Genomic DNA, 57,671 nt, shown 5'->3' on the forward strand with positions numbered 1-57,671 from the left:
AGAGATTCAGCGGGTTGGCGGGTTGAGAAGTGTTTCTGTCAATTTAAGGGTGATTTCTGCGACCAATAAAAATTTGAAACAAGCAATTAAAGAACATCAATTTCGAGAAGATTTGTACTACAGGATCTGCACACTGAATATCAATGTTCCTCCTTTGCGTGAGCGAGGTGATGATATCCTCATTTTAGGGAATTATTTCCTGCGACGACATTCTGTACAACTCAACAAGGAGTTTGTTTTTAATACGCCCGAAACAGCTCAGGCACTGCTGAATTATAGTTGGCCGGGGAATATTCGGCAATTAGAGGGCGCTGTTGAACGGGCTGTTCATCTGGCAGAAGGTCAGGAAATATTTCCGGTTCATTTTGGTATTTCTACCCTCACCGATAACCATAGAGTTAACCTGATGGACACTCCGGATGGTTTGTCTACTTTCGCTGAGGTAGAACAGAATGTGCTAGAAAAAACATTGCACCATTTTGATGGCAATATATGTAAGTCAGCGAAGTCTCTTGGGGTGAGTAGACCTACGGTTTATAGAAAAATGAAGAATTACGGTATTGATGACATCGATACTAAGTGAAAATGTGACGTAGTTTCCTCCAACATCCTTTCAGTAAATATGCGGCGTTTGGGTAAATGCCTGCAAGCTTAACAAAATACTGGTTTCCTGATGCATGTTGAAATTTGCAATGAAAGTACCAATGCTATACACTAATCTTGATAGCATGATCATTATTCTCTGATACTCACAGCCCACTTGTTTAACCATCTCGCACTAGCCGGAGCAATTATATGTCCTTCTGGAATCTTCGACTCTTGATTTCGATATTAATGATATTTCAAGGTGCTTCAGTTTACGCAACTGATACTCCTTTTCTCATTGGTGCAACGGTTTCTCTTGAAGGTAAGTATGTGGAAACGTCACGAATGATCAGGAAATCCTATGAGCTCTGGGAGTCACAGATAAATGAAAAAGGCGGGCTACTAGGCAGAAAAGTAAAACTTCTCCTTTATGACGACAAGAGCAATCCTGATCTGGCAAAGAAACTTTATGAAAAACTCATCGTAGATGATGAAGTTGAGTTGATTCTTTCACCTTATGGAACACCCTTGACATTGGCTGCCTCGGAGGTGACTGAGAAGCATGGTAAAGTGATGATCGCATGTGCGTCGGCTGCAATGAAACCATGGGAAAGGGGCTACCGCCATCTGTTCGGTATTTATGCCCTCGCAGACAGATATTTCATTTCTTTCCATGATGTTATTGCCAGAAAAGGATACAAAACAGTGGCGATCATATATGAAGACAGCGTTTTCAATATTGCAATTGGAACCGCTGCGGCAAAATGGGCAAAACGTTTTGGGTTGGAGGTTGTATATATGCAATCATTTACCGATGGCGAGTCACAATTTCCAACTATTATAAACGAAATAGGGGCAATAAACCCGGACGGGGTAATATTCAGTGCATATCCTCCAGATAGCTATGCCTTTCTCGAAGAGTTGAAAAAGAATTCGTTTCGTCCCAATGCACTAGGTATGACGATTGTACCTACGTATCCTCATTTTTATGAAAAAGTGGGACCTTTTGCAAATGGCATTTTTGGTACGTCTCAGTGGGAACCGGATGAACGAATACCGTTCCCGGGAACCATTAAATTTATTGCAGATTTTAAACAATTCGTCGGGCAGGAACCTTCATACCATGCTGGTTCAGCTTACGCGGCATGTAAAATACTTGAACAGGCGGTCACCCAATTTAATGAGGTTAATCACGAGAAAATAAGGGAGTACGTGTATTCACTTGATACTATGACTGTAATTGGACGCTTTAAAGTCGATCAGTCAGGCCGCCAAATCGGCCATAACCCACTATTAATACAATGGCAGGAAGGTAAGAAAGAAATTGTTTACCCAAGGAAGATGAAAACGAAAGAACCGATTTTCAACCATACCATACAGTAAAGATTCGTGAAATCTACAATTCCTTTTTCAAAGAATAGGCTGCTATATGCAGTACTGTTCCCTGTAATATTGGTGGGGGTTCTTGTTTCGATCATATCTGTGGAGAAACTTGTTCCTCCACTCGCCGAAACTCTTCAGGAACAGACCGATAAAGCTCTCCACTATACCTCCGATACAGTCATGGCTATCTGTGAAGAGCGTTTTGACGACTTGATAGAACTGAGACTTGAAGAAGACCCTGAAATGCAGGCTGCTTATATGGCGGAAGCCATTAGTCAGGTAAGAGCTCTGGATGTCGTTCACTCTGGGATTCGCAGCCTGATTTTTCAGGAAGGAAAGAACCTCCTGGAAAAGGAAGACTCAAAAAACATATCGCCTGTATCTTATCCCGCTGAAGAACACAGGGAGTTGGGATCAATCGTTGAGTCGACATTTAATGGTGAATCTGTTCGCTTAATAGAACAATATTTTCCATTCTGGGACCTTCGCGTGATCTGCCTGATATCGAAAAAGGACTATAACGCTCCTGTAATACAGGCAAGAAGAATTGTCTTTTTCGGTACGTTAGGAGTGCTTGTAACTGTTGTGGTCACCTTACTGACACTTTTTTTGTGGCGGATTAACAATCCGTTGAGCAAAATCATCTCTGCGACAGAAAAAGTTGCCAACGGAAACATCGTTACCATCGACATTAAGGGTAAAGACGAGATCTCGCAAGTGGGAAAGGCGTTTAATGAGATGGTCCGTAGTCTTGAATCTGACCAGAAGCGGATCAGCTCAATAATGGGGGAACTGAGAGATTCTGAGGAGCAGTATCGAATATTGACCGAGAATACCTTGGCCTATGTAATGGTACTGGGAGACAGAGGGTGTCTTTTTGTAAATGGAAGGTTGGTCGAAGCTCTGCAGCATAGCAGTGACCAGCTGAAAGGTGATAATTTTTATACCATTATCCATGAAGAGGATCGACTGTCTCTTAGGGAAACTGTCTCTGATTTGATGGGCGGGAGGGTTGAGGAAAAACACTTCGAGTGCAGGTTCCTGTCCTCCGAATCAAAAACATTGTGGGTGGAATTAAAGGCAAATCGGATCATATATCGTGAAATTCCGGCCATTTTACTACATGGCAATGATATCACGCGCAGCAAAGAAGAACAGATGATCCGTGAAAAATTGGAGGTTCAGCTTGAGCAGGCAAAGAGACTGGAGGCGATCGGCACGCTCGCTGGTGGCGTTGCGCATGATTTCAACAACATGCTTGGCGGTATAATTGGTGCTGCTGAGCTACTGTCCACTCGCCTGTCAAACGATGCAAAAGCTGAGAGGTACTATAGGATCATAATTGAGTCCGCCGGTCGAGCTGCCGATCTTACGGAACAGCTACTTACCTTTTCCCGTACAGGTCCTAAAACATCCACTCCCATAGATGTCCATGAAGTCATAAATGCTACGTTGGTCTTAGCGAGAAACACTATAGATAAACGCATTGAGCTGAAGACCACTTTTACTGATGAGGAAAGTACAATTATTGGTGACTCTTCTCAGCTTCAGAATGTCTTTCTTAACCTGTGCATCAACAGCGCACATTCTATGCCGGAAGGAGGACAAATTACTATTTGCTCCAAGGTCTTAGAACTGGACGAAATTTACTGTACATTGTCCAGCTTTGCCCTTGAGCCTGGTCAGTATTTAGAGATAGAGGTACGTGACAGCGGAAAAGGTATTGATCCTCAATACTTGCCAATGATTTTCGATCCATTTTTTACAACAAAAAAGCAGGGTGAAGGAACAGGTCTCGGATTAGCTTCAGTATATGGCACCATTCAACAGCACAACGGTGCAATCAGTGTCTACAGTGAGGTCAATGTTGGTACAGCTTTCCATCTTTTACTGCCTCTTACGAGCGTTGACGCAGTACCAATTCAAACTACACAGGTTTTAACCAAAGGAAGCGGCAGGATTCTTGTTGTAGATGATGAAGAGGTCATGAGGATAACGGCTAAAGCTGTATTGGAGGACCTTGGTTATGAGGTAATATTGGCCAAGAACGGACAGCAGGCGGTTGACACCTTTAAACATCAAAAGGGGATCGATCTTGTCTTGCTCGACATGGTTATGCCTGTGATGAATGGAAGGGATTGCTTCTACAAATTACAGGAGATTAATCCGCAGGTACGGGTTGTACTTTCTTCCGGTTTCACAAGGGAGGAAGATCTTAAAGAGATGCGGCAGAGCGGACTGAAAGGTTTTATTCGTAAACCATACCGGAGTGTCAATCTAAGCCAGGTTATCCATGATGTTCTGGGTTAGATTGTTTTTGGTTTACCAGCCTGCCACGCAGCCACTCACGGCCATTCAAGCAAATCTGAATATGGTAAGGAAACCACGTTTGTAGACGAACATGCATAAACCAAGTTCAGCGTCATCAAAGTAAAAATAGAAATAACCCGCTTTAGTCTAACGTTAATAGGAATGGGGGGAATGAAATCATATGCTGACAGTCATAAATGTGGGGTGTAATTGCAGGGGAATTGTCGGAAAGAGAGTTAATGAATTCTTTTATATTGGCTGATTAAATCTCTGCTTTTTTATAGTGCTCGTTGAAATTCCATACTGTTTCAGTTTCCTGTATATAGTCGGTCGGCTGATGTCGAGTTTTGTAGCTGCTTGTCGAATGTTTCCGCTCAACTCATTAATAGTCGATATCAGGATATGTTTCTCTATTTCTGCAAATGTTAGATTATTAAAAGTCGTCGCCAAATGAGTAGTATTGTCGTGGTTGATGTCAGGTATCCCGAAATGTTCGGGTAGCAGGTTTGCACCTTCACAGATGTGTACTGCACGTTCCACGGCGTTTTCGAGTTGCCTGATGTTACCTGGCCAGTCATATTTAAGGATCGTTTTTATGGTCTCTTCGCTGTTGAGTAATATTTGTCTGTTGAGTTCTAGTTCATGCCGGTGAATGAAATGTTTGGTGAGAGGAAGTATGTCCTCAGGCCGTTCACGTAATGGGGGGATGTCGATTTTCAGTGTGCAAATTCTGTAGTACAGGTCATCGCGGAACTTTCCTTCTGAGATAGCTTTTTGTAGATTCAAATTAGTCGCTGAAATAATCCTCAGATTTACTGGAACAGAATGAAAACCACCTACTCGCTGCAATTCACCTGATTGCAATACACGGAGTAGTTTTACCTGCATATCAAAAGGCATATCCCCAATTTCATCGAGAAACAGTGTCCCGTTGTTTGCCAGTTCAAGTTTACCAGGTCTCCCGCCTTTTTGTGCGCCAGAGAACGCTCCTTCTTCATAACCAAACAGTTCACTTTCAAACAATTCATTTGGAATTGCTCCACAGTTGATTGCAATAAAGGGTTGGTTCCGACGGTCACTTTCGTTATGTATTGCCTGGGCGAACAGTTCTTTTCCAGTGCCGGTTTCCCCTGCAAGTAAAACTGAAACAGTACTTCCTGCAGATATTTTTGCGAGGTGGAGTGCGGAGTGTTGTTTTTCGCTTTCACCAATAATGGACTCAAATGTAAATAATGCTTGAGAGCCGGTAAGTTCCAGAGCCATACGCATCATTTCATCTTTCTCGATAATTGTGATTAGGCCTCCTACTGTTCCACCACTATTATTATAAATTGGATCAAGAGAAATAAAGTGAGACTTATGACATTTTTCGAAATGAAGCTCTTTGGCATGAATTCTGGTTCCACTTCTGAGATATTTCAAGATATTAAAATCTTGTCTAATGTAATGTGAAAGAAGTTGTCCCGGCTCATCATCTGTGAGACCAAGCAGAGAGCGAGCTTTTTTGTTGTTTCTGACAATGCGGCTTTCTTTATCAACAGTGATCATTCCCCTAGAGTTAGATTCAAGCAGCGCTTTCATGTATTGATTTTGTAGTTCAAGTTCCTGCATATGCTCTTTTTCACGGAGTACAGCGCGAATTCGTTCAGCAGATTGTCGCACCAATCCCAAGGTATGGACATGCATTTTTTCTGAATAACCGCTTAAGCAGATAACACCGAGTAGTTTACGACCATCAGGAGAGAAAATAGGGGCACCTGCGTTACTGATATGCTGAGTACTTGAGACAAACATTTTTTCGCCTGGTAAAAAGACAGGGATTTTCTCTTTAAGAGCTAAACCAATTGCACAAGTCCCCATATCTTTTTCAGACCACCTGTACCCAGGTGAGCATCGGCGCTTGTTGTATTGATCTAAAATATCTTGATCTCCAGTGGTGTACAGTACATAGCCTTCCTGGTCTGTTAAGGCAGAGCAAAACCCAGTATTTCTTAATAAATTATAGAGTGAGTTGAGCTCATAGCTGGCAACGGAATAAAATTCGTGGTTCTCATCAATTCGCCTTTGAAGTTGGAGGTCAGAGAGGCGGGTGGCTTCAGGTGCACCATCCTGGGCGGGGTTTATGCCGTATTGAACTGAACGCTCTATTGATTTTTCAATAATATCAGTCATGTTTGGCATTCCTGAAGAATGTATTTTGTGTGAGTAGTCGTGTTTCATAATATTACAATGTAACAAAGTGAGAAGTAGAGGCAATAAGTTGAATAAATATAGAGTAATAATAACACGGCAGGGTGTGATAAGTATAGATACTTAATGATTATGTATCATAATGTTACATCGAGAGAGGGTGTTTTGTTTTTAGAAATTAGAGATATGTTTCTGTAATTAATAGATTAATTATGGTTGCGGCGTCTGGCACTGTATATGCTAGTAAACGATACGTTCTTTACATTGATTTTCAATTCATTAAATGAGGATTTGTATAATGTTTATCCCAATAGACTCTCGATCAAATTCCTTGGTCACTATTCAGATAGAAGGAAAAAAAACAGAAGTCCCAGAAGGGATCTCTGTTGCTGCTGCAGTATTTGGGCATGCAAACCATAAAGATTGCCGTTGTTCCTCTGTGTCGGGCGAGCAGCGTGCTCCATATTGTTTTATCGGAGTGTGCCATGAATGCCTCATGGAAATAGATGGTAAACCAAATCAACAGGCATGTCTTACTCAGGTTAACGAAGGGATGTGTATTAACAAGCAGCGGATTTGTGAAGGGGAGTAATCGATGAAAACGCATTGGGATGTAATTGTTGTTGGTGCCGGTCCCGCTGGGCTTTCATCGGCAAGTGCTATTGCCGAGCAGGGCCTGGAAGTACTTGTCTTAGATGAACAGGCAAGTCCGGGAGGACAGATTTATAAAAATATCGAACACCAATCAGAAAAAATCATCAATTTACTAGGTGATGATTATAAACACGGTTTTACAGTTGTTGAGCGTTTTCGAAAGTCCGGTGCTCGCTATTTGCCGGGTAGCACGGTGTGGAAGCTAAGTCATGAAGGGAATGTGTTTTTTTCCCGTGCGGGAAAATCGAGTGAACTTAAAGCCAAGCGAATAGTAATTGCCACTGGTGCCATGGAGCGACCACAACCATTTACCGGATGGACTCTCCCAGGCGTAATGGGTGCAGGAGCGGTGGATGCACTCTTCAAGGCTGACGGTGTGATTCCATCAGGACCCGTCACGATGGTGGGTAGCGGACCGATTATGCTTTTGGTGGCAGGGCACATGAAAAAATTGGGCGTTGAAGTTACCCATTTCTTTGATACCACGCCTCAAAACTCCATTGTAAGTGCTTTACCTCACCTGCCAAAGGCATTGAGTCGCATTGGTTATCTGATGAAAGGAACGGGTATGCTTGCTGGTACTGTGAGAAGTGTTGGGAAATACCAAAGGAATTCCAAAAAATTCAGTGCATATGGCAAGGACAGGGTTGAACAACTTACAGTGGAAACAGGATCTAAGACAATTACTGTTCAGACCGGCACCGTACTCGTACACGAAGGAATTATACCACGTACAGAATTTAGTCGGCAGTTACGTTTAGAACACAGCTGGGATCCAGTGCAACGGTATTGGTACCCAACTGTTAACCGTGATGGACGAACCAGTTCACCTGCAATATTTATGAGCGGGGATGGCGCTTTTGTCCATGGTGCAGTTGCGTCAGAACTAAAAGGGGAAATAGCTGGCCTTACCATTGCTGAGGATCTGGGTAAGGTTTCAGAGGCCATACGGGTCAGAAAAACAAGCCTTGAGAATGAATTGAGTCATGAACTCTCCCCACGCCCATTCATTGATGCTATGTATCCGGCACCTCGGGACATGGCCACCATCGATGATGATGTAACCGTATGTCGTTGCGAGGAGGTTAAGGCAGGAACTATTCGAGAGTTAATTTCAGCAAATCAGACAACCCCGGAAATGTTGAAAGCCACTTCCCGAGTAGGTATGGGGCCATGCCAAGGCAGAATGTGCAGTTGTAGTCTGTCAGAGATAGTTGCCTTAGAAACGGAGCAGGATATCACTCGTGTCGGAACACACAATATTCGACCGCCCGTACGAAATATTGGGCTTGGTGAACTTGCCAATATGGCTTTTCTGCCAGCAAATCAGTCTGATAAGGAGGAGTCATGAGACAGGTCGATTGTATTTTTATAGGTGGAGGACTGATGGGCCTTGCTTCAGCCTTGAACTTGGCTCAGGCGGGTAAACGCGTCATTGTCCTTGATAAGGATTTTTCGGGAAAGCATGCCTCTGGTGTCAATGCTGGTGGGGTTCGCAGTTTAAAACGTGATATCTCAGAATTGCCTTATATCCATGGATCGCTTGATATGTGGCATAATATGGAGAAAATAGTTGGCTCAGATTGTGGTTTTTATCAGACAGGCTATCTTGTTGCTGCTGAAGATGAAAAAGGGATGAAAGAGCTGGAAGCACGAGCGGAGGCAACTCACTCCTTAGGTTACACCAATGAAATACTCATTGATAAAAAACGCCTTAAAGAGTTGGCCCCCATAACCCGTGATCACTGTGTTGGTGGCCTCATGTCGGTTCGTGACGGTCATGCCTCTCCAGCAGAAACATGTAGGGCATTTCATGCCGCTGTTATCGCTGCTGGAGGAGAAGTGTACAGTAACTGTGAAGTTGTAGGGGTTACAAGGGGGGAAAACGGTTTTTCAGTTAAAACAAATAGTAAAGGAACGCTCCATTCAGAACAGCTGGTGAACTGTGCCGGCGCATGGGCGGGACAAATTTCAAGAATGCTGGGGGACGAACTGCCAATAGAACCTGTCGGGGCAAGTGTTCTGGTTACAGCAAGAATGTCTCGACTACTTCATACCTTCGTTGCCGTACAGGGGCGTAAACTTTGGTTTAATCAGGCCCGCAATGGAACGCTTCTCATCTGTGGTGGTTATCACTCATACGTTGACATGGAAAAAGGGTTGACTCATATGAATTTACATGAATTACAAGCCTGTGCCAAAGTTGCATATGATCTTTTTGATGTGGCTGATGACCTCACAATTGTTCGCTCATGGGCGGGGCTTGACGGTGAGACGCCCGATCATTTTCCAATAATCGGATATTCAAAGAAAATTCCTGGCCTCATGCATGTGTGTGGTTTTTCCAAACACGGATTTGCACTTTCTCCAATGGTGGGACGTGTTGTCTCAGCAATGTTACAAGGGAAAAAACCGGAAATCGGTGTGGAGGGCTTTGAAGTCGACAGGTTTACTGGCGCAGTCGTTAGCTAGCTTTTCAAAACAAGACATTAGCTTAAAGGACTCAGGTATGGAAAATGACACGTGATGACGCGTCGAAATGGTCCCAAATGTTTTCAAAACCAGATTTAAGTGTATGGTTTGGGATGAGGCTGGAAACAACCTGATTATTGGTCATACGTGACCGGCGTGAAGGTGGCGTCAGTTTGTGATGCGGATCTTGAAAACCTGTCGTTCTGCTGATACGGTATCGATCAAATGGGCGGTCCCCATACGATCAGATTATAGAGGCAGAACACAGGTTTAGATCATTTCATAGTAGCAAAGAATTTACTTTTTATCCCTCCCCGATTATTTCATTATTTCTCTTTAAATAGTAGAGTCACACTGTTCTTTGGTAGTTCTGAAGGCGGAGAAAAATCCCAGTATGGTTCTGAGGTAGTTCTTTCTTCAAAAGGTCTTGTGTGGTTTACTGGATGCACGATTTAAATGCTGTCTACTTCTATGAACATCTCACTCTATCCACTTTAGGAGGGTAACTATGGAAATTGATGTATTTCAACGCCAAGTTGAGCAATTGAAGCAGAAGGTATCTGCAATGGTCGATGATACCAGCGATGACTATGCAGAAGAGGTTGCCCTGCGTCTTACGGGATTAAATTTTACGCCTCCGGTGATAACACCCATAAAAGAGTTTATCCGGATGCGAAATGATGATCTCATCCTGGAAATTGATCGTATTGTCGCTATGCCTGATGCCGAGGCCTGCGCCCTTGCACCGGGTGATTCTAGAAAGTGTGCCGATCTGAGATTGCAATATATCACCGTCTTGCTCTATTACTACACCAAGCTGGTCGCACTACGGGCAGGGGATGCAGAGGAGTGGGATGAGGTTGATGAACTCTATGTGCATGACTGATAGGGCCATAGTTTAAACCATGGCAGAACTCATACGCACCTTTAGCCATCACTGTCGAAGTCGCTATGGTGAGGCCATTGGCAAGATTCCAATAGATGTTGGCCTTGTGTGTCCAAACCGGCAACACGGAGGGTGCATTTACTGCAGGGCTGCTAGCTTTACCCCAGCCTGTCTTGATAAGGTTGATGATGTTTTAACCCAGGTAAAAAGGGGAAAGGAGTCTCTTCTTAAAGGGCGCTTTAGAAAATATTTTGCCTACTTTCAACAGGAGACCTGCACTGCAGCTTCTGTTGACCAGTTAATGGGGCAGTTTCGCCTTCTGCTAGCTGATGTTGATTGTGTCGGTTTAATTCTTTCAACACGGCCGGATGCTGTCGATAAAGCTTTGTTAGAGCCTCTCGCTGCATTGCTGATACACTCCAAGAAGGATTGTCTTTTTGAGCTTGGACTACAGTCTGTTCATGAAAAAAGTTTACGATACCTCAATAGAAATCACACCTTTGATGATTTTATACAATCTTTTCACCTCATAAAACGCTATACATGTTTTGAGGTTGGTGTCCATCTCATCTTTGGCATCCCTGGCGAAAGTGAGGATGAAATGCTTGAATCGGTGCAAACCCTTGGTACACTAGGAATTGATGCAATCAAACTCCACCACCTCCAGGTGATACGAGAGACTCAACTTGAAAGGCTGTACGAAGAGGGGATGGTACAAACCTTCACCCTTGAATCCTATATAGAATTGCTCATGCGGGTTATTGCTATTATCCCTGCCAATGTTACTATCCACAGGTTGTGGGCCACAGCCCATCCCAGGCATCTCGTTGCCCCTAAGTGGAATGTTCTCGCGGGTCTACTCAGTGAAAAGCTCAGGGCGAGGATGAGGGAGGAGGGGACCTACCAGGGAAAGGCGTTGGAATAAAAATATTGGTCATAAATAAAACCACCGAGGTGCAATGTTTGGAGGGAAGTGGTATTCTTGGTGAAATTATAAAGAAAATGTTGTCTGAAAACGTTGAGGAAAAAGGACTACCATGGAAGAACAATTTGAAATACGCTATGCCGAGCGGATGAATCAGCTGCCGCCGTACCTGTTTGGTATGATTAATAAAATGAAGATGGAAAAACGCTGGGCAGGAGATGATGTTATCGACCTTGGGATGGGCAATCCTATGGATCCTACGCCCGGCCCTGTGACCGAAAAGCTCTGTGAGGTAGCTGCCGATCCTAAAATTCACCGTTATCCTGTGGCAGGCGGGATGAAGAATCTAAAGAGGGAGATCTCTCTTTACTATAAACGTAATTACGATGTCGACCTCACCGGAGATGACGATGTCATCTGTACCATCGGTTCCAAGGAAGGCATTTCTCACCTCTGTCTTGCCCTGCTTGGCCCAGGTGATACTGTTTTAACTCCGGCCCCTGCCTTTCCTATCCATGTGTATGCTGCCGTTATCGCAGGAGCTAATGTTCTTCGAATAACTCTTGGTAATGAAGAAGAGATGCTTAAGCAGATTGAGACGATGTGCAGGTCTCTCTATCCTAAACCTAAACTATTAATGCTCAATTTTCCCCATAACCCAACAGGTGAATTGGTTTCTAAGGAGTTTTTTGTTGAAGTTGTACGGCTTGCGCGAAAGCACGAATTCATGGTGATAAACGATTTCGCCTACTCCAAGATTACCTTTGACGGTCGTGTTGCCCCGAGTCTGTTGGAAGTGCCTGGTGCCATGGACGTTGGTGTTGAGTTTGGTTCATTTTCCAAGTCCTATAATATGGCGGGCTGGCGTCTTGGGTATTGCGTTGGAAACACCAAAATGATTGGTGGACTGTCTGCGATCAAAGGCTACTACGACTACGGTATTTTCTCTGCGATTCAGGTTGCAGGTATTGTTGCCATGCGTGACTGTGATGAGCGGATTGTTGAGCAGGTAGAAGTGTATGAAAAGCGCAGGGATTTCCTCTGTGATGGACTTTCTAAAATGGGTTGGGATGTTGAGCTGCCGAAGTCCGGGATGTTTCTCTGGGTGAAAATCCCTGAACCGTATATACAGATGGGTTCAATAAAATTTTCCATTGAGATGATGCATAGAGCAAATGTTGCTCTGGCTCCGGGAGCGGGATTTGGGGTTGAAGGAGAAGGATATCTACGGCTTGCTCTTGTGGAAAACGAGCACAGGGTTAGCCAGGCGCTCAAACAGATGAAGCGGGCTATGCAGGATATTGATGCAGAAATTGCTGCAGGTACTTTTGATCTGAGCCCTGATATATAGATTTTTAATTGTAAATACTATGCGAGACAGAGCTATTGTGTTCTGTCTCTTTCTATACGTCTGAAATGACAAGTTTTTGATTCCTTGAAGTCTTGATTCGCACTCTTATCAGAATATTTTGAGGAATAGTTTCGCATCTATTTTAAAGAGTGGAGCACAGAATATATTGCTGTGCCAAACGACTCTATTGTATAGGGCTTTTTCAAATATACGGATGCCCCAAGCTGCAATACTTCACGAATCCTTTCTGTTTCTGAGAAACCACTGGCTATGATTACTTGTTGGTCCGGCCAATGGGTGATGATCTTCCTATAGGTATCTAGACCATCAATGCCCGGGTCCATGATCATATCTAGGATTATTAAATCGGCGTTGTTTTTGTGAAGATAGTCGATAGCTTCCTCACCTGATCCAACAGTGTCGACCAGATATCCTAATGTGGTCAAGATGGCAGATGCGATTACACGCTGTTCTTCAACATCATCGACAACGAGGATTGATTGACCACTTCCGAGATAGGTGTCCATATCTATAAGAGCTGTGTCATCAGCAATTTTCCGAGTTACTGGGAAATAAAGAGTGAAGCGGCTCCCTTGATGCTCATCACTTTCAAAATCGATATACCCCTGATGGTCCTTAACCGTTCCCCAGACAACAGCCATACCTAGCCCTGTCCCGCTGCGGCCCATCTGCTTATTGGTATAAAACGGTTCGAAGATTCTATTGAAATCTTTAGATGATATCCCAACTCCTGTGTCTTTGACAGTAAGGGCAACATAGTCACCTTCATTGACCACATCGTACCCTTTAATGGGGCGGTCAATATAGCAGTTTTCCGTTGAGATAGTCACCTGGCCGGCTTTTGGAATTGCCTCCAGACTATTGGCAACAAGGTTCATTAGTGTTTTAGACAGGTGTACCGGAGAGCCTAAAATATCGAGCAGGGCTGGTTCGAGTCGGTATTGGATTTTTACATGTGCATGATAGGAGGCGAACTCATTGTATTCAGGGCTGTTGAGATAATCTTCAACTATCCGGTTCATATTAACTACGTTCATGGAGGCAACACCTCTGCGAGCCATGGTCAGTAGGTCTTGAACTACTGCAGCAGCACGTTTGCCTGAAGTAAGGATGGTATGAATTGGTGCGCGCAGTTCGCTGTCTTTGGGAAGTTGAAGCAGCAGCAGTTCAGGATAGGTTACGATACCAGACAGAATGTTGTTTAAGTCATGTGCAACACCCCCTGCCAGCGTGCCAAGAGCTTCCATTTTTTCCGCACGTCGTAATCGGGAGGTCAATGCCTCTTTTTCTTCAGCTGCTTGCTTCTGGTTGGCTGCACCTAGTGCTAATCCAATGATGTCGGCGATAGAAGCGGCAAAATTGATTTCGTCCAGATGCCATTCTCTCTCATTGTTTATCTGGGATAAACTGACCCAACCCGCAAATTGTCCATGTTCCTTAATGCCTGCAATAAGTATCGATTGAATATTGCGTGAAGAGAGGTAATTGTGGGAGTTGAGTTCAGTTAACAGCTCATCGAGGGTCGCGTCACGAGCTACAATTGTTTTGTTGTTGTTCAAGGTAGTTCTGAAAAGAGGAAAGTCTGTCATCAGGAAATGGTGTTCATCAGGCTCGACATTTTGACCGTTGACAACCAACATTCTGCACGTACAGGACAAGCCCTCATCGTTCAGTAACCAGACCCCACATCGATCGACCTGTAGCGTTCTTGCAGCCAAAGTCACAATTGTATCAAATGATATATCAAGATTTCCACTGTACAGAGCTTGATTACCTGCAAGATGAAGCAGGGCATCATTTTGTTTTCGAAGGCGCTCTTCGACTTCTATCTGAAGTCTCTCAATTCGTTTTCGCTCAATAATTTCCTTTTCCAGTTCTTGAGTTCGGTCTTTGATGGTATTTTCCAGATTGTCGCGGTGCTGTGAAAGTTGCTCCTGTACTTTTTGTCGCTGCTCAATCTCTCCTTCAAGTTCAATGTTGACAGCTTCCAACTCAGATTTAGACGTCTCGACGTCACTGATATATGTCTGGACAGTATCAGCCATTTCATTGTAGGCAAACGCGAGTTGTCCCATCTCGTCGTTGGACTGTTGTTTCAGCCGATAACTTCGATCTCCTTGCTGGAAACGGCGAATACCCGAGACTATTGAAATGATATGGGAGGTGAGAACGCCTGCCATGATGATTGCAATAAGGATGACAGCACCTATCATCATCAGAGTATATACAGAGAGGTTGCGAAAGGTTTTCTGCAGTGTCTGGTTCAACAGCGCAATATGGGCCTTTTTGTCCTCTTCAAGTTTGCGGGTAAAATCGGACTCGATCTCATGAATTGTTGCAGCTGTTTCCATGGCGCTATGATGAAACTCATCCACATTGGCACCAATTGTTACAAATCCGAATCCTCGTGGAGAATTGCCGTATTGACCGGTGTAATAGGGGATAGCGGCGGCTGTGGTTAATTTCCACAGCCCGCTCCAGAAGATGAGAAATGAACCAGAACCACCGCTTTGGGTCAGGTTGAGCCAGCCAGTGCATTGAGGTGCAAAGTTCAGGTACCGACAGTCAAGCCCCAGCATGCCGTCTTTAGTCAGGGATGTTGCAGGCTTTTTATCCAGACTCTGCTCCTTGAAAACAGGGGCATTTGTTTCAAAATCTGTCATGGACATACCTTTGTCCTGCCATAGACTGTACATCTCCTCATCTAACCACGGCACAGCCTGTTCCCCCGTGATAGGGTCATAGCCAACTATAAAATAGTCCCTTGGGTGAGAAATGTTTCGTCCCTTGTGGTCCCACATAAATCCGTAATTCCCACTGCCCGCGTCGGAAATAGGTGAATATCGCTCTGCGGTTGGCACAAGGTGATCTGTAAACTCCATTATATGAGTGTGATCGAGGGCGAGGGTCACGTACCCGACTATCCGGCCCTCTTCTACAACCGGAGTTCCCCAGCGAACCAGACCCTGAAATCGTTTTCCGACTGGATTCTCTTTGCCTGCATACCCGGATAATTCAGGCTTGAATTCAATACCTTTTGCTTTCGCTTTTGCTTCACTGTACGTACCTATCATATGTCCCTTTATATAGGGACCTATGACCTCTGATACGTAGATTTCTCCGGGGGATAAATCCTTTAGAGCATTAAAATATGTTTCAGATCGACAATATGTGTTAGCAGGATCTGATACATTTTGTTTTTCAGGGGGCAGGATGTCTGAGGTACTGGCTTTTATGATCTCATTACCGGAAAGATCAATGAAGGTCATTTCCAAAAAAAGTGGTCGGCTATCAAATATGTTGTCTTGAGCAGGAGGACGATAATGGAATTCTTTACTGTTATCAATGTTGGTAGCTGAAATAGTCGGTTCATTGTCTAGTCTGCCATCAGGGCTTTCTATCCAACTCTGACCATCCTCATCCATCACCCACGGATGATGCAACGTAACAGGGCGAAACCGAGATTCGAGAAATTGGTTGTAGCTTACTTCATTGATCTCTAAATTTGATGCCAGCAAGATATCCAAATCTCTGTCATACAGGAAATCGGCAACCTGCTTGGCTGTATCGGTGGAGAGTCTTTCAATGGTCTCACGGGATTTTTCATCAAGTGCATGTATGGAATTCTCAGTTGATAAGCTGGAAACTCCATTCACAACCTCGTGAGTGTTTGCAATCATCTGGCTGGATTGTTTTTCAACGGAAGTGGTGAGGTTGGCAATTTGCACCCAGGCATACCAGGCAAGGGCAACCAGCGGTAGGACCTTGATAAAAATGAAAATTATTATCAGTTTGGTCCGGATACCAAGGGAATGCAAACTCATAGACAGTTTAACTCATTTCAAATAACAGATTGTTGGAAAAAATACAACGTTTCAATGTCTTACATTTCACGCTGCAATTATAGCATGTATGTAGATATCTTCCAAACGGAACTACTCTGAAACCCTATACAATCAATATGAAATGACAGGTTGCCATCTATTATATCAACAGCGCTGTAATTAGAGTGTTTTCCTTACTCGTTTATAAGTCGTGCGATAAATGCCTTAAGATATTTAGTTTCAGCGATGGCTGGATGGACAGGATGATCAGCCCCCTGCATCCCCTCAAAAACTACCTGTGCATGCTTTCTGTTTTTTCTGGCGCCACTACGTATCACATCAAGGAGTTCATCCCTGTGCAGGTGCATGGAACATGAGGCTGCAAGTAGGACTCCATCCTTCGGGAGCAGGCGCATGGCAAGCTCGTTGATACGGTGGTAGGCACGCAGGCCTTCTTTGTGATCTTTTTTTCTTTTAATAAATGCAGGAGGATCAACCACAATAACGTCAAACTGTTCTTCCTCGTCACGAAGGGCACGCAATACGTCAAAGGCATCCCCTTCCGCACCTGTGAAAATATCTCCCACTCCGTTTAACTGTGCATTTTTTTCAGCCATCTCAAGGGCAAAACGTGAGGCATCAACTGCCCAAACCTCTTTTGCACCCATTGCTGCCGCCTGTATGGCAAAGCTTCCAACATAGCTGAACACATCAAGAACCCGTTTCCCCTGGACGAAGTGACCGAGTTCAGCGCGGTTAGGCCGCTGGTCGTAAAACCACCCTGTTTTCTGGCCGTCGTAGAGTGGCGCAAACATTTTTACCCCGTTCTCAATAAGCTCAACCTCTTTTGGCGGGGTTCCATGGGCGGCCACAATCTCACTTGTCAATCCTTCAAGACTTCGCATGGAGCTGTCATTGCGCAGGAGAATTGATACAGGGTGAAGTAGGGATTTAAGAGATTCTACAATTTCATCTTTGAGGCTATCCATACCAAAGGTGTTGAGCTGAGCTGAGAGATGATCACCAAAGCGATCCACCACAAGACCTGGGAGCAGATCACTTTCTCCATAGACAAGTCTGTAACATGAGCTTTTATAGAGGGTTTCCCTGAGTTTTAAGGCCTGTTGTAGTCTTTGTAGCAAAAGGGACTGGTCAAGTTGCTCCACCTTTCGGCTCACCAGGCGCGCACAGATCAAGGATTTTGGGTTAATATACGCTGTACCGATTGTTCTGCCATCATGGCTCTCAACCCGTACCTGTTCCCCTGGAGTAAACTGTTTTAAGGGTGTTTCCTGGCTGTTCACCTCATTGCTGTATATCCAGAGATGGCCTGCGCGGAGTCTTCGATCTTCATTTTTTTTCAACTGTAGCTTTTTGATTTCCATGATTGTTGATGTCTTCAGGATATGTTGAGGGATAGGGTTTGTGTTTTTTTATTGGGGAGGCACCTGGAGCTAGCCATTATTGTACCACTTTAGTGTGATGTCAATTGTCTGATTTGGCCAATGGGTGTATAAATGAATCTATAACGATAAATAAGATCATAGAGCAGATGATCTGCATAGTAATAAACGGTTGAGGTGTATTCTTCAGCTAAAATGACAGACAATACAACAGAGGTATTGAGATGACCACTACAACAGACAATTTAAAGGAAGCATTCGCGGGTGAAAGCCAGGCTAACCAGAAATACAAGGCCTTTGCCAAGCGGGCGGAAAAAGATGGTTTTGCAAATATCGCAAAGCTCTTCCGTACAACTGCTGAAGCAGAACGAATTCATGCAGAAGGGCATCTCAAGGCTCTTGAAATGATTGCTTCCACAGCGGAAAACCTTCAGTCTGCAATTGATGGAGAGACCTTCGAGTTTGAAGAGATGTATCCACCAATGTTGGATAAGGCCCAGGAAGATGGTCACAAGGCGAAGACCATGTTTAAGTTTGCAGTGGATGCAGAAGAAGTACATGCGATCATCTACAAAAAAGCCCTTGAAGCTGTGAAGAATGGTGTTGATATGGACGTGAGCGACTTCCAGCTCTGTCCGGTCTGCGGATATATTGAAGTGGGTTCTATTCCAGAAAAATGCCCGGTTTGCGGAGCAAAAGGAAAAGTATTTGTTCTCGTTGATTAGTAGCTTTCTCAGGAAAAGCAGGCATAAAAAATAAGAAATTGAGTGTTGGGAAACTTGCTGATATCGCTCCATTTCCATGGCACTTATCCCGTTTATTGGGGTTAGTTTTTATACACTCGCTCGAAGTCTTCGCTTATCTGAAGTCTTCGCTTATCCGAAGTCTACGCTTATCCGAAGTCTACGCTTATCCGAAGTCTACGCTTATCTGAAGTCCGCAGAGCAAGATTGCTCTGCGGACTTTTTACTTGGGCTTACAGATGAATTTTACGTAGTTCTTTTTTATCAATCTTGCCCACACTCGTTTTCTCAATAGTAGTAACGTATTTGACCTTCATGAGGAGAGCCAGTTTTGTCATCAGTCCTTTGTCGATAAAGGCCTTTACGTGGTTAATGATTTCTTTTTCCTTAGGCGCGTCTCCACCTTCACCAAGGACGATCAGGGCAAGAGGCTTTTCCCCCCACTTCTCGTCTTCCATGCCGATGACAGCGACCTCTCCTACCCGTGGGTGCAGGTTGACAATGTCTTCAAGCTCAAGGGAAGAGAGCCATTCCCCTCCAACTTTAATCACATCCTTCATGCGGTCGGTAATGGAGTAATAATTTTCTGCGTTCTTTGTTGCGACATCACCAGTGTGCAGGTATCCACCCTTCCAGAGGGTTTCAGAATTTCTGCTATCTTTAAGATACCCCTGGGTAAGCCAGGGTGAGCGTACAACTATCTCTCCTACACTCTCACCGTCTGCGGGAACGTCATTCATCTCTTCGTCAACTATTCGAATCTGTGTCAGAGGTAGTGGCCGGCCGGTTTTGCAGCGAATCTCTGTGTCTTCCTCATCGCTTAACTCTTTGTTACCCACATGGGCAATGCTCAAAACAGGACAGGTTTCCGACATACCGTAACCTGTGAAAATGTCGATACCTCTCGCCTTTGCGGCTTGGCACATCTTTTTCGGAAGAGCAGCACCGCCTATAACCACCTTCCAATTGGATAGATCAATTTTCTCAAATTCGGGACTTGCCATCAACATACTGAGTATTGTGGGGACACAGTGGGAAAAAGTGACTTTCTCCCTATCCATAAGGGCGAGCAGACTGTTTGGAGCATATTTCCCAGGATAGACCTGTTTGACCCCGGTCATGGTCGCCATGTAGGGAAAGCCCCATGCGTGGACATGAAACATTGGAGTGATGGGCATGTACACATCATTTTGATGAAAGCGCCCTTGCTCAGCCGAGGAGGAAAGGGCCACAAGGGTTCCGAGGGTATGAAGTACCAGTTGTCTATGGCTGAAGTAGACCCCTTTGGGCAGGCCGGTGGTGCCAGTGGTATAAAACGTTGTCGCCCTCGTGTTTTCATCTAAATCTTCAAATTCAAACTCTGGGGAAGCCTTGGATATTAATTCCTCATACTCCCCTGCAACATGTATTGGAAGTTCCAGTATTGGCTCGCTCTCCTCATCATGGAGGATAACATATTGTTTGACGGTGTTGATCCTTCCCTTGATCTGATCAATGATAGGTAAAAACTCACTATTTACGAGAAGGTAGTCATCTTCTGCGTGGTCAATTGTGTAGATGATCTGCTCAGAAGAGAGCTTGACATTGACGGTATGAAAGACTGCGCCAAGCATTGGTACTGCGTAAAAACACTCAAGATACCTATGGCTGTCCCAGTCCATTATTGCAACCGTGTCACCAGGTTTTACTCCCATTTCTGTGAGCATATTTGCCAGTTTATGGACTCTTTCTCTAAACTCTCCATAGGTGAACCGAAGACTATCCCGATAGATAATTTCCTGATCTGGATTGTCCACAATGGGTGCAAGAAACATATTCTTAATAATAAGTGGATAGGAGTAGGCTGACTGGGTACGCGCAATGAGATTATCACTCATATTTTCTCTCCGGAATGAAATTGATATGTAATATGTAGTATGCTTTCAAAGCAGAAGAGCATAAATTGGCAAAGAATGCATATTTTTTTACTGCTGATCCACTTTGGCAGACACTTATTTTTTGCAATGATGGGAATGAGTATTATCTCTTTATAAAAATCGTACTGAACAGAGGTATTACAAACAACTTAATAAAAGGAAAGAATTCATATGCTCGCAACAGACAAGATTTCAGGCGCATTTAAAGCAATTGTTGAAGAAGCTGAGAAAATTGCACAGACATCACCAGCAGAGGATGTCGCCAAGGCTGCTAAGACCATTATTTCCATAGCCAAGCACCAGAGTGATATTCGTGGTGTTGAAGGTGGGAAATGTAAGTCAAAATCAGGATGCGGTTGTCACTCCTAAGGACGGCATTATTTTTTATGCCAGCTTCACAGGAGTAAGGCACTAAAATAAAAACCCCACCATCGCTTAATTGAGCGTGGTGGGGATTCATCAAATGCCAGACAACAATGTGGAAATAATTATGTAATATTTCCCCGTCAGCACCTTGGGTATTAATGTTCGGCTTCCGGATAGGCATGATCGAGGTCTTCTTTACTAAAGCTGACTGGTACACCTTCAAACGGAGTTCTTCTGGTTCCTGCAGTTCTTTTTGCGTCTTTCATGGATTTTAACATTTCAATACTTGCCATCAGTCCTTTAGAGTGTCTCGCCAGTCGAATAGACATGCCTGCAATCTGGGCCAGGCCATTAACAAAGTTGACATCACTTAGAGTAAATTCCCAAGGTTCTGAAGTATAGACACGTAGCGCGCCCATTATTTTTTTGTTCACCTGAATGGGTACAGAGAGGATTGAGGCGATACCTTCTTTTTGCGCAGCCTCAGGATATTGCAATCTTGGGTCGGTGGCTGTATCAAAAATTGCAATTGGACCATCATCTAAGGACTTGGTTATGGAACGTAGGGCACTTAAAGGGCCTTTGTTTAAGTATTCCTCACTTAGACCATAGGATGCTGCAACTTTAAGCTCGTGGCTAGAGTGGTCGAGTAGGAAGAGGGCACATCCCTTGATATCGAGAGCAGTTTTTATGCCCTCAACGGTCATAAGTGCAACCTCCTCCGGTTCTGTTGAGTGAGAAATTGTATTAACAACTCGCAAAAACACATCATAATTCAGTTGATCTTGCATAATATTCTCCTCTTGATTGAATCAATTGAAGCGGTGTACGGTGAACCGGCAGTTGCTGATCGCTACCAACATGGAGTATTGCGAGGATGCATTGTGGTCCCTGTTGTTTAGACCCCAAACTATGGAAAGCGAATGTACTGGTCCTTCATGTGTTAGCCAGAATCAAAAAAAGCCGAACCACCTCCTGTGAGGCAGCTCGGCTTTCTATATAGACCCGTGGCTTTCCGTCCCCGTCTTTCTACGGGTTTGGCTTTGTCTCAGTTGTCATACTTCATATCTACTATTGTATCGAATAGGTAAAGCCTATGTCAATGTCACAGCCTGGAATATTCTCTTTAGCCTGGATATACAAATTGTAAAAAAAAAGTAGGTACTCCCGAGATTGTGATTATTACTATGAATAATTGTAAATCGTAAACGAGTTTGATCTTAAATATTTTTTAAGGGTTTTAATAATATGGCAATTCAACCTAGTCTTTTTCCTGAACCAAAACCAACCATCGCAATTGTGGATATTGAAACCACTGGCTTTCTCAATCAAAAAGGTTTGATTGTTGAAATCGGAATTGTAAGCTTAAACCTTGGTACGGGAGAGGTAAAAGAAGAATTCAATAGCCTGGTACGGGAACCGGGTTTAAATCAGGCCCATGCAAGGCCTCCCTATGGCTGGATTTTTGGCAATTCCAGCCTGTCCTACGAAGAAGTTGAACAGGCACCTCTGCTGGCTGATTTATACGATGATATACAGGCTGTTTTCAACAAATATCCCACCGGATTAACAGCCTATAATGCGGCGTTTGATCTTCCCTTCCTGCGCTCCAGATCCTTTAGCTTTACTCCGCTACCCTGTCCAATGCTGGTGGCAACTCCGGTGGTTAATTTGCCACCCAACCCGGGTAAAAGAGATCCAAAGTGGCCCAAGGTGGAAGAGGCCTGGGATTTTCTCTTTGGAGATACGGGTTATGTGGAGAGTCACAGGGCTCTCGATGATGCCGCCCATGAGGCCGAAATTGTTTATGAACTCTATAAACGTGGCCATTATACCCTCCCGAAATAATAGTGATTTCACCTGTTCATCCTGTGTTTCGCTGAGGTTGTGGAATGCAGGAGGCGTTTTGGTGATTCAACGTTTTCTAATGTTCTGATATAACCCTTAAAATGATACCAATATGATACAGGCACTGGTCTTCGATCTTGATGGCACCCTGGCAAATACAGAGAAGTTGCATTTTAAAGCGTGGAGGAAGGCTCTTTTACAAAATGGAGTGGCTGAATTCACCTTTGAGGAGTTTCTGCGATATGTGGGAACCAGCAATGAAAAGGTGGCAAACGATTACAGAGAAAGTGATGGGATTCAAAAGAGCCAGAATGAGCTTGTGCGGGAAAAACAGACTATTTATATGGAACTCATCCCTGAGGTAGAGCTTTGTCGAGGGGCACAGGACATAGTGGATCGTTTCCGTGGGCAGATGCGTCTGGCCGTTGCTTCCTCGTCCCATGAAAAAGAAGTGAGGGCAATTTTAGAGATAACCGGGCTATTGCCACATTTTTCAGTTGTGTTGGGTGGTGACATGGTACAAAACAAAAAACCGGACCCGGAAATATATTTAAAGGCTCAGGGGGTTCTGGGAGTGAGTGGTATGAGATCAGTCGCCTTTGAAGACTCAGGGCCAGGGCTTACTGCAGCAAAGAAAGCGGGCATGAAGACAATTGCAATTCCCAATGAATTTACAAAAGCTCATGATTTTACACAGGCTGACGCCATTGTAGAGAGTTTTGATGCTGTGGATGATGCTCTTATAGGAAGCCTTTAGTCCAGGATGTAAAGGAATAATCCTGCTAAAATTTCTTATATGATCAGTTCTCCGTCGAGTTGAGACGTTATCAGAGTGATCTCTGGTGATTCCAGCGGTGTTGCTATTCCAAGACTGTAGTTGGGAGCAGGGATACAGCTTTTGAAGGTGTAGGGTGTGGTTGTCCAGTTGTCACCCAGATCTTTGGGAGACACCTTAAAGGTGGCGTCCTTTTCAGCAGCGTAGGTAAACGATAGTGATTGAAGAGGGACTCTGAGGCCTTGGCCTACAGCTTTTATAAAGGCTTCTTTGAGGGTCCATGATCTGTAAAAAAACTCCGAACGCAGTTGGTACGGGAGGTTTTTATAGAATTGCTGCTCCCTTGTACTGAAGACCCGTCCTGTTAGATCCTTCTCGTATTTTCTTGGTTGTAGAGACTCGATATCGCAGCCGATTTCTCTATGTTTGCTAATGGCGCAGCAGATCATCTCTTTTGTGTGGGAGAGGCTGAAGAAGAGATTGAGTGGGAAACTATTTTCAAACCAGAAGGGGCGACCCATTTCGTCTGGAATTGCTTCAGTTTGGTTGGTGTCGCAATCTGTATATCTTTTCAGTATATGGCGCAGCAGTATGCGGGATGCGATAAACTCTGACTTTTTGCTGGTCGGGCGGAATCGTTCGTATCTTATCAGCTCGTTTTCTGTGAGTAACAGATCGATAACTTCAAATGATACGTCTTCATGGCTCCAGCCGGTGATGGGGAGAAGCCAGACGTCTATTTGGTTAGTGGATAATTGCTGAATCATATGTGAAATTGGAAAATTATTGTACAACAGCCATGTCACTTGGGGCTGGGGCTATACATGATAGAAGTGTATCTGATTTTGGGTGTTTTAAATGCAGTTTACATCAGTGAAGGCATTGCCTTGAACATTTGCCCTTCAATCAGAGAATTGTCTCGTCATTTCTTTGTTATCTTGTAATGGGTAATGACCGCTTGTGAGCCAAGTAAATGGGGTACTTGTCGAAATTGTATCATGGTAATCGCTTCGAGGAAAAATTCATCAAAAATCGGTTGATGTCTCTCGAGTCATGATTGTGTAAAGAATGGCATAATTTGATTAATCATTACTTTCTTTGGCTGGTAATGTTGTCATTAAGTGCTTACTAAGTGATGAGTAAATACACGAAAAATGAGAATCCCGATAAGGTTGATACCCTCCATGGGGGTGCAAAAAAAATGAATTATACAAAGGATAAACAATGAAGAAATGGTTGGGAATTGTGATTGCTGTATTCATTTTACTTCTATCTTCCTGTACCCAGGAGACCCAGAATAAAATAGGTCGATCCATACAAAACTGGACAGGGACCGATGGTATTCTGGAAGTCTATGCAGGAAACACACTGGTGAAGCGGTTTATGAAAATTGATAAACTCACAACTGCAACTGCCACGGGTGGAAAATCAGAACGCGCCTATCGTTTCGGCTACGGAATACTTGATACAAACCTCAATGGTGAAGTGGATAGTGGAGAGAAAAAGGTCTATTTTGAATTTAGTGATTATTCCACTTCATATATCTTCTATGAAGACCCCAGGTAGGTTGAAAGGATAATGGCGCACTTATCTTTGTGTCCCTGAAAACACTACAGTGTTTTGTAAATGCGCTGTAAAACTATGTATTGTTGGTTTGTCCTGCGCTCAGGGATACATAGATTTTGGGCATTTGTGTATCATTAACTGCTACAGGTGAAAAACGGCAAGTTGTTCGGGATAATGTATCTCGGCACTATGTTCCGACAAACAACCTTTAGGTGATTAAATTCCTTCAGCTTGTGGCGTATTATTCCATTTAAAATGGTGCAATTTTCTTACCAGATCCTTTCAGCTGATTTCGACATATACAGGAAGGGCGTCAAGCTAGAGGGAAAGGCGATTTATTGCTTACCTTCGCCTTGGAAGCTCTACTAGGCAATTGCTCGCTCCATTGCAGATCAATTTTAGAGAAGAAGGCAGGTTCACCTGCACAGTCAAGCACCTTAATTCTTCGCATGTAGCAACATTAATTAACTTCGTTCTGGCAAGGTTCAGTTCAATGATAAATCGCTGACATTATGTGATCCGGAATAAGGCAAAGTATGAGATCTCTTCTCAAAGGACAGACGGCCAATAAGCATCTCATTCAGCATAAAATATCCTGACTAATCACATGTGTCGACAAGGGCATCAAATAGTATGAAATTTACCAAAAGGGTAAGTAAATGCTACGCGCTATATCTATAAACCAATTCATGCTTACCACTACACGTATGTGATCGATCATGAGAGAGTCCCGCAAGGTGAAATAGTATGAGGGATCTTCTGTCGCCTACGCCTGATATTACGCTCATTCAACTCAAACTAATCGCCTGAAGGAGTCTCTCGTGTCTTCATTTGATTTCGCTTTTAATCTAACTACAGTTCTGGCAGTTGCGGTAAAGCTGATGATCATTCTTGCCATCGCTATTGTTTTAAATATTATTCAGAAAAAAATGATTCCAAGGGCAATAATAGCTGGTACCCCAAAGATTCGAGATGAATCACATGATCAACTAGTCACCTGCACCAAAACAATGGCATATTTCATTACCAAAATTGTCACGACTATCATTTGGATCATTGTCTTTGTGATGGTTCTTGGTGCTATTAAATTTAATATTACCCCTTTACTGGCGACACTCTGTGTTGCTAGTCTGGGCCTTGGTTTTGCTATTCAGAGCATCATTCGCGACTATATCCAGGGCTTTTTTATTATTATGGAAGACTGGTACCGGATTGGTGATTGGGTTACCATTGCAGGAATGGAAGGTGAAGTTGAGGAGGTAAGTCCTAGATGTACAATATTACGAGAAATAAATGGCACGATGCATGTAATACCGCATAGCGAGGTGAAGTTTGCCAGTAATCAGACCAGAGACTGGGCGAGGATTAATCTATATGTAACGGTGGCTTATAAAGAGGATATCAGCCATGTTTATCAAGTGATAAATGAGGTATGCCAGCAACTGAAAGATGATCCCAGTTTTGGAAGGTACTTAACAACGATTCCATCTGCGATGCGAGTCAGCGATCTTGAGGATCATGGTGTTGACATTTGCATTCGTGGCCTTACAAAACCTGGAGAACAGTGGGGGCTGACCGGAGAACTACGCAAGCGAATCAAGAATCGTTTTGATCAGGAAGGTATCGAGATCCCCTGGCCTCACACCAAAGTCTATTTTGGAAATACACCATAAGTTGTAACAGCTACTGTTAGCTAGACCGGATTCTCATTTTACCAAATAGCTGTCTTTTCTTGGTGTATCTTCAAGAATTTTTATTACCTCGCCGATATCCTGCTCAATAAGTCGTACTATAAATGATGTAAGCGGTTGGATATTTTCCATTTTATTTAGCCTAGATAAATATTACCAGTAGTTATGCCTACCAGCCAGAAACTGAGTAAAGGTCTGAAATCGTAGAATCGTCTCTATTTACGGTTATGCCTCTGACGCCATCCGCCCAGAGGGGTCATCACCGGTTTTAATACTTTACTGACATCTCTTGCCTGTTCTACTACGTAAAAAGCGTCTTGATCCAGCTCATGTACTTTGGGGATCATCCATCTGAGGTCTCGCCGACGGCATGCCAGATATAACTCCAGGACCGGGCCATTCCTTCCTTCACCTGTAAAAACGGTTACAGGCTGACCTGTCTCACGGAAAGCCTTTGCGAGCTCTGGGCCACATTTGAGTGAGAAAACTTTCAGAATAATCATGCCAAAAGCCAACCGTTTCTCGACTAATATTCCAACTACGTTGCCAGTGGCATATCCTAGAGAATAGAAAATTATTAATATAGGCTTATCATTCACCTGACTTATCACTGCGCTGACAACTGTGATCCATATTGTCACTTCAAAAACCGCCAGGAAAAATGATAACACCGTACGGCCTTGGACAGTCACAATGGTTCTTACTGTACCGACAGAAACATCAAAAATACGTGCAATAAAAATTGTTAGCCCTGTTAAAAAGACAGCCGGATCTGCTATTGTTAAAAGATCTGTAAAGTTTGGAAATGTCATTGGTTTTCTCTTATAAAATTTTGATAATCAAGCCATGGAAAAAAATAATGGTATGCCAATTTTTATGTAATTAATAAATTTATAACCTCCTGACTCACGAACAAGGATGTTTACAAGTGCGAAAAGCACTGCTGTCGGACTGTTTGAGATGAAAAGACTTGTAAAAACATTTACAATGAAAATACCAGTTAGGAGGAGTAATTGATTTTCACCTCCAAAGGCTTGTAGCATAAAGTCAAAAATGATGGCGTCGTAAAAAGTCCGATCTCCTGCGTTGTAGGTTTTTAATGAAGGCCCGGCATACCACATGTATTGCCGTACCTCCATTAAAAACGCAACGACTCGGAGTCTCCCAAGGTCGCTTACCTGCATATCAAACTTTATAACTTAGCCATCTGGAGCTTCGAATGTACTTTTTTCGAGTTTATCAAAAATGAGAGTGCGTACATTAGCTTTCTTAAGAGCTAGAGGGTGTAATTCGGCAAGAGATAAACAGCGACCTTGTATAACTCACTGAAAGCTCGTAGATCCAGTCTATGTGAAGCTTGAAAAAATAAACATTAATGCCTACCGGGATAATAATTTCATAGCCGTCTCAAGCTCTCTCTTCTTTTGTGTTTTTAATAATCAGTTGACTTTGGTTTTCAGCATCCATGGGATCCTTGGCTGTAAGTGTAGTAACAGTTAGGGTTTCTTTTTGGATCAATTCATAATTGTTTTCACCGATATATTCCAGCAGCCAATCTCTCCATTGATGAACAGTTCTTCTCTGCATTTGTTGCCTCTCTCCAGAGATCTGGGGTATTAAATTATTTTCTTAAATCTAGCTTGATGCACCATTAAACTGAGCTAGATTGTTTGTATCAAAACAGGGCAGAGACCCATTATAAATCTCTCTCCGGCATCACTTTTAGGCAAGTGATAGCATCTGTGTGTAACGCTCCATGAGCTGACTCATAACAGGTTCAAGCTCCGCGGGATGAATGACCAGTAAGTCACCGGGTTCTACCTTTGAAAAAAGGTAATCCACCGCTTTTTCAGGTTCTGCAATGATTTCAATTTTATCGTCTTGTAATCCACCTTTAATCAACCCCTCATAAATGAGCTCTGAGGTTTCGCCCATCGGCCTATGACGAGGGTCAAAATCAGTCAGAATGATATAATCGTAGACTAGAGCCAAGGCCTCGCCGTACTCAATGATTTGCTCATTGGTCCGACTCCCTGTTCCGTGGCATAAAGCAATTTTTCTGCCATGGAAAATTCGTGGCAGTAACTTGGCCAGGGCACGAGCTGATTCGAGATTATGACCATAATCCAAAAGCACTTTGTAGGTCTGAAAGTCAAATAAATTCATTCGACCTGGATTTTGGTTTGCGGAAGGATAAAACGTCATAACTCCATTGCGGATCTGTTCAATGGGCAGACTCAAGCCATACAGAGCGCCGATTGCTGCCAGTGCATTGGAGACATTAAAGTCAACTATTCCGCCAAAGGTAATGGGAATCTCTTCCAGGGTACAAACTGCAATATCCAATTCGCTGTTTCTTATGATAACATCTCGTTTGTCCACGGTAACAGCAGTTCCTCCGGCGCGTACATGCTCTATAATTATTTTATTGTCAGGTTTGAGAGAAAATAAAATAATATTTCCGCAAGCACGATCTAAAACATCCATGGTGACACTATCGTCAGCGTTTAAAACTGAAGTACCAGTAGCCTTTACAGCTTCAATTACCGTAGACTTGACGAGACTCAACTCCTCCTGGGTCTCGATCCAATCTGTTCCCAGATGGTCACTCCCGATATTTAATAAAACTCCCACATCAACTTTTTCGACCCCAAGGCCTCTTCGGGCAATGCCTCCCCGAGCTACCTCCAGAACAATATGGTCCACAGTAGGTTCTCTGAGTACAATTCCTGCGCCCTCAGGGCCGCTGAAATCGCCATTCACAATAGGAATGCCATCAATGAGAACGCCTGTAGTGCAGGCCAGACCAACCTTTTTCCCAGAATACTTCAAGGTGTGGCTGATGAGTTTACAGGTTGTTGTTTTGCCATTGGTACCGGTTATAGCCAAAACTGGAACAGGTTCATAGTCCACAGGGAAAAGCATATCGATAAGGGGCTTTGCGACATTTCGAGGAAGACCATGTGTCGGTTCCAGATGCATCCGAAACCCTGGTGCTGCATTCACCTCAACCACTTTTAAGCCTGATTGATCTAAGGGGAGCGAGATATCCTGTGCTAAGGCGTCCACGCCAACAACATCGAGACCAATGATCCGAGCCGTTCGTTCAGCCATAAGACGAATATCAGGGTGTACTTCATCTGTAACATCGGTTGCAGTACCTCCTTGGCTGATATTGGCGGTGGTTTTTAAATAAATAGTCTCTCCTTTTAGAGGGACCGATTGTACTGAAAGCCCTCCCTGCCACAGGAGCCTTTCCGTCATATCATCGATTTCGATTTGAGTAAGAACCTTTTCATGACCAAACCCGCGGCGTGGGTCTCTATTCACCTCTTTAATGAGTGTTGCAATGGACGATTTTCCATCTCCAACAACATGAGCAGGTTCCCGCTTTGCTGCCGCCACAAACTCACCGTTTATAACCAGGAGCCTAAAGTCGGAGCCCTTGACGTATTCTTCAACTATGACATTGGAGTGGTAAGCTTTAGCAACCTTAAAAGCACGTATTAACTGATCTATATCGGTAATGTCAATTGTACCGCCATTGCCATGATTTCCCACATCAGGCTTAACTACAGCCGCGACACCAAGGTCTTTATATGCTGCAACAGCATCTTCTTCTGTCAAAACTACCTGGCCATATGGAACAGGAATGCCAGATTTTTCCAGAAGCCTCTTTACCTGGGTCTTTTCATCGGCAACCTCAACAGCAATAGCCGAAGTCTGGCTTGTTATTGAGGCTTGTATCCTTTTTTGACTCGCACCATATCCCAATTGAATATAGCTGTCTTCGTTCAGCCGGATAAAAGGGATGTCCCTCGACTGTGCCTCTTTGACAATACTCCAGGTCGTTGGTCCTAACATATCTTCTTCGCGTAACACCTTGAGCTCAGAAACAATCTTCTCGACCTCGACGCTTTTCCCTTCAGCGACAGCTTCGAAGAGCAGCACAGCTTCTTGTGCGGCCTTTAGGCCAGCAGACTCAATGCGATACCGAAAGACGATGATGTATATCCCCGGCTGGTCAGTGTCAAAGGATTTGCCATAACCAACTTCCATTCCAGCGAGACATTGTAGCTCAATGGCAATATGCTCAATGATGTGGCCTGCCCAGGTTCCCCGTTCGAGTCTCTGGATAAAGCCGCCGGGGGAGCCAATAGAACACCCGTGCTCCTGGAAGCTGGGAATAAGACCAACGAGTCGATCAGCAAATCCCTCTATCTTGGAGGATGGTCGTTGTTCATATTCCTTAATATCCAACACCATGAAAATGGCTGAGTGCCGAGTATATCTATTGGGGCCGCGAAGAGCTCTTAATTCTTTTATTTCTATCACTTAAGACTCCTTGGTTTTTGTCTGTGATTTCGGTTGCAAAAAGCGTTTGCTTTTAAAATCGTATCCATAGCCATTTACTAAGGAGTGTATGCGAATATTTTCCACTGCAATGGGTTCGCCTGGTTCGATGTCGATTATGTTAGAATGACCGATATCACCCCCATCAACGATAATTACCTGGCCAGTCCCTATGGTCTCGATTGTTCCATCTCCTTTGAGAATGACACCCGAATCTTCTCCTATCCCTACTCCAATACAGGTTGGATTCGTGGTGACAATCTGTACTAGACGCCCAATTCGGCCACGCGCGACAAAATGCGTATCAAAGATAATTTTTTCTACAAAACCAAAACCAGCAGTAGTAAGAACTTTGCCTTTAATGAGCCCTTCTTCACTTTTCCCTTCATAAATCATGGTATCTGAAAAGACGGCAGCTCCGGCACTTGTTCCGGCAATAAGAGCCCCAGCTTTAAGTCGATTTTGGATAGCCACTAGCACTTCCGTTCCGCCCAATACAGACGTTAGGCGGAGTTGATCGCCACCGGCCACAAAAACCAGATCCATCTCTTCAATGGATTGGGCAAGAAGGCTATCGTTTGCCTGTTCTCTGGTGGTAATATCTAATATATTGACTGAAGAAGCCCCAAGAGTACTAAAGACCCCGTGGTATTCTTTGCCGCGTAGATCTGGTTCTTCACTTGCCGTGGTGATTACAGCTACTTTGTAGTTTTTTTTGCAAACTTCCTGAACAACACGTTTGAGTACAAGTAAATCATTAACCTTGTCTTCATTTCCACCAATCGCAATAAGACGACCGAGAAATTTTGGGTTTAATGCCATAATTAGTGATGCTCCAAAAGATGAGACCAGGCCATTCCATTACGAGCCAAAGACGCAAATTCGTTAAGGGTTAAAATGATAAGTCCAAGATCTACAGAGTCGTCAAAAAGTGTCATTGCTTTTTCTGCAGCTTCATTTGGATTCATTTTTTCTTCGAGCCAACCATAAACTTCTTTGGCCAGAATTTTGAGGGCGATGAACTCCCCATCTCCTGTGCATGCTACGGCTCCGGCTGGTCCGCAGAAAAGTCCGCAACCTGGCAGAGGTACGTCACCAACACGTCCGAGGGCTGCTCCCTGCAACCCTCCTGAACTCAAGGCAGCGGCAAAAAGATTACCATCATAAGCCACAGCACCGACTGTATCGCAGGCAGGCAATGTATCGTTACAATGTGCCGTTCTAACTCCTGCTTTAGTTAAAGAGACAATTGGTATGTTGTGAACTTTTGCAAAACACCGAGCTCCGTCACCTACGAGGAGGATGTGAGGAGAATGGAGTAATACCCCCTGTGCGAGTTCAATGGGATTTTGAATTTCTTCTACACAGGCTACTGCCCCAAATTCACCAGTACTGAGCATACATGATGCATCCATCTGAATAGTCCGGCCATCAGCTCGTAGCTGAGAGCCAATCCCAGCATTAAATCGAGGGTCATCTTCTAAAAATCTCACAGCATGGACAACTGCCTCTAAGGATGATCTTCCTTTTTCCAGCAACTGCATCCCAATTTTTGCTGCCGTTTGCGGGCCATCGAAATTTTGAGGAGCAGATCCAGCACCTCCATGGGTAATAATTGCACGTTGAAACACAGGCATCTCCTCTTCAAAACTCTGCTATACACTGGATGTTAAGTGTAAAAAAAATCGTCCTTGTCCTTGACTAATCTCCTGAGTTCACCAACACTTTTTTGTGTTGTTTGGGTTAGTTTCGCAAGTTTCATCTGAAATGGATCCTCCTCTTTAAATGTCGCTTTGGCCTTGCTTGATAAATCTTCTAAAAGCCCTTTGTATTTATCCATTTCTTTCAGTAGCGATCGTCGTTGATCATGAGTTTCGGACAAAGACTCAATGTACGGAGCAAGTCTAGTGATTGATAACTCTACAAGAATGTCACGTGCTATATCATATCGATCCAACATAATATCGATGAGATCTAAGGCCTTCCTACTGAGGACAAATGTTTTAGGTCGACAGTCATCATCATTGCGACAGTGCGTCTGGGCCTCTTTAGCCAATATGTCGAGAACCGTCTCGTCTTCAATCAACTGATCAAGTAGTGTCTTCTGTTTAATACCTAAGTGTTTTGCAGATAATTTAAGTAGGTTGATGGTTTGCTCCGGCAGCTTGAATGTTGTTCTCACCGATTGCCTTTTTTTGAGCTCATCTGCATCAACTTGCAAAATTATCTCTTTTTCGATCTCTCTCTCTGTCATTGCTGTCCTTTTGCAAGTTCGTATTAATGTTAAAGGTATGTTATCACAGCTCCGTATGTAAAAAAAGTAATATTTAATAATATTTGATAAAATGAATATAAATTGACGTATGATAAAAAGTAACTATCATCTGGATTAGCGCTGCAGTAATTGTTCCAAAGAGAGCAGCGGTTGTGCTAGCTTTTTAATATCAAATCATTGGAGAAAACAATGAAGGTCCGCCCATTACATGATCGCATTCTCGTTAAGAGGGTTGAAGAAGAGGAGAAAACAGCTGGTGGCATTATTATTCCTGATAACGCTAAAGAAAAACCTGCAGAGGGTAAAATAGTCGAGGTTGGCCCTGGCAAACTGAACGACTCAGGAGAGCGCGTCGCTCTACAGGTAAAAAAAGGTGATGCCGTACTCTTTTCTAAATACGGTGGAACCGATGTAAGGATTGATGGAGAGGATTATCTAATCATGCGCGAAGATGATGTTCTTGGAGTAATCGAGGGATAACAAGCTGTTGTAACCATTATTTCAACCCACAATAAATTGTTTTAAAAGATACAGGAGAAAACTAGAATGGCTGGAAAAGATATCAGATATGGTTCGAAAGGCCGCGAGGCGATTCTTGCCGGAGTTAACATTCTTGCAGACGCAGTAAAAGTAACCCTTGGCCCAAAAGGCCGTAACGTCCTGATTGAAAAATCTTATGGTGCCCCGACCATCACTAAGGATGGTGTCACCGTTGCCAAAGAGATCGAGGTAAAGAACAAGATTGAGAACATGGGAGCCCAAATGGTGAAAGAGGTTGCTTCTAAAACCTCTGATGTTGCCGGTGACGGTACTACCACGGCAACCATTCTTGCCCAGGCTATCTATACTGAAGGCGTTAAACTTGTTGCTGCCGGCGCCAACCCGATGGAACTCAAGCGGGGAATCGATAAGGCTGTAGGAGTAGTCGTGAGTAAGCTTAAGGAAATTGCTACCCCGACCAAAGAGCAGAAGGAAATTGCTCAAGTTGGAACCATCTCCGCTAATAGTGATGAGACCATTGGTAACATCATTGCCGAAGCCATGGATAAGGTTGGAAAAGAAGGTGTGATCACCGTTGAGGAAGCTAAGTCAATGGAGACCACCCTTGATGTGGTTGAAGGTATGCAGTTCGACCGCGGATACCTCTCTCCTTACTTCGTTACTGATCCGGATCGTATGGAAGTGAGAATGGATGATCCTTATCTGCTGCTCATCGAGAAAAAATTATCGAACATGAAGGATCTGCTGCCAATCCTTGAGTCAGTTGTCAAGATGGGTAAAAGCCTTTTCATTATTGCTGAGGATATTGATGGCGAAGCCCTTGCGACCCTCGTTGTTAATAAGCTGCGTGGTACTCTGAACGTTGCAGCCGTTAAAGCTCCTGGCTTTGGTGATCGCAGAAAGGCGATGCTTGCAGATATTGCCACCCTAACTGGTGGACAGGTGATTACCGAAGATCTCGGAATCAAACTTGAGAACATTACTGTCGACGATCTTGGTAGTGCAAAGCGCATTGTGATCGACAAAGATACCACAACCATCGTTGATGGTAACGGTGACAAAGATAAGCTTGCAACCCGTGTGAAACAGATCCGTACCCAGATCGAAGATACCACATCCGATTATGATCGTGAGAAGCTCCAGGAACGATTGGCAAAATTAATCGGTGGTGTTGCTGTTATCAATGTTGGTGCCGCTACTGAGATTGAAATGAAAGAGAAGAAGGCTCGTGTCGAAGATGCCCTGAACGCAACTCGCGCAGCGGTAGAAGAAGGTGTTGTTCCTGGTGGTGGAGTCGCCTACATTCGCTGCCTGGGTGCGCTTGCTGCTCTTGAACTAAAAGGTGAACAGGCACTTGGTAAAAACATCCTTGTACGAGCCCTTGAAGAGCCAATTCGACAGATCGCAAACAACGCAGGCCGTGAAGGATCTGTTGTTGTCGAGAAGGTTAAAACTCTTGAAGGAGCTTATGGTTTCAATGCTGCAACAGAAGAGTACGAAGATCTTATTGCAGCAGGTGTTATTGATCCGGCAAAAGTAACACGCACAGCATTACAAAACGCGGCCTCTGTGTCGGGCATGCTTCTGACAACAGAGTGCATCATTGCGGATCTTCCTGATGATAAAAATGATGGAGGCAGCATGCCAGGAGGAATGGGCGGCATGGGTGGAATGGGTGGAATGATGTAACCATGCAATCCCCCGAAAAACTTGAATGAGCTGATGAGTTCCAATCTATGTAACAAAACGGCTTGTTGTCATCCCCTCAAGGGAACTGAATTATCCTTGAGGGTTTGAGGTTGTTGTAAGATATCATAGGAACAGAACATGACTAAGTCACAAGGATTTATTGATTATATCAAAATTAAAAGACCCTCGGTCTGGACTAGCTTAGAATATGCAGCCCAAGAAGGACTGGTCTATATTGATACCGATTCTGATGCGGTGACCGCTTCAAACAGACTTCTTTTGACGTACCCAGGACTCCATGAAATTCTTTCTACATTGATTAGCCAGTGGGCAGAATCCGCTGATAGTAATCATAATTTCTTACACGATATCCTTAATCAAGAGAAGAGAGAACATGACCAATAAAGAGGCTCAAGCCATAAATGCAGTTTTTGATTCCCTTGTTGAACCAACATTAAAGTGGTCTATCAACTCACTTAATTTACTGAAGAACATAGAAATGAAAGACGATCGTGTTATCATTGATGTTAATTTGATATCTGACGATTCTGATAAGAAGAGGATATTTATACAACAAGTAGAAAAGGCCCTGGCAGATATAGGTTTTGATAAAGTTATAGTAAACCTTGGCAAAGTTAATGTTGCAACCGAAGGAGTGAGTGGCGTTAAACATATTCTCTTGGTTGGTTCAGGTAAAGGTGGGGTTGGTAAATCAAACACTGCAGTCAACCTTGCAGTAGCTATTAGTAAACTTGGATTCAAAACGGGTCTTATGGACGGTGATATTTATGGTCCGTCCTTCCCAACAATGCTTGGAGTAACTGAAAAACCAGAAGTTCTTACATCTGAATATCTTTTACCAATAGAACGTCATGGTATTAAAACCATGTCTATTGGTTATCTTGTGGACAAAGGGAAAGCCCTTACCTGGCGAGGAAACCTTACCAGTGGGACTGTATTGCAGTTTATTCAAAAAACATTCTGGGGATCTCTTGACTATCTGGTCATAGACTTACCCCCTGGAACGGGCGATATCCCTCTCACGCTTGCTCATAAAATAAAATGTGACGGTGTTCTTTTAGTCACAACTCCACAAAATATAGCTCTGGATGATGTGCGAAGAGCCGTAAGTATGTTCCAGGAGTGTGAAATTCCGATTATCGGCATTGTCGAAAACATGAGTTATGGGGTTTGTAGTAGTTGTGGTCATCACAATCATTACTTCTCAAAAGCGAAACCGGGCTCCGCTGATGACCCGTTAACAGATATTGAAACACTTTGTTCGATTCCTCTGTCAAAAGAAATCTGCAGTGCAGCAGATGCAGGTACACCTTTAATGCTCTTGGAAGGAGATATTGTTACTAAGAAAATATTCGAGGGCCTTGCGGTTAGGATCACAGAAAGTATAGGCAGGAAAGAAAAGCAATCAGTCCCCGGAAAAGAAACAACCGTATGTCTTGTCTAGAATTTAACAAGCTTCTGTAAAGAGGTGCTGGGTGTTTCCTCTCGTAGGGGTAAAAGAGAATCAGCAATAAAAATCATTACCGAAGGAATCCTGGACAATGGCTCCAGTGAGTTCTTATGTACTGTTTGAATTTGATGCCAGCAGTTAACCGAGGAGAGAATGCTCATGGTAGACGAGTTTACAGAAATAAATCAGGACAATAGCCAAGACATGGATGAGGCTGCCGTTTGGAAGAAAAAATATTTATATATGTTGGCAGATCTGGAGAATACCCAAAAGAGATTAATTCGTAGTTCTGCTCAGGAAGTTGATCAACAAAAAAAAGAACTTCTTAGGGACGTGCTACCAATTGCTGATGGTATAGATATGGCCCTGATGCATCTTACGCACCAGGAAGACTGCAAAAACATTTTAGATGGAGTCGAATTGATCCGCAACTTAATCAATAAATTTTTAACGAAGTATGATGTGCAGGAAATTGATGCCTGGGGCAAGCCTTTTGACCCAACTCTGCAAGAGGCTATCGGAATGATACAACATCCTGAAATACCGGCAAATACAGTGGCAAGAGTCGAACAAAAGGGCTATCTGTATCGCAACGAATTGTTGCGCTCCGCAAGGGTTTTAGTGGTATCCGGGAAGTAGGCTTTTTTGCACTGGTAAAAAATCGAACAGATAAGGCGAATGATGGAATATAAAGATTACTACGCCATTTTGGGTTTAGACCGAGGTGCTGATGCAAAGGAAATCAAGAAAGCATATCGTAAGCTTGCACGAAAACATCATCCTGATGTTACATCTGATTCTGAATCCTCGAAACAACAATTCTTTGATATAAATGAGGCTCATGAGGTTTTGTCCGACCCTCAAAAGAGAAAAGAGTATGATCAATTCGGTTCTCAATGGAAAAATCACCAGCAGTCAGGAGGTAACCACGAGGATTTTAATTGGAATCAAAAACAATCTGATAGTCATCAGAGTGATACCTATCGTACAGTCAATCCTGAGGATTTTGAGGAATTGTTTGGTACTAAAGGTGGAAGTTCTCCCTTTTTTGATAACCTGTTTGGCGGAAATGCAAGCCAGCAAGGGGGCGCTGGCATGGGTGGGCAGCGGTTCTACCAACAACCAAGATCAAGGCAAGGGCAGGATATGGAGCATTCCGTCCAGGTGACACTCCATGAGGCATTTCACGGCACGAAACGATCTCTGGAGTGGGAAGACGGTCGTAAGGTTGATGCCAAAATTCCACCTGGGGTGAAAACCGGTTCACGCGTTAGACTAAAAGGACAGGGAGGGACAGGAATCAGTGGTGGTCCATCAGGGGATCTGTTTCTTAATATCACAGTGTTACCTGATGATCGTTTACGTCGCGACAATAACGATCTGGCCACTACTGTGCAGGTAGATCTTTTCACAATGCTGCTTGGAGGCAAGTTATCCGTTTCAGGTATCAATCGGACTGTAAAACTAGATATTCCTCCAGAGACGAGCAATGGTAGGGTTTTTAGGCTTAAGGGTCTGGGTATGCCACAGCTCAAAAAGTCCAGTGAGTTTGGAGATTTATACGTTACAGTGGAAACAGTTCTACCTCAAAAATTGACCGAAAAGGAAAAGGATTTGGTCAAACAATGGCAGGGTATACATTAACCGACAAAGGCATATTGCTGAATCTATAGTTGAGAGACAATATGAATAAATATCAGGTTGTAATTTATTCCGATACCCCGGATGTCCATTTCGATTACACAACAGCGGCCACCCTCGCAAAGGTTTCCAGGCAATTTATCCGCCTTTGTGAGTGTGAAGAATTGATTTCATGTCATAAGATGATTCATGGCAAAAAGGGATTATGTTTTGCTGAAGTGCAAAAACTCAAACTCATTCGGCATTTACATGAAGATATGGGGTTTTCTCTTGATGCTGTGGATTTTTTACTTCGATATCGGCAAAGAATGATGGCCCTGAGACAGCAATTGAAAGAGCAGAAAAAACAGATGCTCACCAAAGATCGGCAATATGAAGCTGAAATATTTGCTCTTCGTCGGCAAATCAAGCGGCTGTCAGAAGGATAATATCTTTACATCGACTGCTGAACCGCGCAAAACGATGAGGTGGTAATACAACATGGAAGCTGAAGTGAAATACCTGGAAGATGAGCAACTGGAAAACGGCGTTGTGGTAAGGTTTTATGATGACTCCCGAAGGGTGGCCGGTGATCGCTGGCAGGTTTCAGTGCGCTACGATGCCGTAGTCTCGGTCTCTGAAAGCTTTTGGAGTCTGGTGAGTGGAGAGCCGGAATTGATTATAGAGATTCGTGCCGCCTTAGGATCGGATGTTAGGCTTACCCAGGTCAATGAACGGAATTTTATATCAGTGAAGGAAAAGGAGGGCTTGGTTGCCGAAATACTCAACCGTGCTCGCAAAAACATCTTCGGTTATCTCGCTGATCCTGGATTTCCCGAGCGTCTTTTTAAACGTCGCTTTAAGGAAGAGTGCGAGAAAATTGAGCGGAAAAAGAGAGAGGTGTACGTGCCGGACAACGAAGATATTGAAGAGCCAGTTGATTTTTCCCATCTTTTCTTAGATGTGAAAAAGAGCGAATAGCGCAAATCAATTCAGGGGGGTATTTGCTTTATTTAAAGCAAAAAATCCACTAATTGAACCAGTGAGGAATTGGTTAACATAGCCACCTCGAAGATGTATATCATCAACAATATCTTAATGTTACTGCCACTGTGGATCTGCAGGGACACACGTAGTCGTAATGGTTGAAGCTATTATTGGATCTACGTAACAAAATATAGCCGAATAAATATGTTATAATTTGGTCATTAACATCCTGTTTTTTCATCAAAAGAAAAAGGAGGACAAAATGACCGAAGCCGTAGGTATACGCAAAGACGTACCAAACCGGGAATATCACTCAACTCCACAAATTTACCCCACTCGGGGAATACCAGCCACCACTGTGCTATCTGATAAACGGCGCACACTGGATCGCTGGATCAACCGCATTAAAACGAGCAATCTACCTGGAGATAATCTTGCTGTAGAGCACTTGCGAGAAAAATACATCAAGAATCTTTCCTTACGGACTATCGATAATAGCAGTGATGCGATCCTACACTTTTTATATTTTCTTGATACACATGGGCGTTCAATATTGACATTGACGATTCGTGGTATCAGTGCTTTTGTAGAATATGAGCAGGATCGGGGGTTAAAAGCTTCATCGGTAAGTTGTCACTTGAGCACGATCTATGCTTTTCTTAATCACCTCGTAGGAAAGGGTCACCCGGCCCAATCTACCTTGGCAGAACGAAGTTTGCCTGGAGGCGAAAGCGATACCCTTCAGAGCCGCTATCCGGACTCTCCAGCCAATAACCGACTCCAGCCTGCAAACTGACCGGTAGCTTACCCATCCATACAAGTTTGGAAACTGCAAAGTTGATAGGCACCGACCATGATTCACTTTCCCAGTTATAGGTAGTTTCAGATTGTAGAGATACCGTCCAGGCTGTTGGCCAGGTATAGGCCGCAAAGGGTTGAATAAAGCTGTTATTGATATCCAAGCGATCGCTATCTCCTGCAAAAGACCAGACATGATTGGCCAATGCTCCAACCGTCCAGCTTCCAATCTCTTTCAACACGATTCCGCTTGGCCCAGCGCCCCATTTCTCCCCACCAAGTTGCGGCTCGGTTGCTGTGGGCGCAAGCAGTATCGGACCGATTCCCCACATAATCCCACCAGGATTCGACTTTTTCGGGGAAAAGAACATGGTCAAGCTCGTGTCCCCAAGCCCGAACTGCGAACCTGCGTCGGGTACAATGTCCTCCTGGTAGATAACTGGCATAATCGTTCGAGTGATAATGTTCCATTCTTCATTAAGCCCGAAAGGTATGACAGGCTGGATATTGGTCTGTATTTTGGTCCCCTCATCACTAGGACCAATATTTGAATCATAATTCATTTGAACTGGCAGTGTGATAAGGTCAGCAATTGGGTTTGCCAGGTCCTGGGCGAGGTCGGCATCTTCGCCTTGGGAAGATTTCGCAAGAGAAACGAACCCCAACAAATATACCAGTCCAAAAGTTGTTAAAACTGCCACACAGGTTTTCATCTTCTTCCTCCCTTCTGGGTTTCCCCCAGGCTTCAAAACACTGCTATTCAACTCTCCACTTCAACTCAGTTTATTGGTTGAAGATCCCGTTTCACCCTGGGTTCCTCAAGGACGCCCCACTGAAGTGTTGTTGCTGTTGTTTATTTTGCAGGCTTTGCCTCCGGTGCTGTCCATGTACCGTCAAAATACGATTTCTGGGGTAGGTATATTCGCAGCATATAGTTCCATCCGGGCATAATCGGAAGAAAATTATCTTTTGACGAATCACCTCCAAAGTGTATCGTTACTGAACCGTCTTTATCAGCTTTCGCTTTACGGCTGTTGATGACATATTTATTGTGCTCGTTATCCTGAAAGAACCCATCAGCGTTGTAAACGCTGATGGACCAGAAAGCGTCTTTTGCCGCAGGCACGTTCTTGAGCGTCAGTATATAAGGTGTTTTGCCATCATTTTTTTGAGGGACATAGGACCTGTAAACCGCGTTCTCAGGCTTCCAACCGCCCCATGTATCGGCAGTACCGACAATATGTGCAACCGGATCGACTTCTTCGATGTTGCCGCCATAGGCAGTGTCCCGAATCGGCAGATATTTACCCAATATTTTTAATGCCTCACGCATTTCTTTAAGTGCTTCACGATCCCAATTAGGAACCTCGAACTTGCCTCTGGACTTTTGGAATAATTTCAGCCCGTCCTGAGCCTTGTGAGCCTCGTCCAGATCATCTTGGTCCTCCGCGTCAGCAAGCGTTCGCACAATGACTGCAACATACCGGCTCCCCATCTTTTCCTCTGTCAGCGTGTACTTTCCTGGTTTGTAGGCTACCAGTGTGGCAAAGTGTCCCTCATTTACTACAAGGAGCGATTGGTAGCGGCCCTGTGTATCGGGCTTGATAATAGTGGCGGATTCTGTGAGATCAAGCACCACTGAGGAGTATAAGGTGTCCCGGTTCATCCGTACCACATTCTGTTTGTCGATGGGCGTAAATCCACGATCATGAAACCATTTGCCAAAACTATTCTGGGACTCGATGCCAAGTTGCATCATAAAGTGCGTTTCAGCAGTGGCAAACTTGTCCAGGGTGACAGGTACTTTTTCAGATGCACCTGACTTTTTTTCGACGGCATAGACAGGTGCTGATACAATGGCTAAAAGCAAAAGTCCGACACTAAATAAATTACCTTTTTTAAAATTCATGTTCACCACTCCTTAATGTATGTCGAAAATCTACTTAACCATTTCAATCTTACCCGGCCGCCAGGTTTTATCGAACCATGGATCCAAAGGACCATACAGTCTAAGAATAAGCCAGAAGCCTTTACCTGGAACCGTCTGTGCCCAATTGTTCTCTTGACCTTCCGGAGCTTCGGGGCCAAAATAAATATCTGTTGAACCGTCTGCATTTATTTTTACTTCTGCGCTCTGGCTGTTAAGGCTCGGAAACTGCTGATCGGTCTGCAGCATGGAACGGGTTTGCGAATCATAAAGCACCACGGACCAGAAATCCTTGGCAGGAACATTGGGGGGCAGCGTCAACTTGTAGGTTTTGCTTCCATCAAGCCAGTTGCCTTCCGAATCTTTTGCTGCGGCTGCATATTGAGAGCCGATACCGGGCATGGCTACTGCCATGGCCGGGGTGATGCCTATGGCATTGTACATGAACATTGTGCGTGCATCCCGATGGAGCCACCCCTCTTTAGCCATAAACTCATGATTTCCAATGGCAAAGGCGCTGAACCAGGTGGGATCATCTTCATAAAAAGTGACCGATGGGTCATTGGAAGCCCAGGATATGGTTCTGGCTATGGCGGCGCCTGTAAAGGCCGCTTCATCCATGATTGATTTCATACGGTCATCCGGTTTGAAGTAATGACCTTTTACAATCCCTAGCAGGGCGAGTCTGCCTTTTCTATCAACATCTATAGCGTCTTCATGCTCCTCCTGCACAACAGCATTAAGCTCTTCATAAAATTCATGATTATTTGCGTGAATGGTATTGTGGGGCACACCCGAACCATTTTTAAAATCCATTGGCGGAGGATTATCAGCTTTTTTAAGAGGATAGATCCGGAGTCCTGTCTTGAAACTTTCCACTGCCGGTGCGGGATCTCCATTGACCAGGAATCCCCTGATTATAAACCACACCCCGTATGTTTTGGATCTAAACACATGGTAACCTTCAGGAACATTGTCTTTGTATTCAGGAGGAAGGATCAGAAACTTGCCTCCCTGACCTTTATCTGGGCCTGCATTCCCGATATCGCCAACATAACGCATCCACATGTCGTCTAAAATACCAAGAACATTGGGTGGAGATTCTATCACTATCGGTCCGTCTTTTTTTAAATCTAAAAAATTTGAGGCATATACTGTTTCCGTATTTGCTGTAAGCCACAGTGCTTTGGAATCCATAAGGGTTTCAAAGAGGGCCATCTGGTTACATTCATGGACTCCCAGACTCCTGAAGCCTTCACGAACTGCGTAAATGGATGCAGCACTCATTTCATCTAGAAATACATCGACCGCCCTGTGGAAATAGAGATAGGCATGCATTTTTTGAGCAGTCTCATCCGAAGGGAATCCGTCAAAGAACTCAAGAGTACCCAGCCTTGTATCGACTTTGTCAGGTATCATAATAGATGCCGGGATATCCGTCGTCATCTTCATCTTTAGAGCCTTGCCAGCCTGCCCTGATGCAGCGGCCTCTCCACTTTTACAGCCTGCCAATTCCAACATAGATAGCATCATAAGCACTGCCAGAAATAATCCCCCGCAAAACAGCATAGAATGTCTATTCGTCATTGGTTATCCTTTCATAAAAATCAAAAAGTTGAGGCACACTTTAATACCGGCAAGTCTATAAACGTTTTGAGTATTCGTTAACATCTTCGGCTATGCCTTCGAGCATGAATCTTTATAGTTTAAATGGGGCTTACCCCCTGATTACTTCACCCGGCTAAAACTTTTCCGCCTTAAGCAGAGAGCTTTCAACAAGTCAACTGACTGCTCGCTGTCGATGATGATATGGATGCCGCTGTTCGACCCATGGGCATGGTAATAGAAAACGATTATGCAGAAATCTTGTGACTTTAATTTAGCTATTTACCAAAAGATAATGTGTTAGGCAATAGGGGGGCTTATATAATAATTCGAAAATGATACATGGTGGCACTGGTAGCAACAAATGAGTAAAATGCTACCCAGCATGAGGATGTCTACCGAGACTTCAGGGAAACAGGCAACCGGAGTGGTTGTAGCTTGTATTGGCAATGTTAAGCAAATTTGCAAATTTATACTATTCCTATCTCGATGATTCAGCTGCCTCAAAATCCTAACAGTAAAACCGGAATCTGAAACCTGATCATAATCCATGAGAGTGTTGAAGGACGAATATTTTCACCGATACCAAAATGATTTTTAAAGCTGGCTGAAGTTCGATGGTAAGCAGATTCCGAAAAGTGTATCAAAATCCGTCTCATAAATTTAATTCTAGATTTGCCCTAAAACTGACGGCAGCCTTTGTTCATTAATAAATTGATGAATATCTCGATTGAGTTGGTCGGCTAGAGAGATGTGAATACAGTGGCCTCCGTTTTTGTATAACTGGTACTTTGAATGTTGGATTGCCTTATGTATAGCCTCAGAATATTTGTGTGGGCAAATAAGGTCGTCATTGCTCGAAGCGACAAAAAGAGGGGGGACAATCTCATTGAGACGGGTTGAAATATCAAACCCCATGCACGCCTCCACCTGAGCGTTATAGCTTTGTTGACATTTTTTCTCCGCACTTTGGATCAACTGATGTTTAATCATCTCATGTTGGTTCTTTTGTGTGAAAAATGTTTTAGGGAAGACCCAGTGCATCTGCTCTTCAACCTGTATCTCTATAGGGACTTCCTGTGTCTCTATTTCTTGCCATGATCGCAAAAGAGCGCGGGTTTTTTTAGGGATAAATGCAGAGGAGTTACAAATAGTCAAAGACAGGAGTCTTTCTGGATGTTGAAGCGCAAACTGGAGACAGATAAATCCCCCCATGGAAGTGCCCACAAGGTGTATTGCATCCAGATTAAGGTGATCTATCAAACTGAGTAAGTCCTGCTTCATTTGCGATATAGAGTAGGGGCCAACAGTAGAATCAGATTCACCCGCACCTCGATTATCAAAAACCACAGTTTTGAAGTGGTTTTTAAAGTATTGTATCTGAAAGTGCCACCCTTCCTTTGGCATACCGAGTCCACCAACAAAAACTACTGGTATGCCTTTGCCAGCCACAGAGTAGGCTATTGAGCAGTCATTGATTTGAGCTCGGGCCATATTACACCTCTATTCCCGCACAAAAGGAACATTCCCGTCGAGGGGTGAATATTTCCTCTGTTTTTTCATAGTTATAAAGGTTGAGAGAAATTCGTCTATTATACAGTAAACAGGGTACATGCCCTGTCACATGTTTAAGTGTTTCGTTGACCATCATCCCTGTTGCCATCATTATATACGGAATGATAATGCCATGCTGGTGTTGCTCGTTAATTTTTTTGATCAGCGGATCGTCAAAACTTATGACGCCTTCTGGAGGCATGGAACAATTGAAACATATTGTGGTTCCTGGAACTACTATAGGTCCTACTGCGATCGAGTTTTTTAGAGCTCCAAGGCCAAACAGAACTGGTACTGATGTTTGGTAACTGGCTTCGTTGATCCATGTGAAGATTTTCTCCCTTGGAGTATCGATACAGTTAATAACAAAATCACATCCCTGCATTATTTCTGCGCACTCACTGGTGCTGGTTATTTTACGGTTTAAAAACCGGTATTCGATATGAGGATTTTGTCGTAAAGCCTGTTCGCGCAATACGTCAAGTTTAGGCCGGTCTATATCGTTGTGTCCATACATCGACTGTCTGTTTAAATTACTTAGCTCTATTGTATCATAATCCACCACAGTAATTTTACCAAACCCACAGGAAATAAGTTGATCAAATACGTGGCAGCCAAAACCTCCGGCTCCTAAAAGAAGGACGTGGCAAGTCTTTATTTTGTGCTGTTGCAAGAGGCTGTACTCAATTCCATTTCGTTCAAAGCCCGCGAAATAAAGGAGCTGTCGTGAATAACGTTCACGGTCATAATATGGCAGATTTGATTGGTGAGGGTCAGTAACATTTTCCAATAGGAGCTGTTTATCGAACCTATCAATCATTTTGAGAATCTTGTCTATCTCAATTTTATCCTCTTTAGCTGTAAGTTGCTCGGCTATTTCTTCAACACTATGCCTGCCATCTAGTAGCATTAGCAGTCGCCTTTCAAAACTCTTTAAAGGGGGCAATATAATTCTGTCTGTACCTGTAAACATCATCACAATAGACTTTTTTTGCAGAATAAATGAAAAAATAGATGGTTTGATTTGTGGTCTGCTTTCTTTTGTAAATCGCATGATTATCTCGTTTATAAGTATGATTGAATATTGATTAAATATAAATTGAATAAAACTTGATTTCTCGCAATATTCATTAGATAATTATCTGTGGTCGTTGGTGGCCAATGTGTACATTCTTATCATTCCTATTAAACACCTTACAAAGGAGAAACCGAATGTCTATTGAAAGTGCAAAAGATTTTTATGAAAAAATCCAGAAAGATGCTGTTTTGGCGGGCAAGTTAGAGGCTGCTGCAAAAGAGGATCGGCAACAGATGATCAAAGACGCTGGTTTTGACTTTACTAAAGCAGAGATGCAGGAGGTTGCAGCAGCTAATGCGGAGCTGAGCGCAGATGATCTAGCAAATGTAACCGGTGGGAGTACATCTGGATGGGTTAACACCGGTGCAACTGTTGCCGGTGCTGTCGCTTCAGCCTTCTAAAGAAACTTCACCTCACGATATTGAATCTAACCATGCCGTTCCTGCAGTTTCTGTGTGGGGACGGTTTCTCTTTAGTTAACCTTTCAATATAACATAACTATCCATGTCAGAGCCGATCATTTTCTACTCAGAAGCCCACAATTGTAACAAAGGGCAAGGGACAGATCCCTATATTCATACTGCCACCGACCTGATCGACAGATTACGGCCAGTGACAGACTTTATTGGATTAAAACGACTTGCTGATCTTAGCACGATTGACCGACTGGGGTTTTCCGTTGCAAACGCAATACGTCCCTTCCCAAACGGGTATTCGGTTTCTCATGGAAAAGGTAATTCAGTCGGTGCCGCCAAGGCCTCTGCTGTTATGGAGTCGATTGAGCGTTTTCATACCGCCCCGGAGTCCGTTGGGTTCTATAGGGCAAGCTATAATGAACTGGTCGATCAAAATAAAACGGTTATCCCTGTAGAGTTCCTGCCCCTAAGCAAACAGAACTTTTGGACCCGGGACACCGTTGAACTGTGGCATGATTGCTTTGACATCATCAATCGAAAGGAAGTACCTGTTCCTTGGGAACTCGTGGTGATGCCGCGAGGGCGAGAGCACAATTCCAATTTTTGTACATCCTCTAATGGTATGAGTTCAGGTACTACTTTTTTGGAAGCGCTTTCCCAGGCATTGCTCGAAGTCATTGAGCGGGACGCTGTGTCCTGTCATCACCTGGCTAAAAAATTGAGTGGCTCACCAGCCCTACCACGCCCTCTTGATTATGAGTCCATTCCGTATGATTCGGTGAAAGATAAAATTAAAAGATGTAGAGACGCCAAAGTCGAACCACTGATATTTGAATGTAGTAACGAGTTTGGTATTCCGGTTTATGAATGTGGGCTCGTGGATCTAATGGAAAAAGATATGCCGTTTACGACAGGCTGGGGGGCTGGACTAGATGATGAAAATGCCCTTAGCCGTGCGATCAACGAAGCAGCACAGGCGAGGGCAATTTTTCTTTCAGGGGTAAGGGAGACTTTTCTGGAACCTGACATGTATAACAACCGGTATGATGATTCCTCCGAGAATATTGCTGCCTTTCATGCCCAGGGAAAAGCGGCAGGATACTATCCGGTAAAGGGCCAGCAGAAGAAGATCCCTGATAGTTTCGAAGGTGATGTCAAAGAGATAATTGTACAGCTAAGGGAAAATGGAATTCATCAGATACTTGTAAAAGATCTGACCTGTCCAGAGATAAAGGACCATGTCAGAGTGATACGGGTTGTTGTGCCGGGGCTTGATGGACCGTCGGAGTTGCCAAATTATGCCCCCGGTAATCGCGCTACTCGATCAGCAAATGCACTGTTAGAAAGTGATGGAGGCGTGAATCGATGACTATTCTCATTTTTTGTGGACCAACCATAAGTGCTCAGGAGGTTTCAAGCAAACTTGAAAACGCTGTTGTGCTCCCTCCGCCTGTTCAGGGAGACATCCTGGCCGCTCTAGGAAAATACAGACCCAAGGCTATTGGTCTTATCGATGCCGGATTTCCACGTTCAGCCTGGGTGAGTGAACTCCACTATGCTCTCCGTTCGGGGGTAAGCGTATATGGTGCCGGAGTACAGGGAGCACTAAGGGCGGTTGAGCTTCGCGATTATGGCATGAAGGGCTACGGTGAAGCCTTCTTGCGGGTGCAGGCGGGAAATATTGGCGATGATGCACTCCTCTGCCATTACAGCCAAAATGGAACGGCGTATATCAGGCATACCGAATCACTACTTACTATCGAGGCAACCCTTACAGCTGCGTACGAAGCAGGAGAACTTACAGCGACAATGCTGCAAAAATTGAATGAGCGAGCACTGCATCTTCACTGGAAAGAAAGAAATTGGGAAAATATACTTTTGCCTGACTATTTTGAGAGCGACACCAAATCAAAGGACATTTGGACGTGGATAGAACGTAACATCGTTGATATTGCAAAACGTGATGCCTTTGAATTGCTTACAGCACTTGTCTCGGAGCAGCCACAACTAGCAGGCAATAACTATGTGCCAATAGAACTCTCTGGTACTCTTGCTCATGTAAATATCCGAGAACGAAAGGTAGAAAGAAAGCAAGGAGAGGTCCCTCCGTTTTCTATTGCTCACCACACCGCTCTTAATCATCAAACACCATTGCAGAGAACCTTTGATGCAATGAACAGAGAACTTGTGAACTTCTTTGCCGAACGGATGGAGTTTCAAGTGAGTGAAGAGGAGATTGAATTTGAGCGCAGGGTAATTGTTCAGGAACAATCCCTCGCTGAAGGTAGCCTCGCAAAATGGCAAGAGGACAACGATCTGACCCAGGAAGATATGCAAACATTCCTCTATAAAAATGCCCTCTGCCGGAAAATGCACCAGTGGATGATAATGAAAAACGGATTTGCAAAATCAACTGGTCCTCTACTTGATCAACTCAGGATATGTGGGGAGTATCCGACTTTTGCGGAGTCAGCCGCCGCCATTGAAACCTCCAAAAGAGCTAGCAATGGGGAGTTTGAGGGGAAATTTAACCAGTATAGCCTGGAAGAACTCCTTGCTTTGAGGAAAAAAAGGGTGGGGGGTGAGGAGGAACTTCCCTGGGCTTCACCCTATAATCAGTCCGCAAGAGTCCTTGGGATGAACAGACAAGAGCTCGTTTATGAGCTGAGACGTGAGACATTTCATTACAGGAAAAGTATGGAAGCAATTTTTGATGCACTTCTCGATGATGAGCAGGAGTAATCACTATACTATTCTATGGATGAATCCTTTCCAAAAAGAAAGATACTACGCCTGGTAGAAAGAAATGTGCTTGCTAGCGCTGATGTCTTTGAGGAGAACTTCAAAGAGGCATGTCAAGGATTTGCAGTTCTTAGCTATGAAAAACCGCAACGGTTTTTTGAGAAAGTTATAGTTGGGAATGAAAAGCAAAGCTATGACATGCAGGAGGGTAGGTTACGTTTTGAATGCGAGGTGCAGAAATTTGACTATATAAGTCCCGGCTACGGTGGTTTCTATCTGCTTCCTTTGCTGCAGCAGTTAAGAAAAAACTGCCCAGTGAGGCTTTTGTTTATTGCCCACTCTCCCGCCCAGCATGTTGTTGAAATGGCACTGGTGAGCGGCAGGCTGAGGAGCGGGGACGTTATCATCTGTCCCAGCAATAATGCACGGGAGATTATTGCTTCTCTTTTTCCACCGCTGGAACCCTTCTGTGTTGTCATCCCACATGCGATGCCGTCTCTCTTCAAGTCTTTCCCCGTTGGACAACAAGACAAAAGAGACAGTGGCACCCAGAAAAAGTTGGTAAGCTTGTGCAGGATAGCAGAAGATAAGCTCATTCATCGACAAATTGATGCGTTAGCAATACTTCACGGTGAGGGGTATCAACATATCAAGATGGAAATAGCAGGGGATTGCTATAACCAGAACGGTAAGCCGTTGTCCTATGTGAACGAGTTACAAGCGAGAATTCAGCGACTCGGGCTTGAAGAGCATGTTGTTTTTAGAGGGGGTATAAACTGTAAAAAAGAAAAAGCCTTTTTTTTGCTAGGAGCAGACGCGTTGATCAACCTGTCTCGCACAGAAGAGGAGTCGTTTGGTAAAAGCTGTGCTGAAGCAATTACCTTAGGTGTTCCGGTAATAAGTACTTACTGGAACGGACTACCTGAAACTGTAGGGGAGTGTGGGGTCTGTGTACCTCTTTTTGATGGATCCGGGCACCTTCATTTCGATGTTGATCCCAGGTTGTGCGCTGAAGCAATACTCCGGATGATTATTGCACCTCCGCTTCAAGAAACATTTCAAAGACAAAGCAGAAAATTTTCGATCTATGAGGTGAGCAAAAAGTATAGGCTAGCTCTCTTTGGTTCAGGGGAGACATGCAACAATGAGTTTGAAAAAAAATCTCTTTTGCAGGCATTAAATCCTGTATTACAAGCTTTTTCAGAAGAAGACTTGGATAACATGTACCTGGCACATCTTGGTTTTGACAGCCTTGCAGTTGGTGTTGAACAAGAACGTGAACAGCTTGCTGCCAGGTGGCATACAGTTTCAAAGTTGATTTTTCAGACAGCAAAAGGAAGCAGTAAACAATTGCTGGCTCATCTGAGTTCTGGTCGGCAGGGACGAAATGGGCCAGTTAAAAATGACAATACGTATAGTTCCCTACGACCGGTAACTACCGATGAGTGGATAAATAATCTTCTATCGTCTTGTCTGGACAAGTGTGATCAATGGGAAAGGGGAGTCGTAACCTCTCAACTGGCTGTTCAGACACCGGCTCTTTTGCCCTGGGCTAAAACAGTTTTGAGTCTAAACGAAGCTGATAATTTCCAGCTTATTGTCATTGCAAATTGTCTTTCACTCACGGAGAGTAAAGAGGATTTTGAGGCCAACTTTCTTTCTCTTCTGGAAAGGCGAGAGTTTTGTGAAAATGACAGCCCTATATTACTCTACCTCTACAAGCTGGTCCGGGGAACCCAAGTGTTCAACGAACTACAAAGAGTCACCGGAGAGTGGCTGGGAAAATACCCAGATTCGCCAGGGAGTAGTAACTTATGGGGTGTGGCTGGCCCTCGCCTGATTGTTGAAACAAACGATACTGATTTGCGAAACAGTCTTATGAACCAGCTTAAAGCAGTGTTACCTGAATTTGATATGTCCCGTATTGAACTTGCCCATAATGCGATCGATCTTCTATGAAGACAAAAAAATGAATTCAACCTTATTCGGATAATCTATGAAAGCCGTACGAGAGCAAATAGCCCTTGTTGCACCACCACTGACGATAAGTAACAGTCCTTATATCAGTATACCTGTTTTAATGGGGTGGCTTGAGGAGAATGGCATTCCCTGTACGTTTTTCGACTTAAGCCGTGAGATTGTTTCCCTGTTACTTTCTGATAAAGAACGTATCAGACATGGGTATAAATATATTTGTGATTCTTTTCTTGAGCTTAACGGAAAAACAGCCCTCAATCCCTTGCAGGCAAACCAGATTGGCCAGTGGCAAATGTTGCTTCACAGACTTGCAACATCTATTGATTTTCTGGAAGGTAGGACGCAATCCCTGGAAATCGATATTGACAACACAGAAGTTTTATTGGAACTCGTCACTGCTCCATATTGGCCAAATAGTTTGCTTGCTGCACGAGAGTTGCAATTTAGATCAAAGTACAATCTCTTCTCAAGTCACGATCTCACTCTTGCTGCAGAAGAAAACTTCTTTTTCACGCCATTGCTGGAAAAAATCATCGCACAACATTTTTCCAACACAAACATTGCAATCGTTGGCCTCTCCATTGTCTTTGATCAACAGATTATTCCTGCAATGCAGTGTGGGAAGATATTAAAAAAATTGGATCCCGATATCCATATTACGCTTGGTGGACCATTTACAACAGTTCACATGCGAGAACTCAAAAATCCAGAGTTTTTTGATGTGATAGATTCCGTAGTGCTAGACGAAGGAGAGGTGCCGTTGCTAGAGCTCTATAGTCAAGTGCGAAAGGACAAAGCTGATTTCAGCAAAGTGTCGAATCTTATCTGGCGTAATGAGCGAGGCGAGGTTGTTCGAAATAATACGTCACCTTATATTCCCTTAGACAGAATGCCAGCACCTGCCTATGATAAATGCCAGTTAGAGAAATATCAGGATATAGAAACAATGCGGCTTTCTTTTAGGCTATCTAAAGGCTGTTACTGGAAAAAATGTTCGTTTTGCCGTACAAATCTGTCACTGTGCAATAATTACAATCAACCTAAGGTTGACTATATTTACGACCGACTCTGTGAAGTTATCGATCGAACCGGAATAAAAACGTATTTATTCAGCGACGAATCAAGTGCTCCTTGGGTCCTTGAACAGCTTTCAGAACTGCTTCTAAGAGATAACAGAAAAATTGATTGGGTCTTTCATACCAGGGTAGACAGCAAGGCCCTTAGCCGTACTCGGGTTGAACTCTTTGAAAAGGCCGGTTGCAGTGGTTTTACTGTTGGTATTGAGTGTCTAAACGATAGGCTACTGCAACTGATGAACAAGGGTATCAGCGTTGAGGAAGTCGATCGCCTTTTGCATCAGCTCAAGTCAACTTTGCCGATTGGCGCTTATATGATGGTTGGTTTACCGACGGAGACAAAAGATGAGTTTTATGACTCGTGGAGGGCTATTGAGGGGTATAGAAAGCAAGGTTTGCTTGCTAGATACACATATTCGATGTTTTATCTTTCTCCTGGTTCATTGATGTGGGATGAACCAGAAAAATACGGTATTGAAAATATCCGGCCTGTAGGGGGAGAAAAAGGGCTTGATCTTATGCCAAACAACGTAACCTGCTATGAAAGTAGCGGTATGTCACGATATGAGGCTTGCAGGCACTACTTCCTCTATCGGCATAGGAACCGGCCTCCTCGTTTGCATGATCACCCTTTTTCCATCCAAAATGAAAAGTATTTCTCCAGGTACGATGTCCAGCGAATCGTAAAAAACCTGGGAGAACATTTTATATCACAGTTTGACACGCCTTTTGGAAAATGGCTGGAAGCTATTGCTGAATGCCCGTGCCTTGAAGGAGAAGATCCATGGTGGGAACGCCTCTGTGGCTAGGGTAACACTCATTAGTGTGGATGGTATTCCAGGGTCGGGGAAAAGCAGTACTGTCCATTGGCTGGGAGAGATGTTAGCCAAGAAAGGAAAATCAGTACAGATTGTTGCCGAAGACAGTGTCTCGCACCCCGTCAGATATCTCACTGACCTGCAGAAACCGTTGGCGCCCTGGAACGAGATGAGTGCAGAGAAGTTCAGCAGTGGCTGTTTGAACAAATTTGCTCGGTTTATAAACAATCAGACCACAATTAAGGAACAGCGTGAACTCATAATTGTACTTGACGGGCTATTATTTCATACTGATACAACATCCTATTATCTCATGCAGCCAGGAGAAGAACAATTGCGGCACCATCTCAGAGAACTGGTCAAAATCGGTAATCGTGTTTCTTTCTTACCTCTCTTACTCTATCATCAACCCTTCGGCTCGTCCATCTCCATGACTATGAATAGTAGGCCTGATGAATGGAGTAGCATGCAGATTGACTGGAAGACCTCATCGCCGTATTGCAGAAGGAAGGGATACACCGGAAATGAAGGCTACATTCAGTTTTACCAGGGGTATGAAGAGTGGATGACCAACACTTTTAACAGGTTGTTTGAAAAAACGAGGCGTAGCTTCTCAGCCTGTAACCCCCAAGCCGATTGGCTGTCTACCCGAAAGGCAATGTGGAGTTTTTATAGTAAAAATCTACTGCGCCCATCTTATATCGAAAAGCTATTGTAAAGCACAGCTCCATAGAGGATGCTATTTTATCAGCGAAAACTCAAGTTCGTCCCATAGCTTTTTCCGGTCTGTAACTGGTTTCACGTCATCAAGTTTTATTTCTACTATTTTCCCGTTTTCAATTATCCCAAGTCGTATCGCATCTTCAACGTATTTCTGTTGGAGGTGTCCGTCTTTATCAAATGCGTAGTTTGCGAGTATACCCTGAAAAGAATTGTTTTCCAGGTACTTGGCAATGGCTTGCGGTGAGGGAGTTGGGTTGTTGGCCACTGCATTAGCAATAAGCATAAAGGTGTCGTACCCGTAATAGGCTGCGTGGTTTGCTTTTTGACCGTATGTATCATAATATTTCCTGTCAAATTCATCCTTTAATGGAGAATCACTTATGACCGGATAGGCGACTACCGGGTCAATTCCAATGAGATCTTGATTCTGCAATAAATCTTCAATTTGTTTAATATTTGTAGGATCGATGGGTAGAAACATAATATGGTCGGTACTCTTCATAAGCTCAGGATTCTCAGCAAAAAAATCGCTTAAAAATTGCTTGTGGCTGGCGCCCATCATACCCCAAAAGACGCCATCTACTCCAAGGACATCAAATTTTTTCTCAAACTCTTTGAAGACAGACAAGTTAATCATCTCTTCCTCAAAGGTCAGGGATGTGGTTACCGGCACATTTTGTTTAGCAAGCCAGGTTTCAATATTGCGGGTAAAACCATTATCACTTGGATTGTTTTCGGTGACCATCGCTACGCTTTGTAGGTTACGCTTTTTGGCATAGTTGGCTATTGCTATACTGTATAAATTAACCGGGTATGTATTATTAAAAATGAGATATGAGGCTTCTTCGCGGGGAATGAAAAGGTGGCTCGTCCGAAATGTGACCATTCCCATATACTCTGCCAGAGTCTCAGTTTGTTGGGTTACAGCTTGGCTGGCCGGAAGGATCATTGCAAGGACTGCAGGGTCGGTTCCTATTTTGTAGACATACTCATCCAGGGTATCATAGTCGTTCCTGCCGGAACCAATATAATGTTCGAGGTTGCTTAGACTGGGGTTCTTCTCTCTTGTTTCATTGGCTGCTATTTTCACTCCCTGTATCATCTTATCAAAAAAGGCTTTTCCTAGAATGTAATCGGAATCTGGTGGAACAATAGCGATTTTTACCTTACCCTTTTTCAGCTCCATGTATTTTGTTCGGGCGGCGGCAAAATTTTCCTCCTTAAATGAGAGCCATGACAGATCATAATGTTCTCTAAAGGTGTTCGCGATATTGTCTCGTTGCCACACACCAGCTCCGATAAAGGCCAAGAGTAGAATAAGAAGTGTTTTTTTGCTGTTCATAATAGAGTCTGCTCTGGGTTAGGTTATTTGACGTTTGGCTAACTTGTAAAAATATCCCTTTAATTCCATTAATTGCGCGTAGTTCCCTTCTTCTGCGATGTGGCCATTTTCAAGGAAGAGGATTTTGTCCGCATTCTCGATTGTACTGAGTCTATGCGCAATGATAATTCGAGTCGCGTCCAATTGTTCCAGGCTTTCCGAGACGATTTTTTGGGTTTTATTGTCAAGGGCGCTGGTTGCTTCGTCAAAAAAGATGATTTTAGGTTTGTGCACTATTGCCCGTGCAATCATAATTCGCTGGCGTTGGCCACCTGAAAGCGTTCCTCCACCAGCCGTGACCACAGTATGCATACCCATTGGCATTGCCTTGATATCATCGTAACATCCTGCAAGCCGTGCTGCATCCCAGGCATCATCATGGCTGAGAAGGGCCGAGCCACCCACAATGTTTTCAAAAATTGTACCCTGCAGGATTTTTCCGTTTTGCAGTACAACACCCAGTTGTCTCCTTAAACCGCGTAAATCAACTTTTGTCAGGTCATTTGTGTCGTAAAAAATTGACCCTTCTGCTGGAAAATCAAAACCAAGAAGCAGACGGAGCATAGTGGATTTACCTGACCCTGAATTGCCCACCAGAGCGATGAACTGACCAGATTCTATATGCATTGAGATATTATGGAGGACAAGTGGGCCTTCCGGAGTGTAGCGATAAGAGACATTGTGTATTTTGATATTGCCTTCAAGTGTTTCTGCTACGGGTTTGTCCTCTGAGATTTCTGGCTCTGTAAGGAGAATTGGCTGGATACGTTTGAACTGAGGGATGCAATGAAGGGTGGTGAAGATACCTTGCAACAAAGCCATTACTGCTGCCTGAAAGGAACCGTATGCACTATAGAAAGCCATGAAGGAGCCGGTGGATAGATTTGAACTGCTGCTGTTCCCCTGTAAAAACATGAAAAAGACCCAGAAGATAGCGATCATGTTGAAAAGTTTAAGATTCTTTCCAAGTGCCTGCATGGACATCTGCCAGATACCACTTTTTCGGTAAGCATTTTTCTTCTGTTGGAAAAGAGTAACCCATTGTAAGAAGGCCTCTTTTTCAGAACAGGTCATTCGTAGCTTGGCAATACCGGTGAAGAACTGGAGTGTCAGCCCCGATAATTCACCTTCCTTTTGGGCCAGAACCACCTGGTGTCTGTAAATCATTACTGCCACTAAAAGGGTGACGATGCTGAAAGAGGAGACAACAAAAAGAACAACCAAGGTCAATTGCCATGAATAGTAGAACATCACCAGGACACTGCAAAAGGAGAACAGGCCCGAGATCATCCCGGTGATAACGGTGACGCTTAAGGTTTCCTTGATTTTACTGATGGACATAGCACGATTTGCAAGGTCACCGGCGTTGAACTTGCTAAAAAACGAGACAGGCAGAGAAAGGAGTCTATCCCAAACTGCAGCCTGCGTCTGGTAATCAGCTCGCGTCAAGAATCGAACAATGGATACGGACTGCACGTAGGATATGGCCCAACTGGTGAGGCCACAAGCCAAAAGAATGATGAGCATTTGTAACAGCAATCCCTTGTCTGCGTTGGGTATGGCGGAGTCAAACACCTTATTTGTTGCGACAGGGGTGACAAGGGCAAGTAAAGCTATCACTAACCCCCAGGTTAACATGTAAAAAATATCTGCTTTCCCTCCGTACAAACAGAATTTTATAAGATCCATGGCAGACAATGGTCGTGCTGGCAATGGTTTATAAAATGTCCACGCCTGCAAGTGCAGGAGTTGGGCATACTTTTTTGTGACA

General features: G+C 43.8%; 50 protein-coding genes and 1 riboswitch (2 of these 51 cut by a window edge). Of the genes, 30 read left to right on the forward strand and 20 right to left on the reverse strand.

Annotated features, from left to right (window positions below; genetic code table 11):
* From ACX6CI_RS22775 to ACX6CI_RS22785, 3 genes are all read left to right on the forward strand, one after another.
* Positions 1 to 583, forward strand: the end of a protein-coding gene (locus ACX6CI_RS22775; RefSeq protein WP_458775947.1) for a sigma-54-dependent Fis family transcriptional regulator. 1,349 nt of this gene lie to the left of the window's left edge; the window shows 583 of its 1,932 coding nt (coding positions 1,350-1,932); the start codon falls outside the window, past its left edge; it ends in the stop codon at positions 581 to 583.
* A gap of 212 nt (positions 584 to 795) precedes the next feature.
* Positions 796 to 1,968, forward strand: coding sequence for an amino acid ABC transporter substrate-binding protein (locus ACX6CI_RS22780; protein ID WP_458775948.1), 1,173 nt, complete (start codon positions 796 to 798; stop codon positions 1,966 to 1,968).
* 6 nt (positions 1,969 to 1,974) lie between these two features.
* Positions 1,975 to 4,278: a response regulator gene (locus ACX6CI_RS22785; RefSeq protein WP_458775949.1), complete on the forward strand. Its 2,304-nt coding sequence runs from the start codon at positions 1,975 to 1,977 to the stop codon at positions 4,276 to 4,278.
* Positions 4,279 to 4,527: 249 nt separating this feature from the next.
* Here ACX6CI_RS22785 and ACX6CI_RS22790 read toward each other — a convergent pair whose 3' ends face one another.
* Entirely contained in the window at positions 4,528 to 6,450 is a 1,923-nt protein-coding gene (locus ACX6CI_RS22790; protein WP_458775950.1) for a sigma-54-dependent Fis family transcriptional regulator, read from the reverse strand.
* Positions 6,451 to 6,766: 316 nt separating this feature from the next.
* Here ACX6CI_RS22790 and ACX6CI_RS22795 point away from each other — a divergent pair, with 316 nt between their 5' ends.
* The 6 genes from ACX6CI_RS22795 to ACX6CI_RS22820 all read left to right on the forward strand — a co-directional run bounded on the left by ACX6CI_RS22795 (position 6,767) and on the right by ACX6CI_RS22820 (position 12,756).
* On the forward strand, positions 6,767 to 7,060 hold the full coding sequence (locus ACX6CI_RS22795; protein ID WP_458775951.1) for a (2Fe-2S)-binding protein: 294 nt from the start codon (positions 6,767 to 6,769) through the stop codon (positions 7,058 to 7,060).
* Between the two features lie 3 nt (positions 7,061 to 7,063).
* A complete protein-coding gene (locus tag ACX6CI_RS22800) occupies positions 7,064 to 8,473 on the forward strand; it encodes an FAD-dependent oxidoreductase (protein ID WP_458775952.1) in 1,410 nt (469 codons plus the stop codon).
* Entirely contained in the window at positions 8,470 to 9,594 is a 1,125-nt protein-coding gene (locus ACX6CI_RS22805; protein WP_458775953.1) for an NAD(P)/FAD-dependent oxidoreductase, read from the forward strand. Before ACX6CI_RS22800 ends, ACX6CI_RS22805 begins: the two co-directional genes overlap by 4 nt.
* A 508-nt stretch (positions 9,595 to 10,102) precedes the next feature.
* Positions 10,103 to 10,480, forward strand: a complete 378-nt coding sequence (locus ACX6CI_RS22810) for a hypothetical protein (protein WP_458775954.1) — start codon at positions 10,103 to 10,105, stop codon at positions 10,478 to 10,480.
* Between the two features lie 19 nt (positions 10,481 to 10,499).
* Complete coding sequence (locus tag ACX6CI_RS22815) at positions 10,500 to 11,405, forward strand: TIGR01212 family radical SAM protein (RefSeq protein ID WP_458775955.1); 906 nt, start codon at positions 10,500 to 10,502, stop codon at positions 11,403 to 11,405.
* 112 nt (positions 11,406 to 11,517) lie between these two features.
* Complete coding sequence (locus ACX6CI_RS22820; protein ID WP_458775956.1) at positions 11,518 to 12,756, forward strand: aminotransferase class I/II-fold pyridoxal phosphate-dependent enzyme; 1,239 nt, start codon at positions 11,518 to 11,520, stop codon at positions 12,754 to 12,756.
* Positions 12,757 to 12,893: 137 nt separating this feature from the next.
* Here ACX6CI_RS22820 and ACX6CI_RS22825 read toward each other — a convergent pair whose 3' ends face one another.
* Both ACX6CI_RS22825 and ACX6CI_RS22830 read right to left on the reverse strand, forming a co-directional pair.
* Positions 12,894 to 16,601, reverse strand: a complete 3,708-nt coding sequence (locus tag ACX6CI_RS22825) for a response regulator (RefSeq protein WP_458775957.1) — start codon at positions 16,599 to 16,601, stop codon at positions 12,894 to 12,896.
* A 194-nt stretch (positions 16,602 to 16,795) separates the two neighbouring features.
* The gene (locus ACX6CI_RS22830) at positions 16,796 to 17,986 is read right to left on the reverse strand and encodes a class I SAM-dependent rRNA methyltransferase (RefSeq protein ID WP_458775958.1); all 1,191 of its coding nucleotides are present in this window, start codon (positions 17,984 to 17,986) and stop codon (positions 16,796 to 16,798) included.
* Positions 17,987 to 18,228: 242 nt separating this feature from the next.
* On the opposite strand from ACX6CI_RS22830, the gene ACX6CI_RS22835 reads away from it, so the two are divergent.
* The gene (locus tag ACX6CI_RS22835) at positions 18,229 to 18,729 is read left to right on the forward strand and encodes a rubrerythrin family protein (protein WP_458775959.1); all 501 of its coding nucleotides are present in this window, start codon (positions 18,229 to 18,231) and stop codon (positions 18,727 to 18,729) included.
* Positions 18,730 to 18,980: 251 nt separating this feature from the next.
* Here ACX6CI_RS22835 and ACX6CI_RS22840 read toward each other — a convergent pair whose 3' ends face one another.
* The gene (locus ACX6CI_RS22840) at positions 18,981 to 20,624 is read right to left on the reverse strand and encodes a fatty acid--CoA ligase (RefSeq protein ID WP_458775960.1); all 1,644 of its coding nucleotides are present in this window, start codon (positions 20,622 to 20,624) and stop codon (positions 18,981 to 18,983) included.
* A gap of 210 nt (positions 20,625 to 20,834) precedes the next feature.
* On the opposite strand from ACX6CI_RS22840, the gene ACX6CI_RS22845 reads away from it, so the two are divergent.
* Positions 20,835 to 21,032 carry a hypothetical protein gene (locus tag ACX6CI_RS22845; protein WP_458775961.1) on the forward strand — a complete coding sequence of 66 codons (198 nt, stop codon included), beginning with the start codon at positions 20,835 to 20,837 and terminating at the stop codon, positions 21,030 to 21,032.
* 152 nt (positions 21,033 to 21,184) lie between these two features.
* Here the strand turns inward: ACX6CI_RS22845 and ACX6CI_RS22850 are convergent, their stop codons facing one another.
* Complete coding sequence (locus ACX6CI_RS22850; RefSeq protein WP_458775962.1) at positions 21,185 to 21,820, reverse strand: GAF domain-containing protein; 636 nt, start codon at positions 21,818 to 21,820, stop codon at positions 21,185 to 21,187.
* Between the two features lie 187 nt (positions 21,821 to 22,007).
* A riboswitch (cyclic di-GMP riboswitch) is annotated at positions 22,008 to 22,081 on the reverse strand.
* 196 nt (positions 22,082 to 22,277) lie between these two features.
* On the opposite strand from ACX6CI_RS22850, the gene ACX6CI_RS22855 reads away from it, so the two are divergent.
* Both ACX6CI_RS22855 and ACX6CI_RS22860 read left to right on the forward strand, forming a co-directional pair.
* Positions 22,278 to 22,877, forward strand: coding sequence for a 3'-5' exonuclease (locus ACX6CI_RS22855; RefSeq protein WP_458775963.1), 600 nt, complete (start codon positions 22,278 to 22,280; stop codon positions 22,875 to 22,877).
* 112 nt (positions 22,878 to 22,989) lie between these two features.
* Complete coding sequence (locus ACX6CI_RS22860) at positions 22,990 to 23,634, forward strand: HAD family hydrolase (RefSeq protein WP_458775964.1); 645 nt, start codon at positions 22,990 to 22,992, stop codon at positions 23,632 to 23,634.
* Between the two features lie 35 nt (positions 23,635 to 23,669).
* Here ACX6CI_RS22860 and ACX6CI_RS22865 read toward each other — a convergent pair whose 3' ends face one another.
* Positions 23,670 to 24,419 carry a 4'-phosphopantetheinyl transferase family protein gene (locus tag ACX6CI_RS22865; protein WP_458775965.1) on the reverse strand — a complete coding sequence of 250 codons (750 nt, stop codon included), beginning with the start codon at positions 24,417 to 24,419 and terminating at the stop codon, positions 23,670 to 23,672.
* Positions 24,420 to 24,876: 457 nt separating this feature from the next.
* Here ACX6CI_RS22865 and ACX6CI_RS22870 point away from each other — a divergent pair, with 457 nt between their 5' ends.
* Together ACX6CI_RS22870 and ACX6CI_RS22875 are read left to right on the forward strand one after the other, a co-directional pair.
* Positions 24,877 to 25,218 carry a hypothetical protein gene (locus ACX6CI_RS22870; RefSeq protein WP_458775966.1) on the forward strand — a complete coding sequence of 114 codons (342 nt, stop codon included), beginning with the start codon at positions 24,877 to 24,879 and terminating at the stop codon, positions 25,216 to 25,218.
* A gap of 821 nt (positions 25,219 to 26,039) precedes the next feature.
* Positions 26,040 to 26,891, forward strand: coding sequence for a mechanosensitive ion channel family protein (locus ACX6CI_RS22875; protein WP_458775967.1), 852 nt, complete (start codon positions 26,040 to 26,042; stop codon positions 26,889 to 26,891).
* A 233-nt stretch (positions 26,892 to 27,124) separates the two neighbouring features.
* Here the strand turns inward: ACX6CI_RS22875 and ACX6CI_RS22880 are convergent, their stop codons facing one another.
* From ACX6CI_RS22880 to ACX6CI_RS22910, 7 genes are all read right to left on the reverse strand, one after another.
* The gene (locus tag ACX6CI_RS22880) at positions 27,125 to 27,721 is read right to left on the reverse strand and encodes a DUF2179 domain-containing protein (RefSeq protein ID WP_458775968.1); all 597 of its coding nucleotides are present in this window, start codon (positions 27,719 to 27,721) and stop codon (positions 27,125 to 27,127) included.
* Between the two features lie 27 nt (positions 27,722 to 27,748).
* Complete coding sequence (locus ACX6CI_RS22885) at positions 27,749 to 28,093, reverse strand: hypothetical protein (protein WP_458775969.1); 345 nt, start codon at positions 28,091 to 28,093, stop codon at positions 27,749 to 27,751.
* 223 nt (positions 28,094 to 28,316) lie between these two features.
* Positions 28,317 to 28,496, reverse strand: a complete 180-nt coding sequence (locus ACX6CI_RS22890; RefSeq protein ID WP_458775970.1) for a hypothetical protein — start codon at positions 28,494 to 28,496, stop codon at positions 28,317 to 28,319.
* 135 nt (positions 28,497 to 28,631) lie between these two features.
* A complete protein-coding gene (cphA, locus tag ACX6CI_RS22895; protein WP_458775971.1) occupies positions 28,632 to 31,244 on the reverse strand; it encodes a cyanophycin synthetase in 2,613 nt (870 codons plus the stop codon).
* Positions 31,245 to 32,084 carry a cyanophycinase gene (locus tag ACX6CI_RS22900; protein ID WP_458775972.1) on the reverse strand — a complete coding sequence of 280 codons (840 nt, stop codon included), beginning with the start codon at positions 32,082 to 32,084 and terminating at the stop codon, positions 31,245 to 31,247.
* Between the two features lie 2 nt (positions 32,085 to 32,086).
* On the reverse strand, positions 32,087 to 32,893 hold the full coding sequence (locus ACX6CI_RS22905; RefSeq protein WP_458775973.1) for an isoaspartyl peptidase/L-asparaginase: 807 nt from the start codon (positions 32,891 to 32,893) through the stop codon (positions 32,087 to 32,089).
* 38 nt (positions 32,894 to 32,931) lie between these two features.
* On the reverse strand, positions 32,932 to 33,516 hold the full coding sequence (locus ACX6CI_RS22910; RefSeq protein ID WP_458775974.1) for a hypothetical protein: 585 nt from the start codon (positions 33,514 to 33,516) through the stop codon (positions 32,932 to 32,934).
* 210 nt (positions 33,517 to 33,726) lie between these two features.
* Between ACX6CI_RS22910 and groES the strand changes: the two genes are divergently transcribed.
* From groES to ACX6CI_RS22955, 9 genes are all read left to right on the forward strand, one after another.
* Entirely contained in the window at positions 33,727 to 34,017 is a 291-nt protein-coding gene (gene groES, locus ACX6CI_RS22915; RefSeq protein WP_458775975.1) for a co-chaperone GroES, read from the forward strand.
* Positions 34,018 to 34,083: 66 nt separating this feature from the next.
* Positions 34,084 to 35,727, forward strand: coding sequence for a chaperonin GroEL (groL, locus tag ACX6CI_RS22920; protein ID WP_458775976.1), 1,644 nt, complete (start codon positions 34,084 to 34,086; stop codon positions 35,725 to 35,727).
* A gap of 138 nt (positions 35,728 to 35,865) precedes the next feature.
* Positions 35,866 to 36,132 carry a hypothetical protein gene (locus ACX6CI_RS22925; protein ID WP_458775977.1) on the forward strand — a complete coding sequence of 89 codons (267 nt, stop codon included), beginning with the start codon at positions 35,866 to 35,868 and terminating at the stop codon, positions 36,130 to 36,132.
* Complete coding sequence (locus tag ACX6CI_RS22930) at positions 36,122 to 37,192, forward strand: Mrp/NBP35 family ATP-binding protein (protein ID WP_458775978.1); 1,071 nt, start codon at positions 36,122 to 36,124, stop codon at positions 37,190 to 37,192. Before ACX6CI_RS22925 ends, ACX6CI_RS22930 begins: the two co-directional genes overlap by 11 nt.
* A gap of 165 nt (positions 37,193 to 37,357) precedes the next feature.
* On the forward strand, positions 37,358 to 37,837 hold the full coding sequence (locus ACX6CI_RS22935) for a nucleotide exchange factor GrpE (protein WP_458775979.1): 480 nt from the start codon (positions 37,358 to 37,360) through the stop codon (positions 37,835 to 37,837).
* A 39-nt stretch (positions 37,838 to 37,876) separates the two neighbouring features.
* Positions 37,877 to 38,842: a DnaJ C-terminal domain-containing protein gene (locus ACX6CI_RS22940; RefSeq protein WP_458775980.1), complete on the forward strand. Its 966-nt coding sequence runs from the start codon at positions 37,877 to 37,879 to the stop codon at positions 38,840 to 38,842.
* Between the two features lie 41 nt (positions 38,843 to 38,883).
* A complete protein-coding gene (locus ACX6CI_RS22945; RefSeq protein WP_458775981.1) occupies positions 38,884 to 39,267 on the forward strand; it encodes a hypothetical protein in 384 nt (127 codons plus the stop codon).
* Positions 39,268 to 39,319: 52 nt separating this feature from the next.
* On the forward strand, positions 39,320 to 39,799 hold the full coding sequence (locus ACX6CI_RS22950) for a hypothetical protein (protein WP_458775982.1): 480 nt from the start codon (positions 39,320 to 39,322) through the stop codon (positions 39,797 to 39,799).
* A gap of 268 nt (positions 39,800 to 40,067) precedes the next feature.
* Positions 40,068 to 40,601 (forward strand): site-specific integrase, encoded by a 534-nt coding sequence (locus ACX6CI_RS22955; RefSeq protein WP_458775983.1) that lies wholly within the window; start codon positions 40,068 to 40,070, stop codon positions 40,599 to 40,601.
* Here ACX6CI_RS22955 and ACX6CI_RS22960 read toward each other — a convergent pair.
* From ACX6CI_RS22960 to ACX6CI_RS22980, 5 genes are all read right to left on the reverse strand, one after another.
* Positions 40,501 to 41,316, reverse strand: a complete 816-nt coding sequence (locus ACX6CI_RS22960; protein ID WP_458775984.1) for a transporter — start codon at positions 41,314 to 41,316, stop codon at positions 40,501 to 40,503. The genes ACX6CI_RS22955 and ACX6CI_RS22960 overlap by 101 nt on opposite strands.
* 140 nt (positions 41,317 to 41,456) lie before the next feature.
* Positions 41,457 to 42,512: a DUF1214 domain-containing protein gene (locus ACX6CI_RS22965; protein ID WP_458775985.1), complete on the reverse strand. Its 1,056-nt coding sequence runs from the start codon at positions 42,510 to 42,512 to the stop codon at positions 41,457 to 41,459.
* A gap of 30 nt (positions 42,513 to 42,542) precedes the next feature.
* Positions 42,543 to 44,117 (reverse strand): DUF1254 domain-containing protein, encoded by a 1,575-nt coding sequence (locus tag ACX6CI_RS22970; RefSeq protein WP_458775986.1) that lies wholly within the window; start codon positions 44,115 to 44,117, stop codon positions 42,543 to 42,545.
* Between the two features lie 687 nt (positions 44,118 to 44,804).
* Positions 44,805 to 45,629, reverse strand: a complete 825-nt coding sequence (locus ACX6CI_RS22975; protein WP_458775987.1) for an alpha/beta fold hydrolase — start codon at positions 45,627 to 45,629, stop codon at positions 44,805 to 44,807.
* Position 45,630: 1 nt separating this feature from the next.
* Positions 45,631 to 46,743 carry a HesA/MoeB/ThiF family protein gene (locus tag ACX6CI_RS22980; RefSeq protein ID WP_458775988.1) on the reverse strand — a complete coding sequence of 371 codons (1,113 nt, stop codon included), beginning with the start codon at positions 46,741 to 46,743 and terminating at the stop codon, positions 45,631 to 45,633.
* A gap of 158 nt (positions 46,744 to 46,901) precedes the next feature.
* Between ACX6CI_RS22980 and ACX6CI_RS22985 the strand changes: the two genes are divergently transcribed.
* The 6 genes from ACX6CI_RS22985 to ACX6CI_RS23010 all read left to right on the forward strand — a co-directional run bounded on the left by ACX6CI_RS22985 (position 46,902) and on the right by ACX6CI_RS23010 (position 54,514).
* A complete protein-coding gene (locus ACX6CI_RS22985) occupies positions 46,902 to 47,168 on the forward strand; it encodes a Nif11-like leader peptide family RiPP precursor (protein ID WP_458775989.1) in 267 nt (88 codons plus the stop codon).
* Between the two features lie 103 nt (positions 47,169 to 47,271).
* Positions 47,272 to 48,552 carry a YcaO-like family protein gene (locus ACX6CI_RS22990; protein WP_458775990.1) on the forward strand — a complete coding sequence of 427 codons (1,281 nt, stop codon included), beginning with the start codon at positions 47,272 to 47,274 and terminating at the stop codon, positions 48,550 to 48,552.
* A complete protein-coding gene (locus ACX6CI_RS22995; protein WP_458775991.1) occupies positions 48,549 to 49,925 on the forward strand; it encodes a TfuA-like protein in 1,377 nt (458 codons plus the stop codon). Before ACX6CI_RS22990 ends, ACX6CI_RS22995 begins: the two co-directional genes overlap by 4 nt.
* Before the next feature lie 15 nt (positions 49,926 to 49,940).
* Positions 49,941 to 51,884 (forward strand): glycosyltransferase family 4 protein, encoded by a 1,944-nt coding sequence (locus tag ACX6CI_RS23000; protein WP_458775992.1) that lies wholly within the window; start codon positions 49,941 to 49,943, stop codon positions 51,882 to 51,884.
* A 37-nt stretch (positions 51,885 to 51,921) separates the two neighbouring features.
* Positions 51,922 to 53,787 (forward strand): B12-binding domain-containing radical SAM protein, encoded by a 1,866-nt coding sequence (locus ACX6CI_RS23005; protein WP_458775993.1) that lies wholly within the window; start codon positions 51,922 to 51,924, stop codon positions 53,785 to 53,787.
* Complete coding sequence (locus tag ACX6CI_RS23010) at positions 53,780 to 54,514, forward strand: P-loop NTPase family protein (RefSeq protein WP_458775994.1); 735 nt, start codon at positions 53,780 to 53,782, stop codon at positions 54,512 to 54,514. Before ACX6CI_RS23005 ends, ACX6CI_RS23010 begins: the two co-directional genes overlap by 8 nt.
* Before the next feature lie 21 nt (positions 54,515 to 54,535).
* Here the strand turns inward: ACX6CI_RS23010 and ACX6CI_RS23015 are convergent, their stop codons facing one another.
* Positions 54,536 to 55,861, reverse strand: coding sequence for an ABC transporter substrate-binding protein (locus ACX6CI_RS23015; RefSeq protein ID WP_458775995.1), 1,326 nt, complete (start codon positions 55,859 to 55,861; stop codon positions 54,536 to 54,538).
* A gap of 18 nt (positions 55,862 to 55,879) precedes the next feature.
* Positions 55,880 to 57,671: the 3' portion of an NHLP bacteriocin export ABC transporter permease/ATPase subunit gene (locus ACX6CI_RS23020; protein ID WP_458775996.1), read on the reverse strand. 434 nt of this gene lie beyond the right edge of the window; only the last 1,792 of its 2,226 coding nucleotides appear in the window; its start codon lies beyond the right edge, outside the window — the gene reads right to left on this strand; its stop codon occupies positions 55,880 to 55,882.

The organism is Desulforhopalus glucosivorans, from assembly GCF_054397165.1.

Excerpts from the sequence above, each read along its gene's own strand:
- ACX6CI_RS22790 (WP_458775950.1), bottom strand. The coding sequence starts at position 6,450 with ATGACTGATATTATTGAAAAATCAATAGAGCGTTCAGTTCAATACGGC.
- ACX6CI_RS22960 (WP_458775984.1), bottom strand. The coding sequence starts at position 41,316 with ATGAAAACCTGTGTGGCAGTTTTAACAACTTTTGGACTGGTATATTTG.
- ACX6CI_RS22880 (WP_458775968.1), bottom strand. The coding sequence starts at position 27,721 with ATGACATTTCCAAACTTTACAGATCTTTTAACAATAGCAGATCCGGCT.
- ACX6CI_RS22855 (WP_458775963.1), top strand. The coding sequence starts at position 22,278 with ATGGCAATTCAACCTAGTCTTTTTCCTGAACCAAAACCAACCATCGCA.
- ACX6CI_RS22820 (WP_458775956.1), top strand. The coding sequence starts at position 11,518 with ATGGAAGAACAATTTGAAATACGCTATGCCGAGCGGATGAATCAGCTG.
- ACX6CI_RS22995 (WP_458775991.1), top strand. The coding sequence starts at position 48,549 with ATGACTATTCTCATTTTTTGTGGACCAACCATAAGTGCTCAGGAGGTT.
- ACX6CI_RS22955 (WP_458775983.1), top strand. The coding sequence starts at position 40,068 with ATGACCGAAGCCGTAGGTATACGCAAAGACGTACCAAACCGGGAATAT.
- ACX6CI_RS22810 (WP_458775954.1), top strand. The coding sequence starts at position 10,103 with ATGGAAATTGATGTATTTCAACGCCAAGTTGAGCAATTGAAGCAGAAG.
- groL (WP_458775976.1), top strand. The coding sequence starts at position 34,084 with ATGGCTGGAAAAGATATCAGATATGGTTCGAAAGGCCGCGAGGCGATT.
- ACX6CI_RS22990 (WP_458775990.1), top strand. The coding sequence starts at position 47,272 with ATGTCAGAGCCGATCATTTTCTACTCAGAAGCCCACAATTGTAACAAA.
- ACX6CI_RS22985 (WP_458775989.1), top strand. The coding sequence starts at position 46,902 with ATGTCTATTGAAAGTGCAAAAGATTTTTATGAAAAAATCCAGAAAGAT.
- ACX6CI_RS22795 (WP_458775951.1), top strand. The coding sequence starts at position 6,767 with ATGTTTATCCCAATAGACTCTCGATCAAATTCCTTGGTCACTATTCAG.
- ACX6CI_RS22890 (WP_458775970.1), bottom strand. The coding sequence starts at position 28,496 with ATGCAGAGAAGAACTGTTCATCAATGGAGAGATTGGCTGCTGGAATAT.
- ACX6CI_RS22965 (WP_458775985.1), bottom strand. The coding sequence starts at position 42,512 with ATGAATTTTAAAAAAGGTAATTTATTTAGTGTCGGACTTTTGCTTTTA.
- ACX6CI_RS22800 (WP_458775952.1), top strand. The coding sequence starts at position 7,064 with ATGAAAACGCATTGGGATGTAATTGTTGTTGGTGCCGGTCCCGCTGGG.
- ACX6CI_RS22940 (WP_458775980.1), top strand. The coding sequence starts at position 37,877 with ATGATGGAATATAAAGATTACTACGCCATTTTGGGTTTAGACCGAGGT.
- ACX6CI_RS22780 (WP_458775948.1), top strand. The coding sequence starts at position 796 with ATGTCCTTCTGGAATCTTCGACTCTTGATTTCGATATTAATGATATTT.
- groES (WP_458775975.1), top strand. The coding sequence starts at position 33,727 with ATGAAGGTCCGCCCATTACATGATCGCATTCTCGTTAAGAGGGTTGAA.
- ACX6CI_RS22980 (WP_458775988.1), bottom strand. The coding sequence starts at position 46,743 with ATGCGATTTACAAAAGAAAGCAGACCACAAATCAAACCATCTATTTTT.
- ACX6CI_RS23015 (WP_458775995.1), bottom strand. The coding sequence starts at position 55,861 with ATGAACAGCAAAAAAACACTTCTTATTCTACTCTTGGCCTTTATCGGA.
- ACX6CI_RS22815 (WP_458775955.1), top strand. The coding sequence starts at position 10,500 with ATGGCAGAACTCATACGCACCTTTAGCCATCACTGTCGAAGTCGCTAT.
- ACX6CI_RS22950 (WP_458775982.1), top strand. The coding sequence starts at position 39,320 with ATGGAAGCTGAAGTGAAATACCTGGAAGATGAGCAACTGGAAAACGGC.
- ACX6CI_RS22930 (WP_458775978.1), top strand. The coding sequence starts at position 36,122 with ATGACCAATAAAGAGGCTCAAGCCATAAATGCAGTTTTTGATTCCCTT.
- ACX6CI_RS22860 (WP_458775964.1), top strand. The coding sequence starts at position 22,990 with ATGATACAGGCACTGGTCTTCGATCTTGATGGCACCCTGGCAAATACA.
- ACX6CI_RS22870 (WP_458775966.1), top strand. The coding sequence starts at position 24,877 with ATGAAGAAATGGTTGGGAATTGTGATTGCTGTATTCATTTTACTTCTA.
- ACX6CI_RS22975 (WP_458775987.1), bottom strand. The coding sequence starts at position 45,629 with ATGGCCCGAGCTCAAATCAATGACTGCTCAATAGCCTACTCTGTGGCT.
- ACX6CI_RS22910 (WP_458775974.1), bottom strand. The coding sequence starts at position 33,516 with ATGACAGAGAGAGAGATCGAAAAAGAGATAATTTTGCAAGTTGATGCA.
- ACX6CI_RS22885 (WP_458775969.1), bottom strand. The coding sequence starts at position 28,093 with ATGCAGGTAAGCGACCTTGGGAGACTCCGAGTCGTTGCGTTTTTAATG.
- ACX6CI_RS22830 (WP_458775958.1), bottom strand. The coding sequence starts at position 17,986 with ATGGAAATCAAAAAGCTACAGTTGAAAAAAAATGAAGATCGAAGACTC.
- ACX6CI_RS22840 (WP_458775960.1), bottom strand. The coding sequence starts at position 20,624 with ATGAGTGATAATCTCATTGCGCGTACCCAGTCAGCCTACTCCTATCCA.
- ACX6CI_RS22845 (WP_458775961.1), top strand. The coding sequence starts at position 20,835 with ATGCTCGCAACAGACAAGATTTCAGGCGCATTTAAAGCAATTGTTGAA.
- ACX6CI_RS23005 (WP_458775993.1), top strand. The coding sequence starts at position 51,922 with ATGAAAGCCGTACGAGAGCAAATAGCCCTTGTTGCACCACCACTGACG.
- ACX6CI_RS22935 (WP_458775979.1), top strand. The coding sequence starts at position 37,358 with ATGGTAGACGAGTTTACAGAAATAAATCAGGACAATAGCCAAGACATG.
- ACX6CI_RS22945 (WP_458775981.1), top strand. The coding sequence starts at position 38,884 with ATGAATAAATATCAGGTTGTAATTTATTCCGATACCCCGGATGTCCAT.
- ACX6CI_RS22825 (WP_458775957.1), bottom strand. The coding sequence starts at position 16,601 with ATGAGTTTGCATTCCCTTGGTATCCGGACCAAACTGATAATAATTTTC.
- ACX6CI_RS22900 (WP_458775972.1), bottom strand. The coding sequence starts at position 32,084 with ATGGCATTAAACCCAAAATTTCTCGGTCGTCTTATTGCGATTGGTGGA.
- ACX6CI_RS23000 (WP_458775992.1), top strand. The coding sequence starts at position 49,941 with ATGGATGAATCCTTTCCAAAAAGAAAGATACTACGCCTGGTAGAAAGA.
- ACX6CI_RS22865 (WP_458775965.1), bottom strand. The coding sequence starts at position 24,419 with ATGATTCAGCAATTATCCACTAACCAAATAGACGTCTGGCTTCTCCCC.
- ACX6CI_RS22835 (WP_458775959.1), top strand. The coding sequence starts at position 18,229 with ATGACCACTACAACAGACAATTTAAAGGAAGCATTCGCGGGTGAAAGC.
- ACX6CI_RS22925 (WP_458775977.1), top strand. The coding sequence starts at position 35,866 with ATGACTAAGTCACAAGGATTTATTGATTATATCAAAATTAAAAGACCC.
- ACX6CI_RS22970 (WP_458775986.1), bottom strand. The coding sequence starts at position 44,117 with ATGACGAATAGACATTCTATGCTGTTTTGCGGGGGATTATTTCTGGCA.
- ACX6CI_RS22850 (WP_458775962.1), bottom strand. The coding sequence starts at position 21,820 with ATGCAAGATCAACTGAATTATGATGTGTTTTTGCGAGTTGTTAATACA.
- ACX6CI_RS22805 (WP_458775953.1), top strand. The coding sequence starts at position 8,470 with ATGAGACAGGTCGATTGTATTTTTATAGGTGGAGGACTGATGGGCCTT.